The organism is Streptomyces sp. NPDC058375, from assembly GCF_042723425.1.
Classification (GTDB): domain Bacteria; phylum Actinomycetota; class Actinomycetes; order Streptomycetales; family Streptomycetaceae; genus Streptomyces; species Streptomyces durocortorensis.
In genome coordinates this window covers 1-57,671 of record NZ_JBHXJG010000007.1, presented here as the reverse complement: position 1 = coordinate 57,671, position 57,671 = coordinate 1, and the positions used below count along the sequence as shown (strand labels likewise).

Annotated in this window: 46 protein-coding genes and 1 pseudogene (1 of these 47 running past the window's edge); 29 read left to right on the top strand and 18 right to left on the bottom strand. The window is 70.1% G+C overall.

The features are described 5' to 3' along the window. Positions 1–354: the end of a YihY/virulence factor BrkB family protein gene (locus ACFWM7_RS02820; RefSeq protein WP_383254288.1), read on the top strand. The gene continues 726 nt to the left of window position 1, outside the view; the window shows 354 of its 1,080 coding nt (coding positions 727–1,080); the start codon falls outside the window, past its left edge; the stop codon is at positions 352–354. A gap of 497 nt (positions 355–851) precedes the next feature. Here ACFWM7_RS02820 and ACFWM7_RS02815 read toward each other — a convergent pair whose 3' ends face one another. Beyond that, positions 852–1,124 carry a hypothetical protein gene (locus ACFWM7_RS02815; protein ID WP_383254285.1) on the bottom strand — a complete coding sequence of 91 codons (273 nt, stop codon included), beginning with the start codon at positions 1,122–1,124 and terminating at the stop codon, positions 852–854. Between the two features lie 858 nt (positions 1,125–1,982). Here ACFWM7_RS02815 and ACFWM7_RS02810 point away from each other — a divergent pair. Further along, positions 1,983–2,306: pseudogene (locus ACFWM7_RS02810) on the top strand (5-amino-6-(5-phosphoribosylamino)uracil reductase); the annotation flags it as partial. A 233-nt stretch (positions 2,307–2,539) separates the two neighbouring features. Here the strand turns inward: ACFWM7_RS02810 and ACFWM7_RS02805 are convergent. Together ACFWM7_RS02805 and ACFWM7_RS02800 are read right to left on the bottom strand one after the other, a co-directional pair. Next, complete coding sequence (locus ACFWM7_RS02805; protein WP_383254284.1) at positions 2,540–3,538, bottom strand: sensor histidine kinase; 999 nt, start codon at positions 3,536–3,538, stop codon at positions 2,540–2,542. Positions 3,539–3,576: 38 nt separating this feature from the next. After that, the gene (locus ACFWM7_RS02800; protein WP_383254280.1) at positions 3,577–4,305 is read right to left on the bottom strand and encodes a response regulator transcription factor; all 729 of its coding nucleotides are present in this window, start codon (positions 4,303–4,305) and stop codon (positions 3,577–3,579) included. Between the two features lie 249 nt (positions 4,306–4,554). On the opposite strand from ACFWM7_RS02800, the gene ACFWM7_RS02795 reads away from it, so the two are divergent. After that, a complete protein-coding gene (locus ACFWM7_RS02795) occupies positions 4,555–6,816 on the top strand; it encodes an MMPL family transporter (RefSeq protein ID WP_383254277.1) in 2,262 nt (753 codons plus the stop codon). A 169-nt stretch (positions 6,817–6,985) separates the two neighbouring features. Here the strand turns inward: ACFWM7_RS02795 and ACFWM7_RS02790 are convergent, their stop codons facing one another. Next, positions 6,986–7,960, bottom strand: coding sequence for a LacI family DNA-binding transcriptional regulator (locus ACFWM7_RS02790; RefSeq protein ID WP_383254276.1), 975 nt, complete (start codon positions 7,958–7,960; stop codon positions 6,986–6,988). A gap of 187 nt (positions 7,961–8,147) precedes the next feature. Here ACFWM7_RS02790 and ACFWM7_RS02785 point away from each other — a divergent pair, with 187 nt between their 5' ends. The 7 genes from ACFWM7_RS02785 (at position 8,148) to ACFWM7_RS02755 (ending at position 21,158) form a co-directional block, all read left to right on the top strand. Next, a complete protein-coding gene (locus tag ACFWM7_RS02785; RefSeq protein WP_383254274.1) occupies positions 8,148–10,655 on the top strand; it encodes a glycoside hydrolase family 2 TIM barrel-domain containing protein in 2,508 nt (835 codons plus the stop codon). A 40-nt stretch (positions 10,656–10,695) separates the two neighbouring features. After that, positions 10,696–12,012 (top strand): MFS transporter, encoded by a 1,317-nt coding sequence (locus ACFWM7_RS02780; RefSeq protein WP_383254271.1) that lies wholly within the window; start codon positions 10,696–10,698, stop codon positions 12,010–12,012. 86 nt (positions 12,013–12,098) lie between these two features. Further along, the gene (locus ACFWM7_RS02775) at positions 12,099–13,271 is read left to right on the top strand and encodes a glycoside hydrolase family 1 protein (protein ID WP_383254269.1); all 1,173 of its coding nucleotides are present in this window, start codon (positions 12,099–12,101) and stop codon (positions 13,269–13,271) included. 63 nt (positions 13,272–13,334) lie between these two features. Beyond that, positions 13,335–14,126: an SDR family NAD(P)-dependent oxidoreductase gene (locus ACFWM7_RS02770; RefSeq protein ID WP_383254267.1), complete on the top strand. Its 792-nt coding sequence runs from the start codon at positions 13,335–13,337 to the stop codon at positions 14,124–14,126. Between the two features lie 127 nt (positions 14,127–14,253). Next, on the top strand, positions 14,254–16,617 hold the full coding sequence (locus ACFWM7_RS02765; protein ID WP_383254264.1) for a glycoside hydrolase family 3 N-terminal domain-containing protein: 2,364 nt from the start codon (positions 14,254–14,256) through the stop codon (positions 16,615–16,617). Positions 16,618–16,768: 151 nt separating this feature from the next. After that, positions 16,769–19,516: a family 78 glycoside hydrolase catalytic domain gene (locus ACFWM7_RS02760; RefSeq protein ID WP_383254261.1), complete on the top strand. Its 2,748-nt coding sequence runs from the start codon at positions 16,769–16,771 to the stop codon at positions 19,514–19,516. Between the two features lie 154 nt (positions 19,517–19,670). Beyond that, entirely contained in the window at positions 19,671–21,158 is a 1,488-nt protein-coding gene (locus ACFWM7_RS02755) for a family 43 glycosylhydrolase (protein WP_383254257.1), read from the top strand. A gap of 79 nt (positions 21,159–21,237) precedes the next feature. On the opposite strand, the gene ACFWM7_RS02750 is transcribed toward ACFWM7_RS02755, so the two are convergent. From ACFWM7_RS02750 to ACFWM7_RS02740, 3 genes are all read right to left on the bottom strand, one after another. Continuing rightward, complete coding sequence (locus ACFWM7_RS02750) at positions 21,238–22,800, bottom strand: FAD-binding protein (protein WP_383254254.1); 1,563 nt, start codon at positions 22,798–22,800, stop codon at positions 21,238–21,240. 266 nt (positions 22,801–23,066) lie between these two features. Further along, positions 23,067–24,260 carry a flavin reductase gene (locus ACFWM7_RS02745; protein ID WP_383254251.1) on the bottom strand — a complete coding sequence of 398 codons (1,194 nt, stop codon included), beginning with the start codon at positions 24,258–24,260 and terminating at the stop codon, positions 23,067–23,069. Positions 24,261–24,320: 60 nt separating this feature from the next. After that, a complete protein-coding gene (locus ACFWM7_RS02740; protein ID WP_383254248.1) occupies positions 24,321–25,628 on the bottom strand; it encodes an LLM class flavin-dependent oxidoreductase in 1,308 nt (435 codons plus the stop codon). Positions 25,629–25,748: 120 nt separating this feature from the next. Here ACFWM7_RS02740 and ACFWM7_RS02735 point away from each other — a divergent pair, with 120 nt between their 5' ends. Both ACFWM7_RS02735 and ACFWM7_RS02730 read left to right on the top strand, forming a co-directional pair. After that, positions 25,749–26,552 carry an SDR family oxidoreductase gene (locus ACFWM7_RS02735; protein ID WP_383254246.1) on the top strand — a complete coding sequence of 268 codons (804 nt, stop codon included), beginning with the start codon at positions 25,749–25,751 and terminating at the stop codon, positions 26,550–26,552. Positions 26,553–26,578: 26 nt separating this feature from the next. After that, complete coding sequence (locus tag ACFWM7_RS02730) at positions 26,579–27,799, top strand: acetyl-CoA C-acetyltransferase (protein WP_383254243.1); 1,221 nt, start codon at positions 26,579–26,581, stop codon at positions 27,797–27,799. On the opposite strand, the gene ACFWM7_RS02725 is transcribed toward ACFWM7_RS02730, so the two are convergent. Beyond that, a complete protein-coding gene (locus ACFWM7_RS02725) occupies positions 27,792–29,459 on the bottom strand; it encodes an AMP-binding protein (RefSeq protein ID WP_383254241.1) in 1,668 nt (555 codons plus the stop codon). The genes ACFWM7_RS02730 and ACFWM7_RS02725 overlap by 8 nt on opposite strands. Positions 29,460–29,645: 186 nt before the next feature. On the opposite strand from ACFWM7_RS02725, the gene ACFWM7_RS02720 reads away from it, so the two are divergent. Then, entirely contained in the window at positions 29,646–30,296 is a 651-nt protein-coding gene (locus tag ACFWM7_RS02720) for a TetR/AcrR family transcriptional regulator (RefSeq protein ID WP_383254239.1), read from the top strand. On the opposite strand, the gene ACFWM7_RS02715 is transcribed toward ACFWM7_RS02720, so the two are convergent. After that, the gene (locus ACFWM7_RS02715; RefSeq protein ID WP_383254237.1) at positions 30,286–31,044 is read right to left on the bottom strand and encodes a CoA-transferase subunit beta; all 759 of its coding nucleotides are present in this window, start codon (positions 31,042–31,044) and stop codon (positions 30,286–30,288) included. The two genes, ACFWM7_RS02720 and ACFWM7_RS02715, sit on opposite strands and share 11 nt — an antisense overlap. Beyond that, positions 31,041–31,919 carry a CoA transferase subunit A gene (locus tag ACFWM7_RS02710; protein ID WP_383254235.1) on the bottom strand — a complete coding sequence of 293 codons (879 nt, stop codon included), beginning with the start codon at positions 31,917–31,919 and terminating at the stop codon, positions 31,041–31,043. Before ACFWM7_RS02710 ends, ACFWM7_RS02715 begins: the two co-directional genes overlap by 4 nt. Positions 31,920–32,059: 140 nt before the next feature. Here ACFWM7_RS02710 and ACFWM7_RS02705 point away from each other — a divergent pair, with 140 nt between their 5' ends. Both ACFWM7_RS02705 and ACFWM7_RS02700 read left to right on the top strand, forming a co-directional pair. After that, on the top strand, positions 32,060–32,821 hold the full coding sequence (locus tag ACFWM7_RS02705; protein WP_383254232.1) for an SDR family NAD(P)-dependent oxidoreductase: 762 nt from the start codon (positions 32,060–32,062) through the stop codon (positions 32,819–32,821). A 65-nt stretch (positions 32,822–32,886) separates the two neighbouring features. Beyond that, positions 32,887–33,717, top strand: coding sequence for an aldo/keto reductase (locus ACFWM7_RS02700; RefSeq protein ID WP_383254300.1), 831 nt, complete (start codon positions 32,887–32,889; stop codon positions 33,715–33,717). Here the strand turns inward: ACFWM7_RS02700 and ACFWM7_RS02695 are convergent. The 3 genes from ACFWM7_RS02695 to ACFWM7_RS02685 all read right to left on the bottom strand — a co-directional run bounded on the left by ACFWM7_RS02695 (position 33,696) and on the right by ACFWM7_RS02685 (position 37,663). Beyond that, positions 33,696–35,969 carry a glycoside hydrolase family 3 C-terminal domain-containing protein gene (locus tag ACFWM7_RS02695; RefSeq protein ID WP_383254230.1) on the bottom strand — a complete coding sequence of 758 codons (2,274 nt, stop codon included), beginning with the start codon at positions 35,967–35,969 and terminating at the stop codon, positions 33,696–33,698. The genes ACFWM7_RS02700 and ACFWM7_RS02695 overlap by 22 nt on opposite strands. 423 nt (positions 35,970–36,392) lie before the next feature. Further along, positions 36,393–37,019: a TetR/AcrR family transcriptional regulator gene (locus tag ACFWM7_RS02690; protein ID WP_383254227.1), complete on the bottom strand. Its 627-nt coding sequence runs from the start codon at positions 37,017–37,019 to the stop codon at positions 36,393–36,395. A gap of 182 nt (positions 37,020–37,201) precedes the next feature. After that, positions 37,202–37,663 (bottom strand): VOC family protein, encoded by a 462-nt coding sequence (locus ACFWM7_RS02685; protein ID WP_383254224.1) that lies wholly within the window; start codon positions 37,661–37,663, stop codon positions 37,202–37,204. Between the two features lie 149 nt (positions 37,664–37,812). Here ACFWM7_RS02685 and ACFWM7_RS02680 point away from each other — a divergent pair, with 149 nt between their 5' ends. Both ACFWM7_RS02680 and ACFWM7_RS02675 read left to right on the top strand, forming a co-directional pair. Next, entirely contained in the window at positions 37,813–38,553 is a 741-nt protein-coding gene (locus ACFWM7_RS02680) for an SDR family NAD(P)-dependent oxidoreductase (RefSeq protein WP_383254221.1), read from the top strand. A gap of 29 nt (positions 38,554–38,582) precedes the next feature. After that, entirely contained in the window at positions 38,583–39,149 is a 567-nt protein-coding gene (locus ACFWM7_RS02675; protein ID WP_383254219.1) for a PaaI family thioesterase, read from the top strand. Between the two features lie 21 nt (positions 39,150–39,170). Here ACFWM7_RS02675 and ACFWM7_RS02670 read toward each other — a convergent pair whose 3' ends face one another. Then, positions 39,171–40,301 (bottom strand): acyl-CoA dehydrogenase family protein, encoded by a 1,131-nt coding sequence (locus ACFWM7_RS02670; protein WP_383254217.1) that lies wholly within the window; start codon positions 40,299–40,301, stop codon positions 39,171–39,173. Between the two features lie 46 nt (positions 40,302–40,347). Further along, a complete protein-coding gene (locus tag ACFWM7_RS02665) occupies positions 40,348–41,235 on the bottom strand; it encodes an enoyl-CoA hydratase (RefSeq protein ID WP_383254215.1) in 888 nt (295 codons plus the stop codon). A gap of 118 nt (positions 41,236–41,353) precedes the next feature. Here ACFWM7_RS02665 and ACFWM7_RS02660 point away from each other — a divergent pair, with 118 nt between their 5' ends. From ACFWM7_RS02660 to ACFWM7_RS02635, 6 genes are all read left to right on the top strand, one after another. Then, a complete protein-coding gene (locus tag ACFWM7_RS02660; RefSeq protein ID WP_383254211.1) occupies positions 41,354–42,550 on the top strand; it encodes an acyl-CoA dehydrogenase family protein in 1,197 nt (398 codons plus the stop codon). After that, positions 42,547–43,350, top strand: coding sequence for an SDR family oxidoreductase (locus ACFWM7_RS02655; RefSeq protein WP_383254209.1), 804 nt, complete (start codon positions 42,547–42,549; stop codon positions 43,348–43,350). Before ACFWM7_RS02660 ends, ACFWM7_RS02655 begins: the two co-directional genes overlap by 4 nt. Positions 43,351–43,381: 31 nt before the next feature. Next, entirely contained in the window at positions 43,382–44,533 is a 1,152-nt protein-coding gene (locus ACFWM7_RS02650; RefSeq protein WP_383254207.1) for an acetyl-CoA C-acetyltransferase, read from the top strand. 273 nt (positions 44,534–44,806) lie between these two features. Then, entirely contained in the window at positions 44,807–45,760 is a 954-nt protein-coding gene (locus tag ACFWM7_RS02645; protein ID WP_383254206.1) for an alpha/beta hydrolase, read from the top strand. A gap of 83 nt (positions 45,761–45,843) precedes the next feature. Further along, positions 45,844–47,826, top strand: a complete 1,983-nt coding sequence (locus tag ACFWM7_RS02640) for a flavin-containing monooxygenase (protein WP_383254204.1) — start codon at positions 45,844–45,846, stop codon at positions 47,824–47,826. An 88-nt stretch (positions 47,827–47,914) separates the two neighbouring features. Beyond that, complete coding sequence (locus ACFWM7_RS02635) at positions 47,915–48,667, top strand: SDR family NAD(P)-dependent oxidoreductase (protein ID WP_383254202.1); 753 nt, start codon at positions 47,915–47,917, stop codon at positions 48,665–48,667. Positions 48,668–48,753: 86 nt separating this feature from the next. Here the strand turns inward: ACFWM7_RS02635 and ACFWM7_RS02630 are convergent, their stop codons facing one another. The 3 genes from ACFWM7_RS02630 to ACFWM7_RS02620 are packed head-to-tail and all read right to left on the bottom strand — an operon-like array spanning position 48,754 to position 51,337. Continuing rightward, positions 48,754–49,677 (bottom strand): aldo/keto reductase, encoded by a 924-nt coding sequence (locus ACFWM7_RS02630; protein ID WP_383254200.1) that lies wholly within the window; start codon positions 49,675–49,677, stop codon positions 48,754–48,756. A gap of 32 nt (positions 49,678–49,709) precedes the next feature. Beyond that, a complete protein-coding gene (locus ACFWM7_RS02625) occupies positions 49,710–50,426 on the bottom strand; it encodes a hypothetical protein (protein ID WP_383254198.1) in 717 nt (238 codons plus the stop codon). A 44-nt stretch (positions 50,427–50,470) separates the two neighbouring features. Continuing rightward, complete coding sequence (locus tag ACFWM7_RS02620; protein WP_383254197.1) at positions 50,471–51,337, bottom strand: SDR family NAD(P)-dependent oxidoreductase; 867 nt, start codon at positions 51,335–51,337, stop codon at positions 50,471–50,473. Positions 51,338–51,651: 314 nt separating this feature from the next. Here ACFWM7_RS02620 and ACFWM7_RS02615 point away from each other — a divergent pair, with 314 nt between their 5' ends. The 6 genes from ACFWM7_RS02615 to ACFWM7_RS02590 all read left to right on the top strand — a co-directional run bounded on the left by ACFWM7_RS02615 (position 51,652) and on the right by ACFWM7_RS02590 (position 57,642). Then, complete coding sequence (locus ACFWM7_RS02615; protein WP_383254195.1) at positions 51,652–52,473, top strand: MaoC/PaaZ C-terminal domain-containing protein; 822 nt, start codon at positions 51,652–51,654, stop codon at positions 52,471–52,473. Between the two features lie 206 nt (positions 52,474–52,679). Beyond that, entirely contained in the window at positions 52,680–53,765 is a 1,086-nt protein-coding gene (locus ACFWM7_RS02610) for an NAD(P)H-dependent flavin oxidoreductase (RefSeq protein WP_383254192.1), read from the top strand. A 50-nt stretch (positions 53,766–53,815) separates the two neighbouring features. Next, positions 53,816–54,580 (top strand): enoyl-CoA hydratase family protein, encoded by a 765-nt coding sequence (locus tag ACFWM7_RS02605; RefSeq protein WP_383254189.1) that lies wholly within the window; start codon positions 53,816–53,818, stop codon positions 54,578–54,580. Between the two features lie 3 nt (positions 54,581–54,583). Beyond that, on the top strand, positions 54,584–55,720 hold the full coding sequence (locus ACFWM7_RS02600; protein WP_383254187.1) for an acyl-CoA dehydrogenase family protein: 1,137 nt from the start codon (positions 54,584–54,586) through the stop codon (positions 55,718–55,720). A gap of 9 nt (positions 55,721–55,729) precedes the next feature. Beyond that, the gene (locus ACFWM7_RS02595) at positions 55,730–56,764 is read left to right on the top strand and encodes an acyl-CoA dehydrogenase family protein (protein WP_383254185.1); all 1,035 of its coding nucleotides are present in this window, start codon (positions 55,730–55,732) and stop codon (positions 56,762–56,764) included. Then, entirely contained in the window at positions 56,761–57,642 is an 882-nt protein-coding gene (locus ACFWM7_RS02590) for an SDR family oxidoreductase (protein WP_383254183.1), read from the top strand. Before ACFWM7_RS02595 ends, ACFWM7_RS02590 begins: the two co-directional genes overlap by 4 nt. The last annotated feature ends 29 nt before the right edge of the window (positions 57,643–57,671 follow it).

Below are 57,671 nucleotides of genomic sequence, written 5' to 3'. Positions count from 1 at the left end.
TTCAAGTTCGTGTCCTTGGGCAGCCTGCTCGCGCTGCTGCTCTGGATGGTGGCATCGGCGGCCTTCGCCTTCTACGTCGCGAACTTCGGTTCGTACAACAAGACCTACGGCGCTCTAGCAGGCGTGATCATCTTCCTGGTCTGGCTGTGGATCACGAATCTGGCGATCCTGCTCGGCCTGGAGTTCGACGCCGAGATGGCCCGTGAGCGAGCTGTCATCAGCGGCCACCCACATACGGAGGAGCCCTACGTCGACCCCCGCGACACCCGCAAGTGGACCAGCGAGGACCGCAGGGCCATGGGAGACACCGGCCCCGTCGACCCCCGCTCGAACAGAAAGGACAACGGCGCCTGAAAACCTCCGCCCACTGCAAGCTTTCGGGCCGAGGCTGTCCATGGTCGGCGGGACGATCCCTGAGGGGGTTCACCGAAGGCGCGACACCGCCTCACGCCCCAAACTCCGGCAGCCCAGGATGATGAAACGCGCTGTACCGGCGGTCACCCTTCGCCGGTACAGCCCCGCAACCCAGCGCGTGACCATCGTTGGGCACGGCGTCCCCGAAGTGCTGGGCCCCGGGACGGTGCGTTTTCCCGGGGCGCAGTGGGGTGGACGCGCGGATTTCCACCACGAAGAGTTCGATGTGGCGGGATCCGCTTCGGGCTGACCCCAATTCCGTGCCTCTGCGTACCGCGTCGCAAGGTATCTCCAGGGCAGCCCTACAAGCCGCGAGCGGGACGAGGCACGCAGCCAGCCAGGCCGGCCGGCACTGCCCGACCTCCCCCGTAGACCGCATGCGCACCCTGCGTGTCGCCGAGTACACGGGTTCCCGCACCGGAAGGCACGGGAATTCCTCAGTGGGCCTCGCCTTCGACATAGGGGCGCAGGGCCTCGATGATCTTTTCCGAGTCCATCTTCTCGTAAATGTGCCCGGGGCGGTCGTCGGGAGAGTAGTTCAAAACGGCTGGGCAGGTGTCCTTCCCCTCGACCTCGAAGCGGGTGATCTGCTTGGAGGTCTTTGCTTCGAGCAGGAGGTAGGTGGCCCGAGCCTGGATCAGCCGTACCTCTCCGAATCCACGGTAGTCGCAGTCGATGTCGGTGAGGTCCGCGAGGGTGGCTCGTTCCACGTACTCGCAAGCGACCAACTGCGCTGTGTACGGCTCGCTGTCGACTGTCGTCCAGTGAGGAGGCAGTTCCTCACCTAGCTGGAAACGAAGATCGACCGGATGCGGGCCTGGCCCGGTATAGGGTTCCGCGTTTTCGGTGTAGGTCGTGGGATAGACCCCTCGCCCGGACGCAGCCGACGCTGGGCAGGGGTCGGAGGGCAGGACCGGGGAGTGCGACTCGAACGCCCTACCGTCAGCAATCACGACGCCCATGGTCACGGCGGGAATGATGATCAAGGGGGCGAGAACGGCCGGTCGTATTCTGAACATAGTCTCTCCGGTCAGGCACGGCAGCAAGCCTGTCGTGAATCGGATGAGACGACTCGCCGGTGCCGATGGTCAGGGTCTCGCGCTACCTTCCTGGTCCAACTTTCCTGGAAAACTACCCAACTTCACTGTCAGGGGACACCTGCCGCTACTTCACCCGGTGCCTCGCTGCGATGTCCCAGGCACCCGGCTCCCCGACAGCAAGCCGGGATCGCCTTGCTGCCGGACTCGTGTCTTCGTGCGGGTCGGGCGCACGAGCTGATCAGCCTCGCCGGCGCGTCAGCGCGCAGTTCCCGTTCAACCCGGCCGGATTGCGTGGCGCGATATACGTACTCGCAAATTTGAGTCGGCACCGTGAGGCACGGGCCGCCGGTCAGCGGACCTGGGAGTGGACTCGCCCTGGGCGGCCGCTTCGGCGTCAAGATTGTCCACTGACTCGATGCGGCCGCGTCGTCGGCGCGCGGCAGATCGAGTGAGCCGCTCTGTCGAGCCATGAGCAGCGTGCCGACAGCGCCGTCGGTTTCCCACGTACGGCACGCACGTCGATGGGGATCCCCCGGCACCGGCCGCACGCCCAACACCGCGGACCGGAACTGGCTCGCCCTCGCCTGCGAGCTGGCCGCCCTCTGCCCGCCGTCGAAGACCGCCTTCAGCGTGGGAGCCGTCATCGTCGCGGTCGACGGAACCGAACTCGCCCGTGGCTACTCCCGCGAGAACGATCCCCACGACCACGCTGAGGAGGGCGCCCTCGCTAAACTCCCCACCGATGATGCCCGGCTCACCACAGCCACGGTCTACAGCTCCCTGGAGCCTTGCTCCAAGCGAGCATCCCGCCCTCGCCCCTGCGCCCAGCTCATCCAAGACGCCGGCCTGCGGAGTGGCGACGCAGAGACGTAGGCCGCGACGGTCATCTCCGCCAGCGCGCCGACGAGTTGCTGCATGTCACCCAGCGACACCTGGTCCTGCCTGATCGAGACCCGAGGAGGCTCACTGCACGACCATCGTCCCGCCCCGGCCCGTGATACGGGACAGCACAGCCCTGTCGCTCGAACAGCCACGCGATAACGCCCCGCCCGCACCGGAGCGGGCCCGCAGCACCAGAGCCCCGTTCACCTCCCGGGCGGGAAAGCGATCTCGATCAGGGTGCCGTGGCCGGGCACGCTGTCCAGACGTACCCCCGCATGGTGGAGTTCGGCGACCGCGGCGACGATCGACAAGCCCAGGCCGGTGCCGCCGACCGCGCGGCTGCGGCCTTTGTCCGCCCGGTAGAACCGGTCGAAGACATGTCCTTGGGATTCCGGCGGGATGCCCGGCCCGCGGTCTTCGACACTGAGAAGTACCGTGTCCCGGGTGACGCTCAGCTCGATGCCGCACGGGACGTCGGGGGCAGTGTGCATGCGGATGTTCCCGAGAAGGTTGGCCATCAGGCTGCGGAGCTGTGCCTCGTCGCCCAGAACGAACACATCTTCCTGGATGCGGACGCTGCGCGGGCGATCCGGTTCCACGGCGGCAGCGTCCTGACAGGACTCGGCGACCACGCGACTGAGATCGACGGGTTCAAGTTCCGCTTCGTCCTCCTCGTCGAAGCGCGCCAGCATGAGAAGAGATTCGACCAGTCGGGTCATGCGCTGGATCTCGGACGCCATGCGGCCCATGGCTGTATCGACCGCGGCGGTGTCCGGCAGAGCTCCGTGCTGGTAGAGCTCGGCATAGCCGCGCAGGGACTGCAATGGGGTACGCAGTTCGTGGGAGGCGTCCGCGACGAACTGACGCATGCGTTCCTCTGATGCCTCGCGTGCCGTGAGCGCGGCCTGGATCTGGTCGAGCATGCGGTTCAGGGCCACGGCCAGCCTGCCGACTTCGGTGGCGGGAGCGGTGGTGGCTTCCGCGACCCGGTGCGAGAGATCGCCGGCGGCGATGGAGTCGGCTGTGGCCGCCGCGTACTCCAGTGGCCGCAGCTCGCGTCGTACGACGGCGGTGGTGGCCGTAGCAACGACGAGCAGCCCGGCCACTTCGACGATCACGATGGCCGCGGGGTCGCCGCCTGAGCCGAACCAGGCGCACGCGGTGGCGGCCATGGCGCACGCGCACAGGGCGGTGACGACCACGCTGAGCCGGGTACGCAGCGGCCTTCGCCGGGACCGCCTCAGCATCGCGGCTCCCGAAGGCTGTAGCCGACACCCCGCTGGGTGTGGATCAACGGGGGCCCCAGGGCGTCGATCTTGCGGCGTAGGTAGCTGATGTAGGTGGCGACGACGGTGTCGTCGCCGTTGAAGTCGTAGGACCAGACGTGGTCCAGGAGCTGGGCCCGCGGCAGGACCCGCCCGTGGTGGAGCATCAGGTAGCGCAGCAGGCGGAACTCGGTGGGGGAGAGATCGAGTGGCACCCCGGCACGGTGCACGGTGTAGGTGACCGTGTCGAGTTCGAGATCGGCGACCCGCAGTACCGAGCTGCCGTGGTCCCGCTGCCGGGTGCGGCGCAGCACGGCGGTGATGCGGGCGGCGACCTCGTCCAGCCCGAACGGTTTGGTGATGTAGTCATCCCCACCTGCGGTCAGGCCCCTGATCAGGTCTTTGCGGGTGTCGCGGGCGGTCAGGAAGACGACGGCGAACGGCAGTTTGTCCTGGCGCAGGCGTCGCATCACCTCGAAGCCGTCCCCGTCGGGCAGCATCACGTCCAGCAGGATGAGCTCGGGCAGAAAAGCGCGGGCCATGGCGAGCCCCTCGGAGGCGGTGGCGGCGGTGCGGACCTCGTAGCCGAGGAACCGCAGGAAGCGACTGACGGTGTCGAGGATCGCCGGTTCGTCATCGACCACGAGGAGCCGGCCGTGCTGTGCCGGGCGCGCACCGGCGTCCGTAGGGGTCTGCTCCGTCATCCCTGTGTCTTTCCTGTTCGCATGGGGTCAGTCTGCTTCGAGAGGTCGGTCTTCACCGAGCTTGTCCGATCGGCCTGCGGTGTTCCATGGGAGTTTCATGTGAAGACCGGCCTGAGGAGCTCGTTGGGCCGGGTGCTCGCGAGCCACCGGCCTAGCGTGGAGTACGCCCCACATCGGGGGCAGTAGCGCTCGGCCGTTCTGTCTGGCCGGGGTGCGCCCTCGTTCTCTGACATCCCGGGAGTCTTTCGCGTGTCCACATTCTTGTACCGCCTGGGCCGTTTCGCCTACCGGCGCAAATGGCCCGTCATCGGCGCCTGGCTCGCCGTGCTGCTGGTGGCGGGGGTAGCCGCGCTGGGGCTGATGAAGCCGTTCAGCTCGTCCACCTCCATCCCCGGAACGGAGGCGCAGCGCACCCTGGACGTGATGGAGAAGGAGTTCCCGTCGGCAGACGGCAACGTCACCGGCAAGATCGTCTTCCGGGCACCCGACGGTCAGAAGGTCACCGCGGGCGAACCTGCGGAGGCGATCGCCGACATGACCCGGGACGCCGGACAGGCGCCCGGCGTGGCAGCGGCTACGGCCCCTTCCGTAGAGACAGGCACGGTCTCGCCTGACGGTCGCGCCGGCATTGCGCAGGTCACCTTCGCCGCCGAGAAGGCTGACGCCATCCCGGACGCCACGAAGCAGGAGATCGAGGCGGCAGCCGAAGAGGGCCGCGGGGCAGGGCTGAGCGTGGAGCTGGGCGGTGACGCCTTCGTGCCTGAGGTCAAGGTCCTCGGGCCCATGGAAGCCGTCGGCGTCCTGATCGCCCTGGGAGTCCTGGTGCTCGTCTTCCGCACCCTGCGGGGTGCGATCATCCCCGTGGCGACCGCCCTGGTCGGCGTAGCCATCGGCGTGCTGTCCCTTCTGGCCATGACCAGCGTGATCACGATGGACAGCACCTCGATCATCCTGGCCGTGATGCTGGGCCTGGCGGTGGGCATCGACTACGCACTCTTCATCGTCTCCCGCCACCAGACGCAGGTCAGGGAGGGTATGGACCCCGAGGAATCGGCCGGGCTGGCGACGGGCACCGCCGGCGGGGCCGTGGTCTTCGCCGGGGCGACCGTCGTGATCGCATTGGCCGCGCTCGCGGTCGTGAACATTCCCTTCCTCACCGTCATGGGTCTGGGCGCCGCCGCCACCGTCGTCGTGTCTGTCCTGATCGCCGTCACCCTGCTCCCTGCCGTACTGGGACTCGTCGGCGCCGGCATCGCCACCAGCACGGTCCCCGTGCTGCGCCGATCAGCCGAGCGCGCACAGCGGCGGGCGACCGCCACCGGGCGTCCTGGCCGAGGTCAGCGATGGGCGTCCCTGGTCGCGCGCCGTCCATGGCTGGTGCTGGTCACCTGCCTGCTCGGCCTCGGCATCATGGCCGCCCCCGCGGCGGACCTTCGGCTCGGCCTGGGTGGTGGGGTGGATCCGCACAGCTCGGCGGGCCGCGCTCAGACCCTCATCGACGAGGGCTTCGGCCCCGGCTACAGCGGCACCCTGGTCATCCTCGCCCAGGGTGAGGACAAGACCGCCGTCCTGTCGGCCGCGAACGACCTCGCCGCACAGGTGAAGGAGCTTCCGGGCGTGTCCTCGGTCTCCCCGCCCGTCCCGGCCTCGTCCGGTGACACCGCCCTGGTCAACGTCACTCCCTCCAGCGGTCCCGAGTCGGAGGCCACCAAGGGCCTCCTGGCCGAGATCCGCGAGGCCCGCGGCGGCATCGAGCAGCGCACCGACACGACGCTGAACGTCACCGGCACGTCAGCGGTGAACATCGATGTGGCCGACAAGCTGTCCTCCGCCCTCCCCTTGTACTGCCTGCTGGTCATGGGGCTGGCCCTGGTGCTGCTGATCGTCGTCTTCCGCGCCATCGCCGTCCCGCTGAAGGCCGCGCTGGGCTTCCTGCTTTCCCTGGGCGCCTCCCTGGGGGCGCTGGTCGCCGTCTTCCAGTGGGGCTGGCTGTCCGATCTCCTCGGCATCACCCAGACAGGCCCGGTGCTCAGCTTCCTGCCCATGCTGCTGGTGGGCATTCTGTTCGGGCTGGCCATGGACTACGAGGTCTTTCTCGTCTCCCGCATGCGTGAGGAGTACAAGCACGGCAGGCCGCCGACCGAGGCCATGGTCCGTGGCTTCGGCCACAGCTCGCAGGTGGTCACCGCCGCGGCTCTCATCATGATCGCGATCTTCGGCTCGTTCATCTTCGCCGAACTGCAGGTGATCAAGGGCATGGGCTTCGCGCTCGCCATCGGCGTCCTGCTGGACGCCTTCGTGGTCCGCATGACCCTGGTGCCCGCGGTCATGGCGGTGCTCGGCCACAAGGCGTGGTGGCTGCCCCGCGTTCTGCAGCGGTGGCTGCCCGAGGTGGACATCGAAGGTGAACGTCTCACCCAGCTGCACACCGCGCCCAGCGGCTCCGAAGAACCGCACCTCCCCCGGCAGCATGCGTCCGTCGGTGCCGGCCACGCCCCTTCGGGGGAGTGACTGACCCACTGGCGCTAACACGCTCCCTCCTCCGGGCCCTCGATTGGGTCGCACGCGAGAAGGGAGCGTGTTAGCACGGAAGGCGGCGACCTTCCGCGTGGTCAGCGGTGCGTGAGCCCGAGAGCCGGCCTCCTTCTCCTCGCATCCGCCCAGGCCCCCTCCGTCGGACTCAGACCTGAGCGGGCGGCGGGGTGCTGCGGCCACTGACCACGCGAAGCCGTCGTTCGACCTCTGCGGCGTCCGCATCCTGAAACCGGGAGTCGTGGTCGAGGATCGCCCGGAGCATGCTCCGGGCACTGAACTCGATGTCGAAGTCGATGGACGTGATGGCGGGCGTGGCAATGCGGGCGAGGGGGGAGTTGTCGACCCCGATGATCCCCACGTCGTCCGGAATGCTCCGGCCGAGCTGCTGGGCGGCTCCGAGTACGGCCAGCGCGACCTCGTCGTTGTAGGCGGCGATTCCGAGGGGAACCTCGGGCAGCTGCGCCACGGCCCCGGCCGGTCCCTCATGGGTGAGGTCGACGTACAGCGTCGGGAGGACGTGGAGGCCGTTGCGCAGGCTCCATTCGTGAACGCCTCCTGCTCTCGGAGAGGCGAATCGGTGTTCCCGCGCGTCCACGGCCACGGCGGCGGCGATCGTCCGGTAGCCACAGGCGGCCAGGTGTTCCGCCTGACGCTGGCCGATCGCGGTGTCCAGGTGCTCCTGCGCCGCACGTGAATGCTCCACGACGAGCGCACCGTGGCGTTGCAGTCGTCTGCGGTCGGATTCTTCCAGTGGCGCGAGGCTTACGACGGCGTACGGACGCAGGCCGAGCACCGCGTCCTCGATCGGGTCCGTGGCAGTCGCCAGACGGAGCAGGTTCACGTATCCCTCGCGTTCGAGCCCGCTGGAGAGCACATCGAGGAAGTCCCGCAGACGGGGCCCGAACGTGATGTTGGGCACCAGGGTGATCACGATGTCACTCGTGCCGCGGGCCAGGGTTCTCGCCGCCGTCGAGGGACGGTATCCCAGACCGTCCGCGGCTTCCTTCACCCGCGCGACCGTCTCCGGCGAGAAGCGGTCCTCATGGCCGTTGAGAACCTGGCTCACCGTCGACCGTGACACCCCCGCGCGCGCCGCTACGTCCTTGCTGCTTGTCGTCATGCCTCGCCTCCCGCAGCACGTTAACACGGGACAACGCTACGCTTGTTAACGCGCGACAATGAGATTATTGACGCTTTGACCTGCACTATTAACAAGCCAGCAACTTAAGTATTGACGCGAGACAACACGAGTGTTGTCCTTGCCCCATACGCGCTTGGCGTAGACACGAGGTGAAGCGAGGGAGAACGTGGCCAGCTACGATCCGGTCGGCGGAACCACGGAGGTTCCGCTTGCGACGTGGGAGTTCCAGCGAGCCTCCTCGGTGGACAGCATCAAGGTCCGGCTGCCGCACGACGCGATGATCGGCGAGAGGCGGGGGCCGTCCAGCCCCGGTGGAGCCGACGCGGGCTGGTTCTTCGGCGGGACGTACCAGTACCGCACCACCTGGACAGCCGACTCCGACGACGGCCTCCTCGTCGGCCTGCGGTTCGAAGGCGTGCAGGGTGACGCGGACGTCTATGTCAACGAACGGTTCATCGGGCGGATCCGGGGCGGGTACACCGAGCGCGAGCTCTCCTTCCAGGACGCGGTCAAGTGGGGGGCCGACAACGACATCCGGGTCGAGGTCGACAACAGCCACCAGCCCAACAGCCGCTGGTATTCCGGGTCCGGCCTCTACCGGCCCGTGCACGTGGTGCTGCGCCCTCCGATCCACTTCACCTCGGACGGGCTGCGGCTGCGCACCCTCTCCCTAGGCCCGGACGCGCACGTCCAGGTCGCCTACGAGGTGACGAATCCGTCGTCGGAGACGCTCTCGGTGACCACGGAACTGTGGGACGGCGATGTCGAAGTGGCTTCCGCGACGGGGCACTCCGACGCAGGAGTGACCACCATGAACGTCGCCCGGCCCATGCCGTGGTCGGCCGACGCCCCTCATCGGTACCGGCTCATCGCCCGGATCGAGCACGAGGGCACGGTAGTCGACGAACGGCGGGAGTGGGTCGGGCTGCGCACCGTCGAGGTCGACGCACAACAGGGTCTGCGGATCAACGGGCACACGGTTCTGCTGCGGGGCGCGTGCATCCATCACGACAACGGGATCCTCGGTGCCGCCACACACCGGAGCGCCGAGTTCCGCCGAGTGCGGATCCTGAAGGAGGCCGGATTCAACGCCGTACGCAGCGCACACAACCCGATGTCCCGCCACCTGCTGGACGCGTGCGACGAACTGGGCATGTATGTGGTCGATGAGTTCGCCGACTACTGGTTCGTCAAGAAGACCGCCCACGATCACGCGGACCGGTTCCGCGACACGTGGCGCCAGGACGCGGCGGCCCTGATCGGGAAGGACCGCAACCGCCCCAGTGTGGTGATGTACGCGATCGGCAACGAGATTCCCGAGACCGCGACCCCCGAGGGCGTCGAGCTCGCCCGCGAGATCACGGACCACTTCCACGCCGCGGATCCCGACCGCCCGGTCACCGTCGCCGTCAACATCTTCCTCAATGTCCTGGTCTCCCTGGGCGCCTCCCCCTACAAGTCGGGGAAGGCCGCGGACCCCACGACGGACGCGAAGCAGACGTCGATGGCGGGTAGCACCGAGGCGAACAGGATGGTCAACCAGATCGGCCGGATGATGAACCTCGTCTCGCGGCTGCGCCAGGCCGACAAGGCCAGTCGTGACGTGTTCGGGGTGGTGGACGTCGCGGGTTACAACTACGGCCTCGCCCGTTACCGCCAGGACGTGAAGGCCTACCCGAACCGGGTCATCCTCGGTACGGAGACCCTTCCCGGGGATGTCGCCCGGGCGTGGTCCCTGGTGGAGGCCCACCCCGCCGTGATCGGCGACTTCGTCTGGGCGGGCTGGGAGTATCTCGGCGAGGCCGGTGTCGGTGTATGGGTGCCGGGGAAGCGTGCGGGACTGTCGAAGCCCTATCCCTACGTGATCGCCGGCCCCGGCATGATCGATCTGTCCGGGCGCCCGGACGCCTCGTTGCGACTCGCGCAGGCGGCATGGGGAACTCTCACGGCACCAGCCATCGCCGTCCGCCCGGTCGACCGGAGCGGGCAGCCCGTGGTCCGCTCGGCGTGGCGCAGCACGGACGCGGTCGAGAGCTGGTCCTGGCGTGGCTGCGAAGGCCGCACGGCCGAGATCGAGGTCTACTCGGCCGACGAAGAGGTCGAACTGCTGCTGAACGGCCGCTCCCTGGGCCGCCGCAAGGCCGGTTCCCGCCACAGGTTCCGCGCCCGGTTCCGGACGCCGTACGAACCTGGCGAACTGGCCGCGGTCGGCTATCGGGACGGAGCGGTGGTGAGCCGCAGCACGGTGTGCTCCTCCTCGGGCCCGCTCGGCCTCCGGCTTTCAGCGGAGCGCCGGATTCTGGTCGGTGACGATCTCGCGTTCGTCACGGTCGCGGTCACGGACGCGGACGGCGTCGTGGAGATGCTTGCCGACGACCAGGTCACGCTGGAGGTCAGCGGCCCGGCCGAACTCATCGCCTTCGGCACGGCCGCTCCGGCCACCGAGGAGTCCTTCGTGGCGGCCACGCACACCACGTTCCGGGGCCGGGCGTTGGCGGTGCTGAGGCCCAGTGGAGAGTTCGGCGCCATACGTCTTCTCGCCCGCTCCGCCGTACATGGCGAGGCCGAGGTCGAGCTTGTTGCCGCGCGTGCAGACGCGCCCGGTGGAACGCCTGGAGAGCCGTCCGAGGCAGAGCGCCAGAACGCCGCGGTGTCAGCGGCGGAAGCCGGATAGCGCCCCCGGGCGCCTCCTCGACCGACAAGAGAGTCCTGTCATGTCTTCTGCTCTACCGTCTCAGCCCCCCGTCATCGGCGTCGGCCCTGAGGGCAGTCTGCCTCCGACCGCCGACTCGGGGCCGGCCGGGCACAGCGAGCCGCCTCGCGTTTCGACATGGTTCATCTTCGTCTACACACTGATCACGTTCGCCGCGAACCTCACGATGCTCTTGCCGATGTTGTTCGGGCTCGCGTACAAGATCCAGCTGATCGACCCAGGGGGCAAGGAGTCGAGTCTGGGGCTCGTGGTCGGCATCGGCGCCCTGTTCAACGTCGTGGTCACGCCGCTCGCCGGCGTGCTCACGGACCGGACGAGAAGCCGTTGGGGCCGCCGGCGGCCCTGGGTCGCCGCCGGTATCGTCATCTGTGCAGCCGCCGGGACGGCCATCGCCCTGGCCTCGACCGTCCTGTTCGTCGCCGTCGCCTGGGTCGTCTACATCCTCGGTCTCGCCGCGATCCTGAGCGCCCTGGCTCCGGTGATAGCCGATCAGGTCCCCGAGTCACAGCGGGGAAAGGTGGGCGCGTTCTCCGGTGTCTCCACACAGCTGGCCGGTGTTGCCGCGAGCCTGGTGGGCAGTGCCCTCACCGGCAACCTGCTGCTGATGTTCCTGTCCCCGCTCGTCGTCCTCGTCGTCGCGTTCGTGTTCTACGTCTCCGCCATCCCGGATCGGCCGGCTGCGAGGACGAAGGAACACGAGCCCTTGGCCCTCGTCTTCAGACAACTGGTGTTCGACCCACGCAAGCACCGGGACTTCGCGCTCGTCTGGTTGGGCCGGTTCCTGCTCCAGGTCGGCATGACCTTCTTCAGCACCTACCAGCTCTACTTCCTCCTGGACCGGATCGGTCTCGCTCCGGAGGAGGCCGGCCAGAAGCTGGCCCTGGTCGGGGGAATCGGCATCGTCGTCACCACCGGCTTCGCGGTCGTGGGTGGGCTTCTCTCCGATCGACTGCGGCGACGCAAGCCCTTCCTGTACGTAGCTGCCGCTCTCGCGGGTGGTGGGCTGACCGTGATGGCCTTCGCCCCCAACGTTCTCAGCTATGCGGTAGCCACCCTTCTGATCCTCGCCGCCGCAGGCCTGTTCGGCTCCGTCGACCTGGCCCTGGCCAGCGACGTCGTGCCCGACCGAACCGAGGCGGGCCGGTGGATGTCCATCCTCAACGTGGCCGGCTACATCCCCTCAGCGGTGGCCCCCGTCGTGGCGCCTCTCATCCTGATGACCGGCGGCGGACAGAACTACACCGCCCTCTACCTCACAGCTGCCCTCATCGCCACCGGCGCCGGCATCACGGCCTGGCAGGTGCGGGGCGTCCGGTGACCACGCCGAACGTGTCGAACCCGACAAGACCGGTCCCCACGACGGTGCCTGACCCTTCCGAACATCACATTCCAGGAGCACCACTCATGCCCGAACTCTTCTCCGACGACTTCCTTTGGGGCGCTTCGACCGCCGCTCACCAGGTGGAGGGCAACAACCTCAACAGCGACTGGTGGCTGATCGAACAGGGGCCATACGGGCTTCAGCGCAGCGGCGACGGCCTCGACAGCTACCACCGCTTCGCCGAGGACATGCGGCTCCTCGCCGACGCAGGTCTGAACGCCTACCGGTTCAGCATCGAATGGGCCCGCATCGAACCCTCCCCCGGCGCGTTCTCCCGCGCCGAACTCGCGCACTACCGCCGGATGATCGACACCGCGAAGGCCCTGGGTCTGACGCCCGTGGTAACGCTGCACCACTTCACCCATCCGATCTGGTTCGAAGAGCAGGGGGCCTGGCTCGGCGACGGCGCTGTGGACGCCTTCGCCCGCTACGTCGAGTTCGCGGCACAGATCCTGCACGACGTCGACTGGGTGTGCACGATCAACGAGCCCAACATGGTCGCGGTCATGCACGGAATGCGCGTGCGCGCGGCCCGCGGCGAGCAGATCGACCCGACGGTGCTCGCCTCTCCCGACGAGTCCATCGGCCGCGTATTGATCGCCGCGCACCGGGCCGCCGTGCCGATCCTGCGCGACACAACCGGCGCGAAGGTCGGCATGACGATCTCCTCCCAGGCGCAGGAAGCCGCCCCCGGAGCCGAGCAGAAGCTCGCCGAGGTGCGCTACCTGTGGGAGGACATGTACCTGGAAGGCTGCCGAGGGGACGACTTCGTCGGCATCCAGGCCTACAGCACCCAGACCGTCGACCAGGACGGCCTGGTCCCCCACACTCCGAGCCCTGACAACACCCAGGTGGGACTGCCCTACCGGCCGGACGCCCTGGGCATCGCCGTCCGCCACGCGCACCGGTTCCTGGACGGCATACCGATCCTCGTCACGGAGAACGGAATCGCGACCAGCGACGACGAACGGCGCATCGCCTACACCCGCGAGGCACTGCGCCACCTCGGCGAGGCCTCGGACGAGGGCGCGAACGTGCTGGGCTATCTGCACTGGTCCGCCCTGGACAACTTCGAGTGGGGCCACTGGGAGCCCACCTTCGGGCTGATCGCCGTCGACCGGGAGACGTTCGTCCGCACTCCCAAGCCCAGCCTCGCCTGGCTCGGTGCAGTCGCCCGGACGCGCACGCTCACCTGACCGCGAACGGCCGGCCCGGGGGTGCTCCGGCCCGCCCACCGCTTCCACTCGAAGAGAGAACCCATGGAAATCAAGAACAGCGTGTTTGTTGTTACGGGGGGTGGCAACGGCATCGGCAGACACGTCGCGCTCGAACTGCTCGCCCGAGGCGCGCGAGTTGCGGCCGTGGACCTCCGCCCTGACGGGCTGGAGGAAACCCGCACCCTGGCAGAGCCTCACCACCGCGGCCTCACCACCCACGTTCTCGACGTGAGCGACAACACCGCCGTCCAGGACCTGCCCGACAGCGTGCTCGAAGCCCACCAGCAGATCGACGGAGTCATCAACGTCGCGGGCATCATCCACCGGTTCGCCCCACTCGCCGAGCTGTCCCGGGATGAGCTGGAGCGCATCGTCAACGTGAACTTCTGGGGGACCGTCAACACCACTCTCGCGCTCCTGCCCACCCTTCGGTCCAGGCCGGCCGCCGCGATCGTCAACATCTCCAGCCTGTCCGCGCTGGTCGCGTTCGCGGGACAGGGCTTCTACGGAGCCACGAAGGGAGCCGTCAAGCAGTTCAGCGAAGGGCTCTACGAAGAGCTCATCGACACGAACGTGGCTGTCACCACGGTTTTCCCGGGCAATATCAGCACCAACATCAGCGGCAACTCCGGCGTGGCGATGATCGACGCCGGCGGCCGCAAGGTGCGCGCGACCACTCCCGAGAGGACCGCCCGCGAGGTCGTCGACGGTGTCGGGAACGGCAGTTTCCGGGTACTGATCGGCTCGGACGCCCGGCTGCTCGACAGGCTGTATCGGATTTCACCGAAATGGGCCACCCGCATCGTCGCGAAGCAGATGAAGGCCGTCCTGTGACGGCCAGTGGGCTTCTCCGCACCGGGCCACCGGCACGGGCCAGGGCTCCCCGGGCTGAGATCCGCTGACCGAGCCGTCGCCAGTCGGCCCTGAACACTTTCGACCCGATGGACACACAAGGAACACCATGACCGATATACGCACCCTCGTCTCCCGTCTCGACCTCGACCAGAAGATCGCCCAGATCCAGGGCGTCATCCCCATGGACCTCATCGACTTCGCCAAATTCAGCACGCCTGGCGCCGAAACCCCGGATTTCTCCCAGGGGTTCCCGTACGACATCGACCAGCTCCGGCGAGTCAGGCCGCACGGCGTCGGCCACCTCTCCATGGGACAGCAGTTCAGCCCGGACCTGGAACAACTGCGCCGGGACCTCGCGCACTTCCAGGACGTCCAGCGGGAGTTGGCCCCGTTCGGTATCGGTTCGCTCGTGCACGCCGAGGGGGTCAGCGGGTTCGTCCACCCGCAGGGCCACCAGTTCACGACTCCGTGGGGGCAGGCGGCGAGCTGGGATCCCGCGGTCAGCAACACCGTCGGGCGGACCGCCGCGCGGCAGGCGCGGGGGGTCGGTATCCACCTGCTCTTCTCTCCCGTGCTCGACCTGGCCCGCGACATCCGGTGGGGGCGGGTCCACGAGACGTACGGCGAGGACGCGGAACTCGTCACGCGCATGGGAATCGGTTTCATCCGCGGGGTGCAGGGCGACGACGCGGACAGCGGCATCCTCGCCACCGGCAAGCACTTCCTCGGCTACGCGAACTCGCTCGGCGCCCTCAACCAGGCGGCCACCCAGCTCGGCCGCCGCGAACTGACCGACGTGCACGCGGAGCCGTTCCGCCGGGCGATCGCCGAGGCCGGCCTCTCGGTGGTCATGAACTCGTACAACGACATCGACGGAATACCGGCCGCCGCGAACCGCTGGCTGCTCACCGACCTCCTCCGCGACCAGCTGGGTTTCGACGGACTCGTCGTCAGCGACTACGACTCGCTCACCATGCTGCACAACACCTACCGGACCGCTCCCACGCCCGGGCACGCCGCAGGGCAGGCGCTCGACGCCGGCATCGACGTCGAGCTGCCGGGCAACGCCACGACGAGCAGCCTGCGTCCGCTCATCGAGGACGGCACCTTCCCGGAGGAGGCTCTCGACCGGGCCGTCACCAACGTCCTCGAAGTGAAGGCGCGCCTCGGGCTGGTCCCCGACATCCGGCCCGCGCGCCCCGCCAGGGCGGCGGAGGGCTTCGACCGCACGACCGCCGACCGGCAGGCACGCGAGGTCGCCGGCGCGAGCGTCACCCTGCTCGCCAACGACGGCATCCTTCCCCTCGCCCCAGGCGCCGCGAAGGTCGCCGTCGTGGGACCCGCCGCCGACGAGCTCCGCGTCCACTTCGGCGCCTACTCGACCGTCTCCGAAGCCGAGATGGTGAAGGCGATCTCCCTCCTCGCCACCGGCGCGCTCCCCGGCCAGAGCGCCTCGCCGGACGTGTTCCCCGACCTCTTCCAGGTCCGGCTCCCCGGCATCGAGCCCGCCTTCGAGGAGAACGCCCGTACGCTCCACCCCGAGTCGTTGACCGTGGCCGACGCGGTCCGCGCCCTCGACCCGGCCGTGCGATATCACGCGCTCGGCAGCCTCGAACAAGACGCGCCCGCCCTGGACCCGGCGGCGGTCGCCGCGTCCGTCGCCGACGCCGACGTGGTGATCGCGGTCGTCGGTGAGCGCACCGGCTGGGCCGGGAACAACACCGCGGGCGAGGGCCGCACGGCGTCGAACCCGACGCTGCCCGGCAACCAGACCGAACTGGTCGAGGCCCTCCGGGACGCCGGCAAGCGGGTGGTCACCGTGGTCGTCTCGGGCCGTCCGCTGCTGCTGGAACCGGTGCACGAGGCGTCCGCCGCGGTCCTGCTCGCACCGCTGCTCGGCCCGGTCGCCGGACCTGTCATCGCCGACGTACTGTACGGAGTGGCCGAGCCCGGCGGTCGCATCCCCTCCACCTTCCCGCGCCGCGTCGGGCAGATCCCCATGTACCACGGACATCCGATCGGCTCCGGCCACGACCACCCCACGCTGCCGCGCCACGGCTACATCGACCTCACCGACAGCAGCCCGCTCTACCCCTTCGGCCACGGGCTCTCCTACACCACGTTCGACATCACGCTCGACGGCGTCACGGTCGAGGACGGGGCCTTGAAGGTGGCGGCGCAGGCCCGCAACCTCGGCGAGCGGGACGGCTCGGCCGTCGTGCAGCTGTACGTGCGCGACGAGGGAGCCACCGTGGTCCGCCCGGTCCGGCAGCTCGTCGACTTCGCACGCGTCCCGCTCACCGGGTCCACCACCGAGAAGGTGGAGTTCACTGTTCCGCTGGAGCGCCTCGCCTACACCTTGCCCGACGGCCGGCGAGGCGTAGAGGCGGGCGAGGTGACCGTACTCCTCGGACTCTCCAGCGCCGACATCCGCGGCGAGGCCACGGTCGAGGTCCCGGACCTCGTCTGACCCAGAAGATCCGCGGAGCAGGTCGCCGCCACGCGCTGGCCCTATGGTTCGGGTCATCCCGCCCGGCCGGTGTCTTCGCAGGAGGACTCCCCTCCCGAAGACACCGGCCGGGGTACGTCGAGCGACCGGCGACACAGCTAGGAGTACGACCATGACGAGCCGCCCTCATGCGCTCACGACCAACTCCCGGTCCGCGCCCCTCGGGATCGGGGCCGCGACCCCCTGTTTTGCGTGGAGAACGCCTGAAGGCACGGAACAGGACGCGTACCAGATCGAGGTCACCAACGGCGGGGCCTTCACCGTCGCGGAAGACCGGGCAGCCACAGAACTCGTGTGGAAGTCCGGGATCATCAGCGGGGCAAAGCCGTTCGGTATCGCCTACGGCGGAGCTCCGCTGCTGGCACGCACCCGTTACCTGTGGCGTGTACGCGTCTTCCAGGACGGGCTCGCCTCGGACTGGAGCGAACCGGCCCCCTTCGAGACCGGTGTTCTCGCCCCTGACCACCTCACCGCGCGGTGGATCTCGGCGCCGCCGAAGGGCCCCGACGACCGGCATGCGCTCTACTTCAAGAAGGAGATCTCGCTCCCGGCACCGGTTGTCCGAGGCCGCGCCTACACGAGCGCCCTTGGCTGGTACCGGCTCTTCGTCAACCGTGAGGACATCACCGGACAGGAGCTCGTCCCACGGTGGACGCCGTTCGACGAACAGGTGGAGTACCAGGTCTACGACGTGACGGACGCGTTCGGCGAAGGAACGAACGTGATCGGCATGGTGGTCGGCGACGGCCGGTACCGCGGTACGTTGGGCTACGGCATGCAAGATGCCCGGTACGGCGACCGGATCGGTGTCCTCGGCGAGATCGTGCTCGACCTCGCCGACGGGACCCGGCGGACCGTCACGACCGACGGGACGTGGAACGTCGGCCGTGGCCGGATCCGCACCGCGGACCCCGTGTTCGGCGAACACGTCGACCTGCGGATCGAGGCCGGTGCCTGGCTGGAACCCGGTGCCACACTGGAGGAGCAGACGCAGGCGGTACCGCTCCCGCCGCACGACCGCGTCCTTATCGCGGAGGACGTCGAACGGGTCCGCGAGACCGGCCGCCGCAGTGGCAGCGTCCGCACCGCTCCCTCGGGAGCGCAGATCATCGACTTCGGCCAGAACTTCACCGGTGTGGCCGCCCTGACCCTGCGCGGAACACCGGGGAGCACCGTCACCATCCGCTACGGGGAAGTACTCACCCCCGCAGGCGCCCTCGACACGGCCCATCTCATTCCGAAGAAGAAGGGAAAGCGGAAGGGCAAAGAGCAAGCGGTGAAGGGGGAACGCTTCCAGCGTGACGTGGTGATCCTCGGCGAGACCGCCACCGAGTACTGCCCCTCACTCACGATGCGCGGGTTCCGCTACGTCTCCGTCGAGGGCGCCGACCCGTTCGGCCCGGAGGACGCCATCGGCATCGTCATGTCGAGCGACATCGAGCGGATCGCCCGCTTCGAGTCGTCCGATCCACGCCTGGAGCAACTGTGGAGCAACGCGATGTGGTCACTGCGGTCGAACTTCCTGGACACCCCGACCGACTGCCCGACCCGTGAGCGCAGCGGCTGGACCGGGGACATCCAGGTCTTCGGACCCACCGCCGTCCAACTCGTCGACTGTGGCGCATACCTGCGCAGATACCTGGCCAACCTGGCGGTTGAACAGTACGACGACGGCCGGGTGCCCCCGTTCATCCCGTCCGAGAGGTCGGCCGTTCTCGGTCGGCACCCCATGGAGTACGTGGCCACTTCGACCGGCTGGGGCGACGTGGCCGTCATGCTGCCGTGGACGATGTACACGTACCTCGGCGACGAGCAGGTACTGCGCGCCCAGTACGACAGTGCCAAGAAGTGGGTCGACCACCTCGCCGCACGAGCCACCGGGCGCAAGGGGCTCGCCCGGCGGTTCGGCCGCCGGTACGGACACCACGAGCGGTACATCGTGGACAGTGGCTTCCACTTGGGAGAGTGGCTGCGTCCGGGCGAGGGCAGCACCTGGGCCAAGTCCTTCCTGTTCCCGCCCGCCGTGGTCGCCACCGCCTACTTCGCCCACTCCGCGGCACTCCTCGCCCGCATCGCGCGGGTCCTCGGCCGGAAGGCAGACGGCGAGCACTACGAGGATCTCCACCGCAGGGCGACCGGGGCGTGGCGCGCCGCGTTCGTCCACAAGGACGGCGCGCGGATCGGTGAGGACAAGCAGGACGACTACGTGCGAGCCCTCGCCTTCGGCCTCCTCCCCGTTCATCAGCGGCAGGCCGCCACCGACCGGCTCGTCGAACTCATCGAGGCCGCCGGCGACCACCTGGGCACCGGCTTCCTGAGCACCCCCATGCTGCTCCCGGCCCTGGTCGAGGCCGGCCTGGCGGACGTAGCCCTGCGCCTGCTGTTCCAGACCACCTCGCCCTCCTGGCTCGCGCAGATCGAACAGGGCGCGACGACGATCTGGGAGCAGTGGGAGGGATACGACAAGGACGGCAACGCGCGGGACTCCCACAACCACTACGCCTTCGGCAGCGTCGTCCGCTTCCTTCACGAGTACGTCGCCGGGCTCGCCCCCGCCGCACCCGGCTACCGGGAAATCCTCTTCGCGCCGGTCGTGGGCCACGGTCCGGGCGGTAGGGGCCCGCAGTCCGCGGGAGTCGAGATCTCCACCCCGTACGGCATCGCGTCGAGCCGCTGGCACCACACCTCGGACGGAGAGGTCCGGCTCGACATCCGGGTTCCTGCCGGGGCGACCGGCATCGTCCGCCTCGGCGGCGAGGAGCGCCGAGTCCCGGCCGGCGAGCACACCTTCACGGCGCTGGTCGGCGAACCGGCACGCAGCGCCGCGCGCCCCGGGCCGTCAGAGAAGCCCGCTGCCTGATGCTGTCGCACCACGAGAGGAAGCGATCTCGAGACAGCTTTGGGGTTCTGACCCGGCTCGGACGTCCGACTCCTCGCCGGTTCCGGCCGGTCAGCCGACGAACGGCATCAAAACCTCTGCGTTCTCCCTGAACCCTGAGAAAGGATGACAGAAAATGAGCGTCAACCCGATTCTGCCGGGCTTCTACCCGGACCCGTCCATCTGCCGCGTGAAGGGCACCTATTACCTTGCGACCTCCAGTTTCGAGTACTTTCCTGGAGTCCCGATATTCCGCAGTTCCGACCTGCTCGAATGGGAACAGTGCGGTAACGCGCTCGACCGGCCCGAACAACTCAAAGTCACCCGTGGCCCCGAGGCCGGCAGCACCGGCATCTACGCGCCGACGCTCCGCCATCACGACGGGGTCTTCTGGCTGGTGACCACCAACATGGCGGACTACGCCAAGGGACACATCATCGTGCATACCACCGACCCCGCCAAGGGCTGGAGCGATCCTGTGCACACCCTGGGCACGGTCGGCATCGACCCCGATCTGGCGTGGGACGAAGCGGGCAACTGCTACCTGAGCTGGGCACAGGGCGCGTCCGGAATCCAACAGGCAGCCGTGGATCCACTGACTGGCCGCCTGCTCTCCGAGCCGCGGCTGCTGTGGGGCGGAACGGGAATGGCGCATCCCGAGGCCCCGCACCTCTACCGTCGAGGCGGCTGGTGGTACCTCGTCATCGCCGAGGGCGGAACCGAACGCGGCCACTGCGTTTCGGTGGCGCGCTCACGCTCGATCACCGGACCGTTCGAGCCGCATCCGGCCAACCCGGTTCTCTCGCACCGCAGCACCGGTCACGTCGTGCAGAACACCGGCCACGCCGATCTCGTCGAACTTCCCGACGGGCGATGGGCCATGACCTACCTCGGTGTCCGGCCCCGCGGCAGCACCCCGCAGTTCCACGTCAACGGACGGGAGACCTTCCTGGCCGGAGTCGAATGGGCTGATGACTGGCCGGTGGTCATCGAGGACGCCTTCGAGGTACCGCCGCAGCCCACCACGTTCTCGGACGACTTCACCGCTCCCGGACTCCATCCCCGGTGGGTGTCGCCCGGCATCGCTCCGAGCACGTTCGTCCGCCACGACGACACCGGCGGCATCGTGCTCACCGGCGGTCGAGCCCCCGAGTCCCGCGAAGCCGTGCACCTGCTCGCAGTGCGCACCCGTGACGCCGAGTGGCAGGCCGAGGCGACCGTCCCGAAGGGTGACGTGGCACTGGTGGTGCGGATCGACGACGGACACTGGGTAGCAGTCGAGCGGACTGGCAACACGGTGACCGCTCGCGCCGTCATCGGCCCGTGTGACCAGAAACTCGCCTCTGCCACCGTGCGGGACTCCGACGTCCCGCTGGCCATCCGCGCCTCGGACACATCGGACCCCCTCAGCCTGCACAATGGACCGGACCGTCTCGAACTCGGCTTCCAAGAAGACGGCCGCTTCCACTCCCTCACGCATGTCGACGGCCGTTACGTGTCCACCGAGGTCGCCGGCGGCTTCACCGGCCGTGTGGTCGGCGTCGAAGCACTGGGCGCCGACGCGCTGCTCACCCGCTTCGCCTACACCGCGCCGCTGCCGCGCGACCCCCAGCCGCGTACCTGACCCCTATCGATGCGGCGGCCCCGCGCATACACCGGCGGGGCCGCCGAGTGGGGACGCCCGCCCCTCTGCCTTGGATTTCTCAGCCGGCCATGTGGCGGGCCGCGACGTAGCCGAAGACCATCGCGGAGCCGATCGGGGCGCCGGGGCCCGGATAGTGCGTGCCCGCCGGGGAGGCGATGGTGTTGCCGGTCGCGTACAGCCCCGGTATCGCTGTGCCGTCCGCGAGCAGCACGCGGGCCGAGGTGTCGACGCGAAGGCCGCCCTTGGTGCCGAGGTCGCCCAGGACGATCCTGACCGCGTGGAAGGGTCCGCGCTCGATCGGCACCAGAGCGGGGTTCGGGCCCGTGCCGTCGGCGAAGAAGGCGTCGTAGGGGTCCTCGCCGCGGCGGAAGTCCGCGTCCGTCCCCTCGGCGGCGTAGCCGTTGAAGACCCGGACCGTATCTGCCAGAACGTCTGCGTCCGCGCCGATGGCCTCGGCGAGGCCGTCCAGCGTGTCCGCCGTGTGCCACAGCCCTGCCCGAGTGAAGGACGCGGGGTCGACGGGCACGACGACGCTGCCCGGCAGTTCCTTCGCCCACCGGCCGTCGAAGACCCACCACACCGGACGCTCGGGGGCGTCACCGCGCCCGGCCGCCAGCATGGCCCGTCCCATCCGGTCGTACGGCAGGCTTTCGTTGGCGAAGCGCCGTCCGTCGGCGCCGACGAAGACCCCACCCCGGAAACCGAGGGCGAAGTTGGCGGAGCCGTCCGGGAAAAGCACGGACGGGCACCACCAGGATTCGGTCAGCAGCCCAGTGTCCGCGCCGATCGCCCGGCCGGCGAGGATGGCGTCGCCCGTGTTGCCGCCGGGCGCGCCCATCGTCCATTCCGCTCCCGATAGCCCCTGCCACTCACGGCGCAGCCGGTGGCTGGCTTCGAAACCGCCTGCCGCGAGCAGGACACCGCGCCGGGCACGGATGCGCACCTCTCGCCCGTCGCCCGTCGTCACGCACGCTCCCTGGACTGCGCCGTCCGGTCCGGTCGCCAGTTCCCCGAGGGCGGTGTCGCGGCGGATCCGGGCGTGTCCGGTGGCACGCAGGGCCGACAGCAGGGCGGCGACCAGGGCCCGCCCATCGGTGAAGGGCCCCACCGGGGCGGGGGCGCCCAGGCGTTCCTCCGCGACCGGAGGGCGGATCGCGCCCAGCAGTTCGTCCCCGGGCGCGGCAGCGGGGAACGCCGCGGGGAACACACCGCGGCCGACCGGGAAGCGGCCGGGGGCGTCGTAGTAGTCGGGGAACGGACGGTACTCGAACCGGATCGCGGGGTTCTCCTCCAGGAACGCGACCATCGGGCCGGCGTTGTCGACGTAGGCGTCCTGGAGGTCCCCGGGGGCGCTGTCGCCGACGACGGCCCGGAAGTAGGTGCGGCCGAGCTCCGCCGAGTCCTCGACGCCGGCCCGTTCCTGGGCGGGGTTGCCGGGCAGCCAGAGACAGGCTCCGGCGTAGGCGGTGGTACCCCCGTAGAAGCGGGTCTTCTCGATCACCAGGGTGTCCAGCCCCGCAGCCGCGGCCGTATAGGCGCCCGTGAGGCCGCCGCCCCCGGAACCCACCACGAGGACGTCGCACTCCTCGTCCCAGTCGATTGTCGCTCTCTCGTCGCTCATGTCCGGTCTCCTCGATCGCGTGGGTAGGTGTGCGGTGGGTCTGGAGGGGGGCTGCGGCGGCGTGTATCTTCCGTCGCCGTAGAGGGGCTGCACAGGAAGACGGGCCGCGCTCCGGCCCGGTGGCGCAACCGGTCGAGAACGGCCGTGCCCTCAGCCGCCCGGTCTTCGAGTACCTGGACACTGCCGTGCGGTGCCCAACTCCACCGGCTCCGGTCGCCGCGCCGCTGTGGGGCCGCCCGCACCCGGCCGCCCCCAGCGCGCCACGCTCACGCGGCGCGCGTGGGGTTCCGCCCGCCGATCGTCTCGGTGACCGCGTCCGCCGCCGCGATCAGGCGCTCGCGCCACCGGGCGATCTGCGAGGTGCTCGCCTGCGGCGGCATCCCGAAGAGGACCAGCACCTGCACCACCGTGCCGTCGCGGCCGTGGACCGGCGCCGCGATGACACGTACGTCGTGGAGCGCGTCGGGGTCGAGTTCCTCGGGCTCGTACTGGTCCAGGACCTCGTCCAGCACGTGGCTCATCCGCCGGTCGAGCTCCGGTGTGCGCACCGCGGCGGTGAAACCGTCGACCTCGGTCCACACCTTCTCGTGGCGCTGTGAGACGAGTCCCAGGGACCACTGACGCCGCCGCACCTGGTCCAGCATCCGCAGGCACGTCGCTCGGTCCTCCTCGGACACGGGCCGGGGCAGTCGGGTGATCCACTGATCGGCCGCCCGCTCCCCTTCGCCTCCGACGAACAGCGCTCCGTACGGCGGTACGAGCGGGAGTCTGCGGCCGACGTGCGTGCGTACGGCGGTCTCCGGCGGGCCCGCCGCCGCCACGACGACGATCTCGTCCCCCGCCACCGACTGGGCGTAGCATTCCAGGCCGAACTCGTCCGCCAGCGCCCGCATGTGGTCCCGTGCGAGGTCCGCGAGCCGGATCTGGGCGGACAGGTCGTTCTCGTAGGGGGCGACGAGGCTGCGGGCCGTGAATCCTCCGTATCCGCCCTGGAAGAACAGCAGGGGCGCGGTCGGGTTCTGCACTCCGAGGGCCGTCACCCGCCCGAGCACGATGTAGTGGTCACCGGCCTCGAAGACCTGGTCGGCGGCGCAGTCGATCCACGCCACGGTGCCGGACAGCACGGGCGCTCCGGACGGGCCCGGCCGCCACGCGACGCCGTCGAACTTCTGCGCCTTCTTCGAGGCGAACCGTCGGCACAGGTCCTCCTGGTCGGCCGCCAGGACGTTCACGCAGAAGGAACGGGCGGACGAGAGGCGTGCGTAGGAGTTCGACTTCTTGTCGGGCAGGAACGCCACCAGGGGTGGGTCCAATGAGACGGAAGTGAAGGAACCGACCACCATTCCCACGGGCTCGCCGTCCGGGGCGAGGCCGGTCACCACGGCCACGCCGGTGGGGTAGTGCGCGAGAACCGTGCGGAAGCTCTGGGGGTCGAAAGGCTGAGAAACGGCGAGGCTCATGATCCACGCTTCTTTCGTCGATCGGCGGTGCGGGTGCTGGTCGTTCGGCGGCGCCCGGCCTCAGCCGCTCAGGTGCTCGCGCAGTGTGGTGCCCGTGTACTCCTTGCGGAACAGGCCGCGGTCCTGAAGGCGTGGCACGACCTCGTCCACGAAGTCCCGGAGCCCGCCGGGAAGGTCGGCGGGTATGACGTTGAAGCCGTCGGCCGCGTGCGTCTCGAACCAGAGAGCCATGTCGTCGGCGACCTGGTCGGGCGTGCCCACGAGGCAGCGATGGCCGATGCTGAGCCCGACGCGCTGGATCATCTGCCGGATCGTCAGTTTTTCGGCGAGCGCGGTTCCGATGAGCAGTGCGGGCCGTGACACGCCGGCGTGTGCGGGCAGTTGCTCCCGGATGTCGGGCACCGGCCCGTCCAGGTCGTGGTCGCGGAGATCGATCCCGCCGAACGCCTGCCCCAGGAAGGTCAGCGTCGCCTCCGGGCTGATCAGCGAGCCGAGTTCGTGGGCGAGGTCCTTCGCCTCGGCCTCGGTGCGGCCGAGGATGGGGGTGAGACCCGGCAGGATCTTGACGTCGAACGGTGAACGTCCCTTTGCCGCCGCGAGTTCCCGGACGGTGCGTACCACTGTGCGGGAGGCCTCGGGGTCGTACTGGGTGGTGAAGACCATGTCGGCGAAGCGTGCTGCGAGGTTCAGGCCGGTCGGGGAGGAGCCCGCCTGCGCGAGCAGCGGCCTGTCCTGGGGCGGCCGGGGAACGGTGAGCGGCCCGCGCACCTGGAAGTGTTTGCCCCGGTGGGCGATCTCGTGGACGCGGTCGGGGTCGGCGTAGACGCCGGTGGCCCGGTCGGCGACGATCGCGCCGGGCTCCCAGCTGTCCCACAGCTTGAGGACGACCTCGACGAACTCCTCTCCGCGCTCGTAGCGGGCCTCGTGTTCGGGCAGTTCGGCCGAGCCGTAGTTGCGGGAGGCTCCGGCGATGGCGGTCGTGACGATGTTCCATCCCGCTCGGCCGCCGCTGAGGTGGTCGAGCGTGGCGAACTGGCGGGCGACGGTGAAGGGGTCGTTGTAGGTGGTGGAGCTGGTGCCGATGAGCCCGATGCGCGAGGTGACGGCGGACAGGGCGGAGAGCACGGCCACCGGGTCGGGCCGTTCCCCGACGTCGGCGCCGATGGAGTCGGGGAGTACGAGCGCGTCGGCGATGAAGACGGCGTCGAGGCGGCCCTCCTCGGCGATGCGCGCGGTCTCGGCCCAGTGCTCCAGCGTGTGGAGTCGCTCAGGCGCGGTGCGCGGCGACTTCCAGACGGAGTGGGCCACGCCCAGTCCCTGGGCGAACACGGCCAGATGCATGGCGCGCTGCTGATTTCCGGATTCCATGGGCGACTCCTCCAGAACAAGACGGGGCACGCGGCCCCCGCCGAGTGTAGCCAAGCATCGCTTGGTGGATACTTCCCTCCAACCTAGCGTTTGGTTGGTAGCCGTGGATACTGTGTGGGCATGCCTATCCAGTTGGACATGTCAGGCAAGGTCGTCCTGGTCACCGGAGGTACCAGGGGCGTGGGCGACGGCATCGTGGAGGTGTTTCTGAGGGCGGGCGCGCAGGTCGAGACCTGTGGGCGGAGCGCCCCGGCCGTCTCCTGTCCCGTGGACGGGGAACGAGCACACTTCAGTCAGGTCGATGTGCGCGAACCCGACCAGGTCGAACGGTGGGTCGAGGACGTCACGGCGCGGAGGGGCCGGATCGACGTGGCGGTGAACAACGCGGGCGGTGCGCCGTTCGCCGACTTCGCGGCCGCCTCCGCCCGCTTCCATCGCAGGGTGACCGATCTGAACTTTCTGGCGCCCGTCTTCGTCAGCCGCGCCGTCTTTCCGGTCATGGACGCCCAGGAGGACGGCGGCGTCGTTCTCAACATCACCTCCATCAGCGCCCGGCGCCCCAGCCCCGGATCGGCCGTCTACGGCGCCGCGAAAGCCGCCCTGGAGAGCCTGACGACGACGCTCGCCGTGGAGTGGGCCCCCCGGGTGCGGGTCAACGCGATCAGCTGCGGGCTCGTGGCCACCCCCGGAGCCACGGACCACTACGGCGACGCCGAGCAGACCGCCCGGGTGGCCGCGACGATCCCGCGCGGGGTCTTCGCCCGGCCCGAGGACATCGGAACTGCCTGTCTGATGCTCGCCTCCCCTCTCTCCGCCCATATCACCGGCGCCGTACTGAACGTGGACGGCGGCGGCGAATGGCCCGCCTTCCTCCAGCACTCGCCCAACACCGACGTGCTGGCCGCCGACACACCTCGCCCCTGAAGCCGGACAACCCCAAGGAGCCCCTCATGCCCGAAGCAGTCATCGTGTCCGCCGTCCGTTCCCCGGTCGGGCGGGCGCACAAGGGCTCGCTCAAGGACCTGCGTCCCGACGACATCGGAGCGCAGATCGTGCGAGCCGCACTCGCCGAAGTGCCGGCGCTCGACCCGTCGGACATAGCGGACCTCATGCTGGGCTGCGCCCAGCCGGCCGGCGAACAGGGCTACAACCTGGCCCGGATGACCGCCCTGCGCCTCGGCCACGACACCCTCCCCGGCACCACGGTCCAGCGCTACTGCTCCTCCTCGCTCCAGACGACGCGCATGGCCTTCCACGCGATCCGGGCCGGCGAGGGAGACGCCTTCGTGTCGGCCGGCGTGGAGATGGTCTCCCGGTTCGGCAGGGGCAAGGCCGACGGGATGCCGGAGACCCGCAACCCGGTGTACGAGGAGGCAGCGGGGCGTACGGCACGCCGGGCCGCCGGTGAGGGCGATGCATGGGTGGACCCCCGCGTAGCCGGTGACCTGCCCGATGTCTACATCGGCATGGGCGACACCGCGGAGAACGTGGCCCGACTGTGCGGTGTCTCGCGGCGCGAGCAGGACGAGTTCGCGGTCCGCAGCCAGCAGCTGGCCGAAGCGGCCGACGCTCGCGGGTTCTGGCAGCGCGACATCACCCCGGTCACCCTGCCGGACGGCACCGTGGTCGCCGCCGACGACGGGCCCCGCAAGGGAATGACTCTGGAGAAGGTCTCCGCGCTGCGACCGGTGTTCCGGCCGGACGGCACCGTGACCGCGGCGAACTGCTGCCCCCTCAACGACGGCGCCGCGGCCCTGGTCGTCATGAGCGACCGGCGCGCGGCCGAGCTCGGCCTGGCCCCGCTGGCCCGGATCGTGTCCACCGGGGTGTCGGCGCTCAGCCCGGAGATCATGGGTCTCGGACCGGTGGACGCCTCCCGCGAGGCGCTGGACCGGGCCGGTCTCTCGGTGGGAGACATCGACCTGTTCGAGTTCAACGAGGCGTTCGCCGCCCAGGTGATCCCCTCCGTACGGCAGCTGAAGGCCGACCCGGAACGGGTCAACGTGAACGGTGGCGCGATCGCGCTGGGCCATCCGTTCGGCATGACGGGGGCACGCATCACCACGACGCTGATCCATGCCCTCCAGGAGCGGGACGGTCGCTTCGGCCTGGAGGCCATGTGTGTGGCCGGCGGTCAGGGCATGGCCATGGTGATCGAGCGGCTCAGCTGAGCCGCTGACGCAGACTGGTCTTGAGGATCTTGCCACTGGCGTTCCTCGGCAGGTCGGACAGCACGATCACCCGCCGGGGCACCTTGAAGTTGGCCAGCCGCTCCTTGCAGTACGCGATGACGTCCCCCGCCGTGGGGTCCGCCCCGCGGCGGGGGACGACGTAGGCGCAGGGCACGGCCCCGAGCCGGGCGTCGGGTACGCCGACCACCGCGGCCTCGGCGATCTGCGGATGGTCGGCCAGGGCGTTCTCCACCTCCGCGGGGTACACGTTGAAGCCGCCCACGATGATCACGTCCTTGATCCGGTCGGTGATCTTCAGGCAGCCGTGCTCGTCGAGCCGGCCCACGTCCCCGGTACGCAGCCATCCCTCCGCGTCCACAGCCGCCCGGGTCGCCTCCTCGTCCTCGAAGTAGCCGAGCATCACGTTGTCGCCGCGCAGCAGGATCTCGCCGTCCCCGCCCTCGGCCACGTCCTTGCCGTCCGGGCCGACGACCCTGATCTCGATGCCGGGCACGGCGGGGCCGGTCGTCCGCTCCACGTGGGCCGGGTCCTCGCCGGGCCGCGACCGGGTCGCCACGACGCACTCGGTCAGGCCGTACGCCTGCGCGACGGTGTCGAAGCCCAGCTCCTCACGCATCCGCCGGAACAGCGACTCGGGGACGGTGGCGGCGCCCGCGGTCGCGAAGCGGAGGGAGGAAAGGTCGAACTCCCGGAGCCGGGGGTGGTCGAGAAGGGAGACGAAGAGGGTGGGCGCGCCGGGCAGCACCGAGATGCGGGCCTCCTGGATCAGTTCCAGAAGGCGGTCGGCGTCGAACGTCGCCACCGGGTGGATGGTGGCACCGACGGCGATCGAGGCGATCACTCCGGTCTTGTAGCCGAAGCCGTGGAAGAACGGGTTGACGATCGCGTAACGGTCGGTGTGGCTCAGTGCCGCGCCCTCGGCCCACACCAGCGCCGTTCCGATGGTCTGCCGGTGCGCGCTCATCACACCCTTGGGCAGGCCAGTGGTGCCGGAGGTGAACATGATGTCGCTGAGGTCGTCGGGGCTGACCTCCCGGGCGATACGGGCGCCCTCCTCCTCCGGGACCTCATCCGCGCGGGCGACGAAGTCGTCCCAGGACAGCAGACCGTCCACGGACCGGTCCGCGCCGAGGTCCACCACGGTCCGCAGCCAAGGAAGCCCGGGTACGGGACCGGACCCTTCCGGCCCGGGCTCCCGCACCGCTCCGTCCCGATCCCCCGGCCCGGCCTCCTCCCCGGTGCCGGCGCCCTCCGTCGCCGCGTCCCGTAGCATCGCGGCGAAATCGGCGCCGAGGAAGCCGTTGGCGAGGACGAGTGCCGAGGCCCGGGACCGGCGCAGGATCACCGCGGCTTCGTGGCCGCGGTAACGGGTGTTCATGGGCACCACGGAAGCACCCGCGCTCTGCGCGCCGAGCAGAGCGAGCACGAACTCCAGCCGGTTGGGCGCCCAGACGGCGACCCGGTCACCGGGACGGACTCCCACCGCCAGGTAGGACCGCGCCGTCCGCCGGACCAGCTCCGCCAGCCGGCGGTAGCTCACCGAGACCCCGCTTTCGACGACGGCCGGATGGTCTCCGTACCGCTCCGCCGCCAGGGCGAGCAGCCGGGGGATGGTCAGGGGCACCTGGACCTCGTTCACGTACATCCTCCTAAACAACCAACCGCTTGGTCAACAACTGGGGATATGCTGGGCAGTGCAGGGCGCGGGCCGGATACCCGCAAGCCGCCGTCCCGCTGAGTGGGACGGCGGCTCCGCGGTGTGTGGCACGATGCGGGCAAACGCTTGGTGGTCGGAGGCAGCGCCCCGACGGAGAGGACGAACGACATGGCGATACGTCGCCCCGCCCGAACGGCAGCCCCCACCCGGGCCGCGGCCAGGAACGGCGGATCCAGGAGCGGCAGCTCCGTGCGCCGGGCGGAGCTGTTGGAGATCGCCGCGGGTCTGTTCGCCTCCCGGGGTTTCACTCAAACGACCGTCCGGGACATCGCCGACGAGGCGGGCATCCTCTCCGGCAGCCTCTACCACCACTTCAGCTCCAAGGAGGAGATGCTCGACGAGATCCTGCGGGACTTCCTCGGGCACCTCCTGGAGCGTTTCACGGAGATCGAGAAGGAGGCGGAGGACCCCAAGGATGTCCTCGACCGGCTGGTCGCGCACTCCTTCACCACCATTCACCAGACCCCGGAAGCCGTCGCCCTCTACCAGAACGAGGCGGACGCGCTGAGCGGTCTGCCAGGATTCGAGTACGTCGACCAGATGGGCAAGAAGATCGAGAGGATCTGGCTGAGGGCGCTCACGGCCGGCCAGAAGTCCGGGATCTTCCGCCGCGACGTCGATGTGAACCTGACCTACCGGTTCATCCGGGACACCGTGTGGTGCACGGTGCGGTGGTACCGCCCGCGCGGCCGGTTCCGCGCCGAGGCGGTGGCCGAGCAGTACCTCCGCATCCTGTACGGCGGCCTCGTCACGGAGTGACGGGCACCTCGCGCTCGCGGAGCCGACCGGGGTCGATCACCTCACGGATGAGCCGGAGTTCGGCCTCGTCCGGCGTACGGGTCTCGGTGGCTCCGCCCATGTCCATCTCGAAGCCGGTGCTGCGCCGGACCTCCTCCTCCGTGACGCCCGGGTGGAGCGAGCGCACGCGCAGCAGACCGTCGCTCCCGTAGTCGAGGACGGCCAGGTCGGTGATCACCACTCCCAGATGGTGAAACCTCAGCCCCTTGCCCGCGCGAGCCCGGTCGTTGCCCACGCCGCAGACCACGTCGACCTTCTCGACGAAGACCTTCGGCGAGTGCCGGGCCACCCAGTAGTCGGTGCGGTGGTTGACCGTGTTGCCCGGTGCCCCGCGCACGCCGATGAGCTGCCGGGAGGGACGCCGCCAGTCGCCGATGAGGGAGATGTTCTGGTTGCCGTACCGGTCGATCTGGCTGGCGCCCATCATGCTCTGGCGACGGCCGCTGGCGACGATGTCGAAGACCCGGCGGTAGGGCACCCAGCTCTCGACGACTCCCCCGTCCGCGGCGGTGCGGCCGAGCGGCGGCGGCTCGCTCACGAAGAACGCCTCGCCGTCACTCAGCACCAGATCCGGGCTGGTCGTCAGCCGTGCGAGCCGCGCCCCGACCGCGGGCAGTACGCCGACCGCGTGCGCGAGCACCTCGCCGGCGTCGCGCCACGCGTCGGCGCACGCCGCGGCGCACACCTCGGCTCGGGTGATGTCCGTCATCGGCCGTCCTCCTTCTCGTCGCGCGCGGCGTGGAACTCCGCCACCGCCTCGTGGTACTCCCGCTCGCCGCCGTCCAGGAACCTCTTGCGAAACTCCTCCCAGGAGCCCGCGTCCCGCGCGGCTGACGCGTAGTGGGCCTGGAACGCCTCGTCCCGGGCGTAGTCCGGCTCGCACGAAGTGGAGTGCGCGCCACCCGGCACCTCGATCACACCGTCGGTGAAGAGGCGGCTGATCAGCAATGACTGCGCGGGCCCGCCGGCGGCCAGCTCCTCAGGGGCGACGATCTGCTCGGTGCTCACGTAGCAGCGTTCGGCGGCCATCGCGTACAGGTCGTCGAAGTACGGATCCGGTCCCAGGTACTGGGCGTTGCCGGCGGCGTCGGCGCGGTTGACGTGCACCAGGGCGACGTCGAGGCGCAGCGCCTTCATGGCGACGTACTCCTCGCCGTCGTAGGGAGAGGCGATCGTCAGCAGGTCGGGGTTCATCGTCAGGACGTCGGAGCCGAGGCCCGCCCGGGTCGGCAGAAAGGACAGCCGGGCAGCAGCGGCACGCAGACCGGTGACGAACATGCCCTCGTCGTACTCGGCGGTCTCGATCTCACCCCGCTCGCGCGCCGCCCGGAAGTGCGGGTCGAGCGCGATGCTGTCCAGCGAGACGAAGGCGTAGACGAGCTTGCGGACCCGTCCCGCCGCGCAGAGCAGCCCGACGTCCGGGCCGCCGAGGGTGACGACGGTGAGATCCCGCGCGTCGCCGCGAAGGATCTCACGGACCAGCGCCATCGGCTTGCGGCGCGCCCCCCATCCGCCGATCCCGATCGTCATGCCCGACTCGATGGTCCCGGCGAATTCCTCCAGGGACATCGATTTGTCGCCCATGGACAGTTCCTCTCAGACGCGGACATCGAATATCTCGATATCCAACCTAACGCTTGGTTGGCGCTGAAGACAGGTCTACCTAGCAAGCAATTGCTAGGTTACGTTGGGTCGGCCGACGACTTCTAGGGACAGGTGGTTCGATGTCCGACAGCACACGACACGCGGTAGTGACTGGTGGCAGCAGCGGGATCGGCCTGGCCGTGGTGGACCTACTTCTCGGCAGAGGGGCGCAGGTCACCGTCCTGGACGCGCAGCCGATACCCGATCGACCGGGATCCCCGCGGGGCGCCGGACTGCGCGCGTTCTCCGTGGACGTAACGGACGAGACGGCCGTCCGGGGCGCACTCGACACCGCCACCGAGCAGGCCGGCCGGCCGCCGAGCCTGCTGGTGACGAGCCATGGTGTCCGGGGTGGCTTCGTCCCGGCTCTCGAACTGGACCTCCCCGCCTACCGGCGCGTGCTGGACGTCCATGTGACGGGCACACTCGTGGCGGCCAGGTCGCTGGTGCGATGCATGGAACAGGCGCCCGGCGGCCCCCCGACGGGCGGATCGATCGTGACCGTCTCCTCCACCACCGCCTACGGCGGCTGGGTGAACCAGGCCGACTACGGGGTCGCCAAAGCTGCGGTCCGCCAGCTCACCCAGAACCTCGCCGTCGAGTGGGCCTCCCGCGGGATTCGGGTCAACAGCGTCGCCCCGGGCCACACGTTGACGCCCATGGTGCAGGAGATGATCGACCAGGGCTATGACGTGAGCGCCACAGAGGCACGTACGCCGCTCGGCCGGCTCTGCACCCCCGAGGAGATGGCATCCGCCATCGTGTTCCTGCTCATGGACGCCACGTTCTCGACCGGTGTGTGCATGCCCGTCGACGGCGGCTGGACGGCGGTGGGCAAGTGAGCGACGCCACCCGAAGGAACCGGTCGGCCCGGCCCCTGGGCGACCTGACGGTCTTCCCGGTGGGGATGGGCGCGATGACCCTGACCCAGGTCCCCGGTTACGACGAGGCCCGCGCGATCCGCACCGTCCACGCGGCAGTGGACGCCGGGGTGACCCTCTTCGACACCGCCGACGTCTACGGCCCCGGGGCCGGGTCCGGCGTGAACGAGTCGATGCTCGCCAAGGCGCTCGAAAGCTACCCGGGCCCGACCGACCAGGTGATCATCTCGACCAAGGGCGGACACCTGCGACCCGGCGACCAGGTCTGGGAGACCGACGGCCGACCCGAACACCTGCGCCGCGCCTGCGAGGCCTCCCTGCGCCGCCTCCGCCTGGACGCCCTGCCGCTGTACCTGCACCACCGGCCCGACCCCAAGATCCCTTACGCCGAGACCATGGGCGCCCTCCACGACCTCCACGCAGCGGGCCTGATCCGCCGCGCCGGGATCTCCAACGCCGATACGGAGCAGATCCGGCTGGCCCGCACCATCCTCGGTGAGGCGCTCGTGGCGGTGGAGAACGAGTACTCCCCCGGCTTCCGGTCCAGCGAGCCCGAAATGGCGCTCTGCGAGGAACTGGGACTGGCCTTCCTGTCCTGGGGGCCGTTCGGCGGAATGCGCCAGGCGAAGGAGCTCGGGGCGAAGTACGGCGCGTTCGAAGCCGTCGCGCGAGAACGCGGAGTCAGCCCCCATCAGGTAGTGCTGGCCTGGCAGCTGGCCAAGTCCCCGGCCATCATCCCGATCCCCGGGGCCGGTCGGCCGGAGTCGGTACGGGACTCGGCGGCGGCGGCCGGACTGAGCCTTGACGCCGAGGAACTGGAACGGCTGGAGATGGGTCAGGAGGCCGAGGGGGCGTGACTCAGCCCCATCAGCTGTTCCAGGACGTCCTCCGGGAGCGGAACTGGCAGGAAGCCGAGGAACTGACGCATCGGCATCGACTCGGCCATACGCATCGCATCGGCGTTGTCGTCGGCCATGGCAGCCTGCTCCTCGGTGAGGCCGGCGCGTATCGCCCCGGTCAGGGCGGGGCCGACGGCCGGGTGGCCGAACCACTCTCCCACGGTGGAGTCAAGGGTGATCAGCTTGATCAGCTGGTCGCCGGCGAGGTCGAGAGGGGCGGAGACGAGGACGTCATGGGCGTTCTCGCAGAGCTGCACCTGGTAAGGGCCGGCGGCTACGGTCCAGCCGTCGAGGGTGATGTCCCAGTAGGCGAAGGCTCGCCGGTCCAGGTCGAGGATGACCGTTGTGGACTCGCCGGGGTCGAGCGCTACCTTGGCGAAGGCGCGTAGCTCGCGGGCCGGGCTGCTGACCGGCCGCTTCGGGGCGGAGACGTACACCTGGACGACGTGCTTGCCGGCGCGGCCCCCGGTGTTGGTGACGGTGGCGGTCGCCTGCGCGGTGTCCGGGCCGGTCCGAGTGACCTGGAAATCGCTCGTCTCGAACGTCGTGTAGCTCAGTCCGTGGCCGAAGGGGTGGCGAACGGCGACGTCAGCGGTCTCGTAGTAGCGGTAGCCGACCATGACGCCCTCGCCGTAGCGGACGTGGCCCTGCTCGCCGGGGAAGTTGAGGAACGACGGGGTGTCGGACAGACGGTGCGGGATCGTCTCGGCCAGACGGCCCGAGGGGTTGACCCGGCCGGTCAGCACGTCGGCTATCGCGCCGCCGCCCGCCTGACCCGGGAGCCACGCTTCGAGGACCGCGTCCACCTCGTCGTACCAGCTGTCCGCCAGGCGGACGACGCCACCGTTGAGGAGGACGACCACGGTGCGCCGGGCTGCCTGTGCCACGGCTCTGATCAACTCAGTCTGGTCTACGTGAAGTTCGAGGTGCTCGCGGTCGAATCCCTCGGATTCGTCGGCTTCCCGCAGGCCGACGAAGAGTACGGCGGTGTCCGCCTGCACAGCGAGTGCGACGGCCTCTTCGCGCAGCCGTGCCGCGTCGTCCTGCCCGGCGGTGTCGTAGCCCTGGGCGATATCGAAGCGGGCGTTCGGAAGCAGCGCGCGCAGCTCATCGGCCGGGCTGTCGACGCGGGTGGCGTTGACATGGGAGCTGCCACCACCCTGGTAGCGCAGGGCGGTCGCGAACTCCCCGATCAGAGCGAGGCGTCCCGACGGTGCGAGCGGCAGCGCGCGGTCCTCGTTCTTGAGCAGGACCAGACAGTCGGCGGCGATCTCGCGGACGAGCTGATGCTGCGCCTCGTGGTCCACCGGCGTGGGGGTGGCCTCGGCGCGGACCCGGCGGGCCAGCGCGCGCAGCCGGTCGACCGCGGTGTCGACGACGGACTCGTCCAGGGCGCCCGCGCGGACCGCCGCGGCGACTTCGGCGTCGGTTCCGCCGCCGTTGCCCGGCATCTCCAGGTCGGTACCGGCGGCCAGCGCCGCGACCCGATCGGCTACCGCGCCCCAGTCGGAGACCACCAGGCCGTCGAAGCCCCACTCCTCGCGGAGGACCTCGGTGAGCAGCCGGCGGTGCTCGGCCGCGTACACCCCGTTGATCTTGTTGTACGAGCACATCACGGTCGCCGGCGCGGCCTCGGTGACGATGCGCTCGAAGGCCGGAAGGTAGATCTCGCGCAAGGTGCGCTCGTCGACGTCGGCGCTGACGCGCATCCGGTCCGTCTCCTGGTTGTTGGCCGCGAAGTGCTTCACCGAGGCACCGACGCCCTGGCTCTGCACACCACGCACGTGGGCGGCCCCGAGCACCCCGCTGAGCAGCGGGTCCTCCGAGAAGTACTCGAAGTTACGGCCGCAGAGCGGCGAGCGCTTGATGTTGACACCGGGGCCGAGCAGTACGTCCACGCCGAGCGAGCGCGCTTCGCGGCCCAGTGCCTCACCGAGCCTACCGACCAGCTCCTGATCCCAGCTGGAGGCGAGGGCGGTGGCCGGGGGGAAGCAGGTGGCGGGTGCGCTGTTGTTGATGCCGAGGTGGTCGCCCTCGCCGGACTGAAAACGCACGCCGTGCGGGCCGTCACTGAGGGTGAGCGAGGGGATGCCCGCCTCTTCGGCGGATTCCGTGGACCACAGGCCGCGGCCGGAGAGCAGGGGAGTCTTCGTGTCGAGGCTCAGCGTGGCGTCCGCGCCGGAGGCGCTGTCTACGGGTGCATGGGGCATGGTGGCGGAATCCTCAGTTCGGTCGGGGCGGCGGGGCAGGAAGAGCGGCGGGCAGTGGTCACCAAGCTGTCGGCGGAAGGTGTGGGCTCCCGCCTCGGCCGTGAACGCGCGCCTGTCGAGTAGCCGCACTGCCGCCTCGGCGCCGGGCGGGATGGATCAGATCGAGGCAGGAAATGCCGTTCTCGTGGCGCCAGGCGGACTGGACGCGGGCGCTCGGGCCGGCGAGCGAGTGGGCAGGCCGAGCCGTGTCACGACTTCGACGGTAGAACCTAAACCCGAATAAAGCTAGGGTTTCGCGTGTGGTGCTCGCCATCGCCGGAGCAGTCATACGGCATGCAGCCTTCTGAAGGCACTACATCCCGTGTTCGCTGCGTTCGCCACACTGAGGCTCGGGGCGGATTGGACTACCTGTGCGGCGAGCCGTCAGCCATGGGCGTCGGAGGCGGGCGCGGACTGTTCTTCGCCCGCCGGAGGCCGGCACATCCGATTGAACACCTCGACCAGTTCCGCCATGTCGATGTCTGGGTTGAGCAGCCACTGCAGTTGCAGGCCGTCCGCGACCGCGATGAGGAGCCGCGACAACTGCTCAGGGGTAACGTCCTCGCGGACGTTCCCGCGCCGCCGCGCCTGCCCCATTCCGTCCTCGATCTGAGCACTCAGGGCATCGTAGCGCTGAGTGAAGAAAGCATGGGCGGGATGCTCCACGTCCGATGCGGCGGCCGACAGGGTCACGAACAGATCGACCAGGCCAGGCTGCCGTGCGTTGTGGGCGACGACCCTGGCAACCGCCTCGCCGGGGGAAGTGGCGTCCCCGGTCGCCTCGGTGCCCGCGAGGTCCCGTTCGGCCAGGACCGCGAGCAGCAGCTCTTCGCGGGATTCGAAGTAGTGCAGTACACCTGCCTGTGACAGGCCGACCCGGTCCGCGATCTCTTTGAGCGAGGAGCCGCGCTCACCGCCTTCGCTGTAGACCTCCAGGGCCGCCCGCAGGATCTGCCGACGGCGCTCAAGGCCCTTGCGGTAGGGGCCTCGGGGCTTGCGTGATGTGCTCACCTGTCGACCGTACTTCACCCGTGGTCACGTGCGGGTTCCGGGGCAGCGCGAGGTCCGTCGGGCGAGTTGACTCCGACGGGCCGCCATCCGTATTTGCGGCTGTCCCTGTTCGCACGACGGCTGGTGGCCGGGACCGACCGCGTGCAGCCCGAGAGCGGCGGAGCGCATCAACAACCTACGGGTCAACGCACTCGGGCCGCCGCGTTCGGAGTCTCGACGAGTTCGACGCGGACCCGGTCCGGGTCGAGCACGTAGACGACCCGACAGCCCTCCAACGGGCCTTCTCCGGCCACGATGGGCTCCGAGAGGACGGTCAGGCCCTCTTCACGCATCCGGCCCAGGGTCTCGTCGAGTCCGTGAACGTCCACCGCAATGTGGACGGATCCCACTCGACCGTGGTCCGGGTCGGTCACCTCCTTCGCACCACCGACGTACTGCAGCAGTTCGATGAGCGTCGCCCCTCCGGCGAGGCGGACGAACGCCTGACGGACCACCACACCCGGGTAGCCCGTCACGGCGTCGACCCTGGGGCCGCTGCGCTCCCAGGAACCCAGCGACACGCCGCCCAGCACCCGCACGTAGAAGTCGAGCGAGCGGTCCATGTCGCTGACGGTGATTCCCAGATGGTTGACGGAGTAGGCCACGGCGGTCTTCCTGTCCCTCGGGGCAACGGCATAGCTATGGTACCGATCAAGCGCTTGGTCACAGCACCCTTCCGGAAACAAGCAGCAGCCGCCTACAGTCAACCTAACAAGCAATCGCTTGTTGAAGGCCGACGGGAAGGGAGCCGAGCGTGGCCGAACACCTCATCGATCTACGGAACAAGGTCGCCCTGGTGACCGGGGCCGGACAAGGCCAGGGCGCCGAACACGCCCGGACTCTGGCCCGGTTCGGCGCACGGGTCGTTCTCACCGATCTGGACGAGAGCGCGGCGCGGGCCGTCGCCGACCGGATCAGCGGCGAGGTGCTGGTCTGCCCGCTCGACGTGGGAAGCGCCGACGCCTGGGCCCAGGCGATGCACCGGGCCGAGGAGGCGTTCGGGCGGGTCGACGTACTCGTCAACAACGCGGGCATCGCCGTCAAGGAGCCGCTCACCGACCTCACCGAGGAGAACCTGGCGGCCACGCTACGGGTCAACCTCGTCGGGCCCGTCCTGGGCATGAAGGCGGTCGTCCCCCTGATGCGTGGGCGCGGCGGATCCATCGTCAACATCGCCTCCACCGCCGGCCTGGTCGGCTACCCGGGCGGTCTCGCGTACGCCGCGTCCAAGTGGGCGCTGCGCGGAGCCACCAGGTCGGCCGCGCGGGAGCTGGGGCCGCTCGGCATCCGGGTCAACTGCGTCTGCCCCGGGGCCATCGACACCCCGATGATCACGGAGGAGACGCGCGCGGGCGGCGGGGCGGTGGCGGGGCAGCCCGTCCCCCGGGTCGGCGCGGTCTCCGAGGTGGCCTCCGTGGTGGCCTTCCTCGCCGGCGACGCCGCCGGCTACTGCACAGGGCAGGACTTCATCGTCGACGGCGGACAGACGTCGTAGCACAGGTCGTTGCAGAGGAGGAGCAGCCGGTGAGTCACCGGGAGCGGGAACGTCTGGTGCAAGCCACCCGGTCACTGGCCCACGCCGTGGCCGTGACGGAGGTCTCCGCCGAGGAACTGGCCCGGGTCACCGAGATCCTCGCCTCCCTTACCCAGGAGCTGGAAAAGCAGTCGGGGACGCGATGCGTGCCGCTGCCCGTGGCGGAGACCGTGGGTGTGCCTCGCGTGCTGCTCGACCGGTACAACCCGGTGCAGGTCCCGTTGGAGGTGTTCTTCCCGCAGGGCGGCGGGGCCGAGGCCACCGTCGTGATGAACGCGCTGCACGAAGGCCCCACGGACTCGGTCCACGGCGGCGTGAGCGCGCTGTTGCTGGACAATCTGCTGGGCATCCTCGTCCAGTCGACGGGGCTGCTCTGTGTCACGGGCTCTCTGACCGTGCGCTATCTCGCCCGCTCTCCCCTGCGCCGGCCCCTGCGGATGCGCGCCGAGGTCGCCGCCCGCTCCGGACGCAAGGTCACCGTCACCGGCTGGATCGCCTGCGACGGGGTGCGCACGGTCGAGGCCGAGGCGGTCTTCGTCGAGGTGCCGCACCGTTGATGTGCGGCACACAGGCCGCGGCTACCGGGGCGCCGCACCGACGATGTGCCAAAACAGCCGGTTGCGGTGCTCGTGGGGCTGACCGAACAGCTGGGAGGTCGCGTGGGCCCTTTTGAACACCATCTGGGCGTCGTGTTCCCAGGTGATCGCGATCCCGCCGTGCAGTTGGACCGCCTCGGCGGCCACGTCGTTGAGCGCCTCCGAACACCACGCCTTCGCCAGGGCCGCCTGGGCGGGCAGTTCGGAGTCCCGTCTGGCGGCGGACCAGGCCGCGGCCCAGGACGCCGACCGCGCCGTCTCCACCGCGACCAGCATGTCGGCCATGCGGTGCTTCAATGCCTGGAACGACCCGATGGGGCGGCCGAACTGGACGCGCTCCCTGGAGTAGGCAACGGTCATGTCCAGGGCGCGCTGGGCGGCGCCGACCTGGAGCGCGGAGACCGCGACGGCCGCGATGTCGTGCAGGGTTTCGAGCAGGCCGGCCGCGTCGAGCGCGAGAGGGACGCCCGGTGCGCCGTCGAACTCCACCCGGGCCAGGTTCACCGTTGAGTCCACCGCCGGGGTGGGGGTCGAGCGGGCCTGGTCGTCGGCCGCGTCCACCTCGAAGAGACCCACCCTCCCCGGCCCGGTCCTGGCGACGACCAGGAAGGTGTGAGCCGCCGCGCCGTCGAGGACCAGGCATGCCGTTCCGGTCAGCGACCAGGTGCCGCCGGCGCCACCGGCCTCCGCGCGCACGTCGCTGCGGTCGGTCTGCCAGTGGCTGTCCTCGCCTGCCCAGCAGACGGCCGCGACTCGGACGCCCTCGGCGATGCCGGGGAGCAACCGTGCGCACGCCGCCGTGTCCCCGCAGAGCAGCAGTGCCTGGGCGGCGAGCACACCCGAGCCGAGCAGTGGTGACGGCGTGAGCGCCGCGCCCAGCCGCTCCAGCACGACGTGCGTCTCCATCAGGGAGAAGCCGGCGCCGCCGTACTCCTCGGGAATGGCCAGACTCGCCACGCCCACCTGCTCGCACAGCGTGCGCCACAGGTCCTCGTCGTATCCGGGGGCCCTCTCCACGGCCCTGCGCACCGCACCGCTGTCGCTGTGGCGGGCCAACAGATGGAAGAGGGTCGAGGACAGTTCGTTCTGTTCTGCGGTCAGTGCGAAGGTCATCGGGTCGCCCTTGGGTGAGGTGCCTCGCTGGGATGCAGGCGGTGGTTCACGCGCCGCCCGCCGATCGCCCGGATTCCCGCATGGCCCGCGCGTCCATGCCCGCCAAGGAGTCGGCGCCGACCTCCGCGTTGTGGGAGTGCGCGGCGTGGTGGAGCCCGAAGACGGAGTCCATGCCCGACCGCATGCCCTGCAGGTCCTCGGCCTGGTTGACCGCCTTCTTCGCCAGCGCGAGGCCGAAGCGGGGCATCGCGCTGATCCGCTCCGCCAGCGCGAACACCGTCGGCTCCAGTTCCTCGCGGGAGACGACGTGGTTGACCATGCCGAGCTGGTGGGCGCGGCGGGCGTCGAAGCGGTCTCCGGTGAACAGGAACTCCTTGGCGGCCCTCGGGCTCATCACCCAGGGGTGCGCGAAGAACTCGACGCCGGGAATGCCCATCCGCACGACCGGGTCGCTGAAGAACGCGTCTTCGGAGGCGACGATGAAGTCACAGGACCAGGCCAGCATGAGGCCGCCCGCGATGCACGCACCCTGCACCATCGCGATCATCGGCTTGGGGATCTCACGCCAGCGTCGGCACATGCCCAGGTAGACCTCGGACTCGCGGGCTATGCGGGAGTCGACACCGTGCTTGTCGGCGTGGTCCCACCAGATGACGGCCCTGCGCTCGAAGGTCTCGTCGATGTCGCGGCCAGGCGTGCCGATGTCGTGCCCGCCGCTGAAGTGCTCGCCGCTGCCCGCCAGGACGATCACTTTCACCGCGTCGTCGTCGACGGCGCGGGTGAAGGCGGCGTCGAGGGCGTACGTCACCTTCGAGTTCTGCGCGTTGCGATACCGGGGGCGGTTCACCGTCACGACGGCGACGGTGCCGCGCACCTCGTAGGTGACGACCTGGTCCTCGGCTACCTCGGCGGTACGGCTCTCCGCAGTGGACATGCCTGCTCCTTCGGTGGGGCCTTGGGCGTTGACCAAACAAGTGCTTGGTGGGGTAGTGTAGGCGAAACCCCACGTGCCGACCACCACCGAACATCGACTGCCTCTTGTAGGGGGATTCGTGGATCTGGCCCATTCACCGCAGGACGAAGCCTTCCGCCAGGAGGTACGGGACTGGCTCGAAACACATCTCTCCGGTGACTTCGCCGACCTTCGAGGACGCGGTGGTTCGGGACGCGAGCACGAGGCGTACGAGGAACGGCTCGCCTGGGACCGGCACCTCGCCGCTCACGGCTGGACCTGCATCGGCTGGCCGCAGGAGTACGGGGGCCGAGCGCTCTCCGTCTCCCGCCAGGTCATCTTCCACGAGGAGTACGCGAGGGCCGACGGGCCCGCCCGGGTCAACCATCTGGGTGAGGAACTGCTCGGCCCCACCCTGATCGCGTTCGGCACCCAGGATCAGAAGGACCGCTTCCTCCCCCGGATCCGTCTCGTCGAAGAGCTGTGGTGCCAGGGCTACTCGGAGCCAGATGCGGGTTCCGACCTGGCGTCCGTTTCCACCCGAGCCCGTCTGGAGACCGCGGCGAGCCCGGGACAGCCGGACCGGTGGGTGATCGACGGCCAGAAGGTGTGGACCTCACTGGCTCACCTCGCCGACTGGTGCTTCGTGATCGCCCGGACGGAACCGGGCTCCGTACGCCACGCCGGTCTGTCCTACCTCCTGGTGCCGATGCGGCAGGAGGGTGTCGACGTACGCCCCATCAACCAGCTGACCGGTACCTCGGAGTTCAACGAGGTCTTCTTCGACGGCGCCCGGACCGACGCCTCTCTCGTCGTGGGCGCTCCCGGTGACGGCTGGAAGGTGGCCATGGCCACCCTCGGATTCGAACGCGGCGTCTCCACCCTGGGGCAGCAGATCGGCTTCGCCCGCGAGCTGGAAACGGTGGTGGCACTGGCCCGGCACACCGGTGCGATCGACGACCCCGCGATCCAGGACCGGATCACCCGAGCCCACATGGGACTTGAACTGATCAGGCTCAACGCGCTGCGCATGCTGGCCGGTACGGGCTCGCCGGGCCCCGAGGCGTCGATCGCGAAGCTCCTGTGGGGGACCTGGCACCGGAACCTGGGCGAGCTCGCCATGGAAGTTGCGGGCGCGGCGTCGTTGACCGCCCAGGCCGCACCGTACGAACTCGACGCGTTCCAGAGGCTGTTCCTCTTCAGCCGGGCCGACACCATCTACGGCGGCTCGAACGAGATCCAGCGCAACATCATCGCCGAGCGGGTGCTCGGCCTGCCGAAGGAGCCGAAGGCATGAACACGCGAAAAGTCGAGCAGGCGCCGCCCGAGTACGTGCCCGGACACGGTCTGCTCACCGATCGGACCGTCGTGGTCACCGCCGCGGCCGGGGCCGGCATCGGCTCCGCTGTGGTGCGCCGCTGCCTGGAGGAGGGGGCGCGGGCCGTGGTGCTCGGCGACGTCCACGAGGGCCGCCTCGCCGGGGCCGTGAAGGAGTTGGCCGACGAGTTCGGTGATGACCGCGTGGCCTCGGCTGTCTGCGACGTGACCCGCGAGGAGCAGGTGAACGCCTTGCTGGACGCGGCGGAGCCGTTCGGCGGGGTCGACGTGATGGTCAACAACGCGGGACTCGGCGGCACCCGTTCCCTGCTGGAGATGACCGACGAGGAGTGGTCCCGGGTCCTGGACATCACCCTCACCGGCACGTTCCGCTGCGTCCGCGCCGCCGGTGGCCGGATGGCCCGTGCCGGGCGCAGAGGCGTGATCGTCAACAACGCCTCGGTGGTCGGCTGGCGAGCTCAGGAGGGACAGGCACACTACGCCGCGGCCAAGGCCGGGGTGATGGCCCTGACCCGCAGCGCGGCAGCGGACCTCGCCGCCTTCGGTATCCGGGTCAACGCCGTGTCGCCGAGCCTGGCAATGCACCCGTTCCTGGCGAAGGTCACCACCGAGGAATTCCTCGACGAGCTGAAGGGCCGGGAGGCGTTCGGCCGGGCCGCGGAGCCGTGGGAGGTGGCCAACGTCATGGTCTTCCTGGCCAGCGGCTATTCCTCGTACATGACCGGCGAGGTCGTCTCGGTCAGCAGCCAGCACGCCTGAGAGTTCCGGAGCACCGAGAAGGAGGAAGACCGTGGCCGAGGCCTACATCATCGACGCCGTCCGCACCCCGGTGGGACGGCGTGGCGGTTCCCTGGCCGCCATGCACTCCGCTGACCTGGCGGGCCATGCCATCAGCGCGCTGATGCGACGGTCGGGGATCGACCCCGGCGCCGTGGACGACGTCGTCCTCGGCTGCAACGACACCATCGGGTCGCAGGCCGGCGACATCGCCCGCACCGCCTGGCTGGTGGCCGGGCTGCCCGACCACGTCCCCGGCGTGACGATCGACCGGCAGTGCGGTTCCAGCCAGCAGGCGGTGCACTTCGCGGCGCAGGGCGTGATGTCCGGCACCGCCGACCTGATCGTCGCCGGCGGTGTGCAGAACATGTCCGCCATTCCGATATCCGCCTCGATGGCAGTCGGCGAGCAGTACGGCTACAGCACGCCCTTCGCCGAGTCTCCGGGATGGGTGAAGCGTTACGGAACCCAGGAGATCTCGCAGTTCCGCGCGGCCGAGATGATCGCCCGGAAGTGGCGGCTCTCCCGGCAGGAGATGGAAGACTTCGCCCTGAGCAGCCACCGACGGGCACTGGCCGCCATCGAAGAGGGGCGGTTCAAGGGCGAGATCGAGCCGGTCGGGGAGTTCGGCACGGACGAATGCCCACGCCGGGACACCTCACCGGAGAAGATGGCTTCTCTCGCGCCCTTGCGGGAGGGCAGTCTGATCACCGCCGCGCTGGCCTCCCAGATCAGCGACGCCTCCTCGGCCGTTCTGGTCGCCTCCGAGCGGGCGGTACGCGAGCACGGCCTCACTCCCCGCGCCCGCGTCCACCACCTGTCGGTCTACGCCGACGACCCGGTGTGGATGCTGACCGGCCCCATCGCGGCCACTCGCCGTGCCCTGCACAAGGCGGGGATGACGGTCGGCGACATCGACCTGTTCGAGGTCAACGAGGCCTTCGCCTCCGTCGTCCTGGCCTGGGCCGCCGAGATCGGCGCCGACCTGGACCGGGTCAACGTCAACGGCGGTGCCATCGCCCTGGGCCACCCCATCGGCGCGACCGGCACCCGGCTGATGACCACCCTCCTCAACGAACTGGAGCGCACCGGCGGGCGTTACGGGCTGCAGACCATGTGCGAGGGCGGCGGTCAGTCCAACGTCACCATCCTCGAACGGCTCTGACCACCCGCCTCCGCCCTGGCGAACGCTTGCTCGGTTCACCGCCGATCGGCCCCCAGGGCCCGCCTCGGGCGTACGCACCGGGCCGCCGTTCCGGTCAGTGGGAACCGCCGCCCGAAGCCGGCCGCGGCGGACCAGACTACGAAGCGGGCCCACTGGGCCGCCCGCTCCGAAGCGCGCGGCGTCGGCGTGGTGCCCACCGCGAGCGACGAGCGGACCGGGCACGGGATGCTGCCGCGGTCCGCGCGCCCTGCCTTCCCACAGAGGGGTCCGACGATGTCCCAGCACGTTCCCACACCCGACCCGGACGCCGCCGCCCTCTACGCGCTGCGGCGGGGGCAGCGCGGGGGCGGCATGCGCGAGACGGGCCTGCAGGCCGTGCGCGCCGGGCTGGAGGCTCTGCCTCATCCGGACTCGGTGCCGGAGATGGCCATGGTGGAGGACCGCGACATCGCCTGCGCGCACGGCGTGCTCCCGATCCGCGTCTACAGTCCCACCGTGGGCGCCGAGCTGCCGGCGATCGTGTACTTCCACGGCGGCGGCATGGTGATGGGCAGCAATCACTCCTTCGAGCCGTTCGCGCGGGCGATCGCCCAGTACACCGGTCACCGCGTGTTCGCCGTCGACTACCACCTCGCCCCTGAGCACCCTCCGCCCGGCCAGATCGACGACGCCTACGCGGCCACCGAGTGGGTGGCCGCGCACGCCTCGGAGCTGGGCGTGCTGCCCGACCGGATCACGGTCGCGGGGGACAGCGCGGGCGGCACGCTGGCGGCGCTGGTCGCGCTGCGCGCCCGTGACCTGGCCGGCCCCCGGCTGTTCTGTCAGATCCTGATGTACGGCGGTCTCGACCGCGACATGGCCGCCGACTCCGTCCTCGCGTTCGCCGACGCACCCGGACTGAGCCGCGACGACCTCTCCTATCTGCATGAACTCGCGCGCACAGGCGCACCGGAACCCCGCCCGGACGAGATCCCGGCCTACGCCGGAGACCTCACCGGGCTCCCGCCCGCCATCATCGCGGTGGGCGAGATGGACCCGGTGCGCGACTGGTCCGAGCGCTACGCCGCTCGGCTGCGCGACGCCGGGGTGCAGACCACGGTGACCCGATATCCGGGCGTGGGCCACGGCTTCCTCATGCAGCTGTACCACCTGGCGCGCGGCCGGCAGGCCCTGGCCGAGATCGCGGGCCTGCTGCGGGCGAAGGTGGCGCACCCCCTTCCCTGGTGAGGCCTGCGCGGGCGCCCGTGAGGTACGAGCCCGGCGCCCCGCCCTCCCCGAGCCTTCCAGCCACTTCACCGATGCGAGGACCCATGACGACGTCCGTGATCCCCGACGACCGCTCGACCCGGGTGGTGAACCCGGTGGCCGACGCCGATTCCGCACAACTGCGCGCAGCGATCGACGCCGCGGAACCGGGGCCCCTGCTGATGACGCTGGTGCACGCGACGGGAGACCGCGCGCTGCTGACCGAGTTCCGGGAACGGCTCGCCGCCGCGAAGGCTGCCGGGCCCGACCAGGACCTCGCGCCTGGCCAGTACCCGCGGGAGGTCGCCGACGAGGTGCGACGGCGCGCGCACGAGATCCTGCCGAACGGGCTGGATCCCGCCCTGCGGGACCCGGACGAGTCCCTGTTCCTGGAGATGGCCCGAGTGGCCACCGACGACGCCATCGGCCCCGAGTACGAGCCCTACCTGCGTGAGCAGTCCGGGTTCGCGTACCTTCCCGGCCCCGGCGCGGACCATCGGCCGGTACCCCCGGACTTCCGGGTCGTGGTGATAGGCGCCGGGATGATCGGCATCAACGCGGCGGTGAAGCTCGCCGAGGCCGGATTCTCGTACCGGGTGTTCGAAGCGGGCGACGACATCGGGGGGACCTGGGCGCGCAACACCTACCCGGGCGCCGCCGTGGACACCCCGAGCCACTTCTACTCGTACTCCTTCGAACTCAACCCCGACTGGTCGAAGTTCTATCCGACCGGCCCGGAGTACCTGCGCTATCTGCACCACGTCGCGGACAAGTACGGGATCCGGGACAACATCGCCCTGTCCCACCGGGTGCTCGGCTGCACCTGGGTGGAGGAGCGCCAGATCTGGCGGGTCGAGGTGGCGGGCCCCGGCGGCACCGAGGTGTACGAGGCGAATGCGGTGATCACCGCGACCGGCGTCCTCAACAGTCCGTCCGTCCCCGAGGTTCCTGGACGGGAATCGTTCGCCGGCACCACGATGCACACCGCGGAATGGGACGACTCCGTCGAGCTGGACGGCAAACGCGTCGTCGTGCTCGGCACGGGGTGCACGTCGGTGCAGGTGGTGGCAAGTCTCGCGGAGCGGGTCGCACATCTGGACGTCGTCTTCCGCCAGCCACACTGGATCGCCCCCGAGCGCGACGTGGTGGGCGGGGTCGCCGACGCAGCGCGGTGGGCGATGCGCCACCTGCCCTACTACCAGCAGTGGTACCGGCTGGTCACGCACTGGTTCACTGCGGACAAGAGTTACGCGGTCCCCCGGATCGACGAGGAGTGGTACGCGAACCACGTCTCCTCCTCGCCGGCCAACGACGCATTGATGCAGATCTGCCTGCGGTACCTCCACGAGCAGCTCGCCGATCGCCCGGACCTCGTGGAGATGCTCACTCCCGACTTCCCGCCGTTCGCCAAGCGCATCGTGAAGGACCCCGGGTTCCTGGCCGCGGCCAGGCGGGACGACGTCGCCCTGCATCGAGCGACCTTCGAGCGGATCGAGCCGGACGGGGTGCACCTGAGCAACGGCGAGTTCCTGCCGGCCGACGTGATCATCTGGGCGACCGGGTTCCGGCTGGAGTACCTGAGCTTCCTCGACGTCGTGGGACGCGACGGCGTCACCCTCTCGGAGCGCTGGGACGGCGGCCGGGATCCCCGTGCTCACCTGGGCGTGATGGTCCCCGGCTTCCCCAACTTCTTCGTCAGTGCCGGGCCCAACGCCGCCCCCAACCACGGCGGCGGCCACAACGTGACGAGCGAGGAGCACGTCCACTACGCCGTCGCGTGCCTGCGCCACCTGGTGGATCACGGATACACGGCGTTGGAGCCGACGCCCGAGGCGACCCGGGAGTACAACGAGCGGGTCGACGCCGAGCTGGACCGAACGGTGTGGCAGCACCCCCGCACCGCCAACGGCTACTACCGCAACGCCGCCGGCCGCGCCTGGGTGAGCTGTCCGTGGCGGCTCGTCGACTACTGGTCGATGCTGCGCGAGCCGGACCCCGACGCTCTGCTGCTGCACCGGGGCCCCTCGGCCCAAAGTGCGGCGGAGTGAGCCGCAGCCGTCGAGCGTCGGCGCCACAGATGACATCACTCTTCGGAGTCGTGCTTCGGAGTCGCACTCCAGAAAGGAACGTAACGAGATGAGCATGTTCGACCTCACCGGCCATGTGGCCCTGGTGACCGGAGCCGGCCAGAACGCCGGGGCCGGGATCGCCCTCGCGCTTGCGGAACAGGGCGCCGCGGTAGCGGTCAACGACCTGCGCGCCGAGCGGGCGGAGGCCACGTGCGCCGAGATCCAGAAGGCGGGCGGGACGGCCGTAGCGGTTCCGTTCGACGTCACCGACCTCGACGCCGTACGTGCGGGCGTCGCGCGGGCCGGGGAGGTCCTGGGCGGGCACGTCGGCATCCTGGTGAACAACGCCGGAATCCCGGCCGACATGGGCTACGGTCCGTTCCGGGACATCGCGCCCGAGCGCTGGCGGGGGCCGGTGGAGATCAACTTGTTCGGGGCGATGAACTGCGTGCACGCTGTCCTGCCCGGCATGCGCGAGGCGGGCTGGGGGCGCGTCGTGCAGATCTCCTCGGGCGCGGGGCGGACCGGCCTCGCGATCGGGGTGGCGCTGTACGGATCCGGAAAGGGCGGCGTCGAGAGCTTCGTCCGGCACATCTCCCAGGAGGAGGCGGCCGCCGGCATCACGGCGAACACGTTGGCGCTCGGTCTGATGCAGAGCGCGGGAGGGCCTGGGATCTCCGACATCGCGGCGGGCATCCCGGTCGGACGCCTCGGCCGCCCCGAGGACGTCGGGGCCGCCGTCTCCTTCCTCGCGTCACCCGAGGCGTCGTGGCTCACCGGCCAGACCATCGACCTGAACGGGGGAAGCGTCACGCGCTGAGGGCGACGGCCCGGCCAGGGGGCCGGACGGCGGGGAGGGCGGGCGGTGGACCGATCACCGTCCGCCCTCCCGTGCTGTGCCGCGGGTCAGTCCATCGCGGCCAGGTCCTCCTCGGTCAGCCGCCACGCGCCTGCCGCGGCGTTCGTCGCCACCTGCTCCGGCGTGGTGGCGCCGGCGATCACCGAGGCGACACCGTCCTGTGCGGCGAGCCAGGCGACGGCCAGCTCCAGCAGGGTGTGGCCGCGCTCCTCGGCGAAGCGGGTCAGGAGCTCGATCCGGTCGAAGTTGGCGTCGTTCACGACCTTGTCCGCGAAGAAGGCCATGGTGTCGAAGCGCGAGCCGGGCGGGTACGCCTGCTCCCTCCGGTACTTACCGGTGAGCAGGCCCGAAGCCAGCGGGAAGTAGGGCACGAGCCCCGTCTTGCGACCCCGGGCGGCGGGCACCAGCTCCCGTTCCGCTTCCCGGGAGAGCAGGTTCCACTCGAACTGGGTGCCGCAGAAGCGGGTGAGCGAGGCCGTCGCGGCGGCGTCCGCCGCGCCCTCCAGCTGCGCGCCGGTCACGTTCGACGAGGCGATGTGCAGGACCTTGCCCTGCCGTACCAGCTCGTCGAGCGTCTCCAGGGCCTCCTCCACGGGCGCCTCGGGGTCCGGGTAGTGCTGGTAGTAGAGGTCGATGCGGTCGGTCCGCAGCCGACGCAGGCTGCCCTCGCAGGCGTCGATGATCCGGCGTCGCAGCGCTCCGGGGGCGTAGGGCTCCTCCTTGGGGCGCGGCAGGAACTTGGTCGCCAGCACGGCCTCGTCCCGGCGCCCGCCGAGTGCGGCGCCGATGTACTCCTCCGACTTGCCCTCGCCGTACATCTCGGCGGTGTCGAAGTGGGTGATGCCGGCGTCCAGTGCCGCACCGACCACGGCCGCGCTCGCTTCGGGGTCGAGTTTCATCCCGAAGTTGTTGCAGCCGAGGCCCACTACCGACAGTGCCGGTCCGTCCCCGCCGAGCGGACGCTTGTCCATGTTGTTTACTCCCTGTTGACGCTGATGAAAGGTTAGGAGATAGGTGAGTTGAAAGCGTTGCGCTCCCGGCCCGGCCCGGTGAAGACGAAGTCCAGCTCGACCACCGACCCGAACAGACTGAGCCCGGTGGCGAACAGGTCGGTGCGGATGTGCACCTGGGCCCCGTGCCGCCCGTAGGCGAACTCCTCCGTCCGTGAGAACACCTCGGAGGCACCCATGAGCTCGTCGATCTCCCGGTCGCCCTCCTCGCCGCGGGCTTTGAGTACTTGAAGACCCTGGACCCGGGTGCCGAACTCCGGGTTGTTCACGATCTCCGCGCGCAGTCCGGTCACCGCCGCTTCGAGGTCCTCCAGCCTGCTGTAGTGCAGACCGAGGTGCAGGTACGACTCCGGCCACTTCTCCCGCTGGTCGAGAAAGGTCACCAGCGCCGGATGGGCGTCGGCGGTGCCGAAGCCGAGCCGCTCGGCGATGACGGCCTCCAGTTCGAGCTGCGCCGGCTTCAGCGCGAACAGGTAGATGATGTTGTCGGCACGGGCCGGGGTGTCCCGGTCCACCGCGATGACGTACAGCGGTTCGTCGGAGAACTGGTTCGGGAACTCCTGGACGCGGGTGCCGAGCAGTTCGAAGAACCGGGTCGCCAGGGCCCTCTCGCCCGGGCGGAAATGGAGGGCGAGATGCCCCAGACTCGTCCGCGGCACGGGCACGGTCCCCGCCGGAGTGCCCTCACGGACCGTGTTCGTCGACGCCATGTCTCGCTCATCTCCTTGGGGTGACGGTATGCGGTGAGCCGTGCTCATCGGGTCCCCGGCGCGGCGAAGCGGCTGCGCGGGGCAGCCGGCGCGCGGCGCGAGGTCAGCTGGTCCGCTCGGTCCCGCATGGCACCGAGCACGGATTCGGGCTGGGTGACGATGTAGAACTCGCCGTCCGCCGCCTGTTGCAGGATGGTCGCGGCGGCCTCCTCCGGGCTGATGGCCCGCTCGCGCACCCGGAACATCGCCTCGCGTTCCTTGTCGGCGGCGGTGAGGTCGCCGCTGTCGACTCCTCCCGCATCGTCGAAGATGCGGGAGGACACGGCCCCGGGGAGGACTGCGCTGACCTGGATGTGACGGGCGCCAATCAGCTCGACTTCCTGGTGCAGGCACTCGGTCATGGCGAGCACGGCGTGTTTGCTCATGATGTACGGCGTCTGCAACGGCCATGCCGTCACGGAGCCGATGGAGGCCAGGTTCAGCACCCATGCGCGTTCGTTCTGGGCGATGAGGCGGGGCATGAAAGCCCGCACTCCGTGGAACACCCCGTTGACGTTGATGGCCACGAGCCGCTCCCAGTTGGCCACCGGGGTGTCCCACAGGAAGCCGAACTGCTGCACTCCCGCGTTGTTGACGAGCAATCGGACCGGTCCCGACTCCCGGGCCACACGGTCCGCCAGGCGCTGCACCGCGTCGGCGTCCCGTACGTCCACGACAGCGGGGACAACGCGTCCGCCGTCGTCGCTGATGTCGGCGCAGGTGCGTTCCAGCCCGGCCGCGTCGACGTCGGCGAGCACGACGCTCATCCCCAACGCGAGGGCGGCATGCCGGGCAAGTCCCGCTCCGACGCCCGCGGCCGCACCGGTGATCACCGCGGTGCCCCCGCCGAACACCTCCGCTGAGCTGGCCATCGCCACTCCTTTCCGTAGATCTGACACATGTTCCGTCCGGCGGACGGCGGCCGAGTGTTCGTCCGGCATCGACCAGGACGGTCCACCGGTGTACCCACCCGCCGCGACGGCGGTGGGAGCGCGGCTGTCGCCTTCGGCGTCCGCGCTCCCCCTCCTACTGGACTCCCTACCGCGACCGCCGCCAAGAGGCTCCGGCGGATCTCACTGAGCGGGAACCGGTCGGGCGGGTGCGAACTCACGGCGGCGCCCGTTGACTGCCGCGCGCTCCGTTCCCTACTCTGCCAGACCAAGCGAGCGCTTGATTGGATGATGCTATGGACCAGCAGAAACGTGAGCCCGCCGATCATTGGCGAGGCCTTGGCCTCGGCAGCAGGACGGTCACCTACGACGAACGCGACGCGATCCTCTACGCTCTCGCCGTGGGCGCCCGCCCCGTCGAGGATCTGGACCTGGTGTTCGAGCGCGGCCTGCGCGTCCTGCCCACCTTCGCCCTGACTCTCGCGCAGTGGGCGCCGGACGTACTGGCGGACCGGGGCGCTTTCGGCGACACCCCCGCGCTCCACGGAGCACAACGGCTGACGGTTCACCGGCCGCTGCCGCCGTCCGGGAAGGTGACCTGCTCGGCGACCGTCGCCGAAGTGTGGGACAAGGGCGGAGCCGCCGTGTTCGACGTGGCGGTGGACAGCGCCTACTTCCACGCGGTCTGGTCGATCTTCGCGCCCGGTCGCGGCGGTTTCGGCGGCGAGCGGGGGCCCGGCCGCCCGCCCTCGCCGGAAGGAGAACCCACCCACCGAGCAAGGTGCGAGACGTTCCCCGCCCAAGCGGCGCTGTACCGGCTCACCGGTGACCGCCATCTCATCCATATCGACCCCGCCGCCGCGGCGGCCATCAAGCAGCCACGGCCGATCCTGCACGGGCTGTGCACCCTTGCGGGCACCGCACTGCGGGTCGCCGACGCCCTCGGCGCTCACCCCGCCGATCTGACCGAGCTGTACGGCCGGTTCGCCGCACCGGTCCTGCCCGGCGAAGCGCTCGACATCGCGGCCTGGCGGGGTGCGGGCGGGGTTGGCTTCGAAGTCGCCCGGCAGGGGGAACCCGTACTCTCCGGCGGCCGCGTCCGCTTCGGCCGCACGTGAGATACGACAGGACCCGCCAAAACCAATCAAGCGCTTGGTAGAGTCAGTTCTACGGTTCCGAGATGGGGCCCGCCCGCCTGAGCGCAACGGCCGGACCGCGAACGCACCGCGCGCCAGAAAGGCGCAGGGGCTCTCGCCCGACAACCCCGCCACCCCTGCCCGCCGGGACGCCGTCCCGCGCCGGCAGTGCGAGAAGGAGATCCGGCATGACCGCTCCCAACTCCGCTGTCCACCCCGCCCTGCGCACACCGCTGTGCGACCTGGTCGGCGTCCGGTATCCGATCGTCCAGACCGGGATGGGGTACGTCTCAGGACCCGAACTCACCGCGGCCACCGCGGCGGCCGGGGGCCTGGGCATCCTGGCCAGCGCGACACTCACCCTGGAGCAGACCCGCGACGCCATCCGCGTCATCCGTGAGCGCACCGACGCGCCGTTCGGCGTGAACGTGCGCGGCGACGCGCCCGACGTCCTGGAGCGCGGCGATCTCCTGGTGCGGGAGGGCGTGCGGATCGCGTCCTTCGCCCTCGCCCCGAACGAACGCGTCATCCGCAAGCTGAAGGACTCCGGCCTGGTGGTCATCCCGTCCATCGGCGCCCGCCGCCACGCGGAGAAGGTCCAGGCCTGGGGGGTGGACGCGGTCGTGGTGCAGGGCGGCGAAGGAGGCGGCCACACAGGTGGCGTACCCACCTCGATCCTGCTCCCGCAGGTCGTGGACGCGGTCGACATCCCGGTGATCGCGGCCGGCGGGTTCCGGGACGGGCGGGGCCTGGTGGCCGCGCTCGCCCAGGGGGCCGTGGGAATCGCGATGGGCACCCGCTTCCTCCTGACCAGCGACAGTACCGTGCGGGACTCGGTCAAGGCCGAGTACCTCAAACGCTCCGTCACCGACACCGTCGTCACCCCGGTCCTTGACGGCATCCCTCAGCGGGTGCTGCGCACAGCGCCGGTGGAGCGGTTGCTGAAGGAACGGGCGCTGCCGCGCCTCGTACGCTCGCTGCGCCACGCGGTCGCCTTCCGGAAGGTCTCCGGCACGTCGTGGCCCGACATGGTCCGTGAGGGCGTCGCCATGCGCCGCGGCCACGAACTGGGCTGGTCCCAGGTCCTGATGGCGGCGAACACCCCGATGATGCTGCGCGCCAGCATGGTCGACGGCAGGACCGACCTGGGCACCCTGGCCTCGGGACAGGTCGCGGGCGTCATCGAGGACCTGCCCAGCTGCCAGGAGCTCATCGAACGCATCATCGCGGAGGCCCACACAACCCTCACGCGTCTGGCCGACGGCCGGCGGTAACCACGGCCGACCGGCCCTCGCCACCATCCCCGTCTCACTGAGGAGAACCTATGGGCACCGAAATCATCCGGACCAGCGTCGACGAGAGCGGCATCGCCGAGGTCGTCATCGACTGCCCGCCGGTCAACGCCCTGCCGGCCGCGGGCTGGTTCCGCCTGGCGGAGACGGTCGGAGAACTCGGCCGCGATCCAGCCGTGCGGGTGGTGGTGCTGCGCGCCCTGGGCCGCGGCTTCAACGCCGGCGTGGACATCAAGGAACTCCAGGCCGACAGCGGCCACAGCGCCATCATCAACGTCAACCGCGGCTGCTTCGCCGCGTTCGCCGCGATCTACGACTGCGCGGTTCCGGTCATCTCCGCGGTGCACGGGTTCTGCCTGGGCGGCGGCATCGGCCTCGTCGGCAACTCGGACATCGTCATCGCTGCCGAGGACGCGTACTTCGGGCTGCCCGAAGTGGACCGCGGCGCGCTGGGGGCCGCGACCCACCTGTCCCGGCTCGTCCCCCAGCACAAGGCTCGCGCCATGATGTACACCACTGCCACCGCGAGCGCGGCCGAACTGCACGCGTTCGGCTCCGTCCTGGACGTCGTACCGGGCGACCGGCTGCACGAGCGCGCCCTGGAGGTCGCGGGCGAGATCGCCGGAAAGAACACGACGGTGATCCGTGCCGCCAAAGAGGCGTTCAACGGCATCGACCTGTGGGACGTGAAACGCAGCTACCGCTACGAACAGGGCTTCACCTTCGAGGTCAACCTCTCCGGGGTCGCGCACGAGGTCCGGGACGCCTTCGGGCAGTCCGCCGACGGGGAGGGGTGAGCCGTGGATCTCACCTGGAGCCCCGCGGAAGAGGACTTCCGGCAGGAGGCACGACAGTGGCTCGCCCGCAATGTCCCCGGGTCCCCCCTCCCGTCGGGCGACACCCGTGAAGGGTTCGCCGCCCATCTGGAGTGGGAGCGGACCCTGTTCGAGGCCCGCTGGTCGGTGGTGTCCTGGCCCGAGGAGTACGGCGGGCGGGACGTGCCGTTGTGGCAGTGGCTGATCTTCGAAGAGGAGTACCACCGGGCCGGGGCACCCGCCAGGGTCACCCAGAACGGCATCTTCCTGCTGGCCCCCACCCTCTTCGCGTTCGGCACCGAGGAGCAGAGAAGGCGCGTTCTGCCCCGGATGGCCGCGGCCGAGGACCTGTGGGCGCAGGGCTGGTCGGAGCCCGGCGCGGGCAGTGACCTGGCCGCTACCCGGAGCCGGGCGGTCCGCGACGAGGAGGCCGGCGGATGGCGGCTGACCGGCCAGAAGACCTGGACGACCCGTGGCGCCTTCTGCACGCACCTGTTCGGCCTGTTCCGTACCGACCCGGACGCCGAGCGCCACCGCGGCCTCACCTACTTCCTCGTCCCCCTGGACGCTCCCGGAGTCACGGTGCGCGGCTTCGAACGCCTCGACGGCGACGAGGGTTTCGCCGAGGTCTTCCTCGACGACGTGCTGGTCCCCGACGCCGACGTCCTCGGCGAGGTCGGGGAGGGGTGGCGGGTGGCCATGGCGACGACCGGCTCCGAGCGCGGGCTGACCCTGCGCTCCCCCGGCCGCTTCCTGCACACCGCCGACCGGTTGCTGGAGCTGGCGCGCACGCGCCCGGGCGGTCCCGGTGCCCACCGGGACCAGGTCGTTCAGTCATGGATCGAGGCCCAGGCGTACGAGCTGTTCACCCTGGAACAGGTCACCTCCATCGTGGAGGGGCGGCAGATCGGCGCGGAGTCCAGCCTGAACAAGCTGTTCTGGTCCCAACTGGACATCGCCCTGCACGAGACGGCCGTCGACCTGCTGGGGCCCGAGGCCGAGACCGACGGTCCGTGGAGCCGCGGCTTCCTCTTCTCCCTGGCGGGGCCCATCTACGCCGGGACCAACGAGATCCAGCGCAACATCGTCGCCGAGCGGCTGCTCGGCCTGCCGAGGAGGTGACCGCGAACCATGCGCTTCTCCATAGCCGAGGAGAACACAGCCCTCGCCGAGGCGGCCGGTGACGTGCTGGCCAAGCAGGCCGGCGCCGAGCGGATCCGGGCCGGCTGGCCCGGCGGCTCCATCGGAAGTGTCGACGCCGTGTGGCGCACGCTCGCCGGGGTCGGCGTCACCGCCGCCCTCGTCCCCGAGAGCGCCGGCGGTCTCGGACTCGACGAGAACGCCCTGGCCCCGCTGATGGAGACGCTCGGCCGCAGCGGCCTCCCGGTGCCCGCCGCGGAGATGGTGGCCGTCGGAGCGCCACTGCTGGCCGCCGCCGGAGCGCCCCAGCTCCCTGCCGTACTGGACGGATCAGCCCTGCTCACGGTCTCGCTCTCTCCCGGCGCTCCGGTCCCCTTCGCGACCCGCGCGGACCTGATCGCCCTGTCCGGCGACGACGCGCTGCGGCTGTACACCCGGGACGAGGTGCGCATCGAGCCGGTCAGCGCGGTGGACGGCTCCCGCCGGCTGGGCCGGGTCATCCCACGGGCCGGTGCCGGACTGGTCCTGGCCGCAGGTGCCGTGGCGGCGGGGGAGGCACGTCGACGGGGCGTGCTGGCGACGTCCGCGCTGCTGGTGGGGCTCAGCGAGCGGATGCTCGAACTGACCGTGGACTATGTGCGGGAACGACGCCAGTTCGGCGTGCCGGTCGGGTCGTTCCAGGCGGTCAAGCACGCTCTGGCCGACGTGGCACTGGCGGTGCGGTTCGCCAGGCCGGCGGTTCTCGCGGCCGGCTGGGCGCAGGCCGCCGGGGACCCGGAGGCCGACGTACGCACCGCGATGGGCAAGGTGCTCGCTTCGGACGCCGCCCGTACGGCGGCCCGGACGGCGATCCAGTGCCACGGCGCCATGGGCTACACCACCGAGTACGACCTCCACCTGTACGCCAAGCGGGCCTGGGCCCTGGCCGCGGACTGGGGCGGCCCGGCGGAACACCGGGAGTTCATCGCGCGGCGGCTCGGACTCGCCGGAGCGGCCGGCGACGTAAACGAAGGAGCTGTGACATGAGCGGAATCTGTCAGGACCGGGTCGTCGTCGTGACCGGTGCGGGCCAGGGGCTGGGCCGTGAGCACGCACTCGCCCTGGCCGCCGAGGGCGCCCGGGTGGTGGTCAACGACCTCGGCGGAACGGCGAAGGCCGTGGCCGCCGAGATCGACGCGGCCGGCGGCGCCGCCGTCGCTGATATCGGCGACGTCAGCGACTGGGGGTATGCGGAGGAACTGATCGGCCGGGCGGTCGCCGAATTCGGCACCTTGGACGCCCTGGTCAACAACGCCGGCCTCAACCGCGACCGGATGCTGGTCTCCATGACCGAAGCGGAGTGGGATCTGGTGCTCAAGGTCGACCTCAAGGGCCATGCCGCACCGCTGCGGCATGCCGCGGCGTACTGGCGCACGTGTGCCAAGGAGGGCCGCCCGGTGGACGCCCGGATCATCAACACCAGTTCGGGCGCGGGGCTGATGGGCAGCGTGGGCCAGGGCAACTACGGTGCGGCGAAGGCGGGCATCGCCGCACTCACGGTGATCGCGGCGGCCGAGCTGGCCCGGTACGGCGTCACCGCGAACGCCATCGCGCCCTCCGCCCGTACGCCGATGACGGAGGCCGTCGGGGCGTTCGCGGACAAGATGCGGGTGCCCGATTCGGGCTTCGACGCCATGCACCCGGGCAACATCTCGCCCCTCGTGGTGTGGCTGGCCTCCGCCGGGTCGGGGGAGGTCACCGGGCGGGTCTTCGAGAGCGAGGGCGGGGCGATCGGCCTCGCCGACGGCTGGCGGCACGGCCCGCAGCGCGTCCTCGAACGCCGTTGGTCCCCCACCGAGATCGGCCCGGCGGTGAGCGAACTGCTCGCCGAGAGCCCGGCGCCGGCCGAGGTCTACGGCACCTGAGCACGACGTAGGGAAGCGCGGCCCGGCAG

What these genes read in the sequence shown, in the direction of transcription:
- ACFWM7_RS02800 (WP_383254280.1), bottom strand. Translation starts at nt 4,305, where the DNA reads ATGACGGAGCAGACCCCTACGGACGCCGGTGCGCGCCCGGCACAGCAC.
- ACFWM7_RS02790 (WP_383254276.1), bottom strand. Translation starts at nt 7,960, where the DNA reads ATGACGACAAGCAGCAAGGACGTAGCGGCGCGCGCGGGGGTGTCACGG.
- ACFWM7_RS02780 (WP_383254271.1), top strand. Translation starts at nt 10,696, where the DNA reads ATGTCTTCTGCTCTACCGTCTCAGCCCCCCGTCATCGGCGTCGGCCCT.
- ACFWM7_RS02775 (WP_383254269.1), top strand. Translation starts at nt 12,099, where the DNA reads ATGCCCGAACTCTTCTCCGACGACTTCCTTTGGGGCGCTTCGACCGCC.
- ACFWM7_RS02770 (WP_383254267.1), top strand. Translation starts at nt 13,335, where the DNA reads ATGGAAATCAAGAACAGCGTGTTTGTTGTTACGGGGGGTGGCAACGGC.
- ACFWM7_RS02765 (WP_383254264.1), top strand. Translation starts at nt 14,254, where the DNA reads ATGACCGATATACGCACCCTCGTCTCCCGTCTCGACCTCGACCAGAAG.
- ACFWM7_RS02760 (WP_383254261.1), top strand. Translation starts at nt 16,769, where the DNA reads ATGACGAGCCGCCCTCATGCGCTCACGACCAACTCCCGGTCCGCGCCC.
- ACFWM7_RS02755 (WP_383254257.1), top strand. Translation starts at nt 19,671, where the DNA reads ATGAGCGTCAACCCGATTCTGCCGGGCTTCTACCCGGACCCGTCCATC.
- ACFWM7_RS02750 (WP_383254254.1), bottom strand. Translation starts at nt 22,800, where the DNA reads ATGAGCGACGAGAGAGCGACAATCGACTGGGACGAGGAGTGCGACGTC.
- ACFWM7_RS02745 (WP_383254251.1), bottom strand. Translation starts at nt 24,260, where the DNA reads ATGAGCCTCGCCGTTTCTCAGCCTTTCGACCCCCAGAGCTTCCGCACG.
- ACFWM7_RS02740 (WP_383254248.1), bottom strand. Translation starts at nt 25,628, where the DNA reads ATGGAATCCGGAAATCAGCAGCGCGCCATGCATCTGGCCGTGTTCGCC.
- ACFWM7_RS02735 (WP_383254246.1), top strand. Translation starts at nt 25,749, where the DNA reads ATGCCTATCCAGTTGGACATGTCAGGCAAGGTCGTCCTGGTCACCGGA.
- ACFWM7_RS02730 (WP_383254243.1), top strand. Translation starts at nt 26,579, where the DNA reads ATGCCCGAAGCAGTCATCGTGTCCGCCGTCCGTTCCCCGGTCGGGCGG.
- ACFWM7_RS02720 (WP_383254239.1), top strand. Translation starts at nt 29,646, where the DNA reads ATGGCGATACGTCGCCCCGCCCGAACGGCAGCCCCCACCCGGGCCGCG.
- ACFWM7_RS02715 (WP_383254237.1), bottom strand. Translation starts at nt 31,044, where the DNA reads ATGACGGACATCACCCGAGCCGAGGTGTGCGCCGCGGCGTGCGCCGAC.
- ACFWM7_RS02710 (WP_383254235.1), bottom strand. Translation starts at nt 31,919, where the DNA reads ATGGGCGACAAATCGATGTCCCTGGAGGAATTCGCCGGGACCATCGAG.
- ACFWM7_RS02705 (WP_383254232.1), top strand. Translation starts at nt 32,060, where the DNA reads ATGTCCGACAGCACACGACACGCGGTAGTGACTGGTGGCAGCAGCGGG.
- ACFWM7_RS02700 (WP_383254300.1), top strand. Translation starts at nt 32,887, where the DNA reads ATGGGCGCGATGACCCTGACCCAGGTCCCCGGTTACGACGAGGCCCGC.
- ACFWM7_RS02695 (WP_383254230.1), bottom strand. Translation starts at nt 35,969, where the DNA reads ATGCCCCATGCACCCGTAGACAGCGCCTCCGGCGCGGACGCCACGCTG.
- ACFWM7_RS02670 (WP_383254217.1), bottom strand. Translation starts at nt 40,301, where the DNA reads ATGACCTTCGCACTGACCGCAGAACAGAACGAACTGTCCTCGACCCTC.
- ACFWM7_RS02665 (WP_383254215.1), bottom strand. Translation starts at nt 41,235, where the DNA reads ATGTCCACTGCGGAGAGCCGTACCGCCGAGGTAGCCGAGGACCAGGTC.
- ACFWM7_RS02655 (WP_383254209.1), top strand. Translation starts at nt 42,547, where the DNA reads ATGAACACGCGAAAAGTCGAGCAGGCGCCGCCCGAGTACGTGCCCGGA.
- ACFWM7_RS02645 (WP_383254206.1), top strand. Translation starts at nt 44,807, where the DNA reads ATGTCCCAGCACGTTCCCACACCCGACCCGGACGCCGCCGCCCTCTAC.
- ACFWM7_RS02640 (WP_383254204.1), top strand. Translation starts at nt 45,844, where the DNA reads ATGACGACGTCCGTGATCCCCGACGACCGCTCGACCCGGGTGGTGAAC.
- ACFWM7_RS02635 (WP_383254202.1), top strand. Translation starts at nt 47,915, where the DNA reads ATGAGCATGTTCGACCTCACCGGCCATGTGGCCCTGGTGACCGGAGCC.
- ACFWM7_RS02630 (WP_383254200.1), bottom strand. Translation starts at nt 49,677, where the DNA reads ATGGACAAGCGTCCGCTCGGCGGGGACGGACCGGCACTGTCGGTAGTG.
- ACFWM7_RS02625 (WP_383254198.1), bottom strand. Translation starts at nt 50,426, where the DNA reads ATGGCGTCGACGAACACGGTCCGTGAGGGCACTCCGGCGGGGACCGTG.
- ACFWM7_RS02620 (WP_383254197.1), bottom strand. Translation starts at nt 51,337, where the DNA reads ATGGCCAGCTCAGCGGAGGTGTTCGGCGGGGGCACCGCGGTGATCACC.
- ACFWM7_RS02615 (WP_383254195.1), top strand. Translation starts at nt 51,652, where the DNA reads ATGGACCAGCAGAAACGTGAGCCCGCCGATCATTGGCGAGGCCTTGGC.
- ACFWM7_RS02610 (WP_383254192.1), top strand. Translation starts at nt 52,680, where the DNA reads ATGACCGCTCCCAACTCCGCTGTCCACCCCGCCCTGCGCACACCGCTG.
- ACFWM7_RS02605 (WP_383254189.1), top strand. Translation starts at nt 53,816, where the DNA reads ATGGGCACCGAAATCATCCGGACCAGCGTCGACGAGAGCGGCATCGCC.
- ACFWM7_RS02595 (WP_383254185.1), top strand. Translation starts at nt 55,730, where the DNA reads ATGCGCTTCTCCATAGCCGAGGAGAACACAGCCCTCGCCGAGGCGGCC.
- ACFWM7_RS02590 (WP_383254183.1), top strand. Translation starts at nt 56,761, where the DNA reads ATGAGCGGAATCTGTCAGGACCGGGTCGTCGTCGTGACCGGTGCGGGC.